Origin of the sequence: Piscibacillus salipiscarius, from assembly GCF_042685285.1 — a bacterium.
Lineage (GTDB): Bacteria > Bacillota > Bacilli > Bacillales > Alkalibacillaceae > Piscibacillus > Piscibacillus salipiscarius.
The window spans coordinates 1-57671 of the sequence record NZ_JBHUMZ010000007.1 but is presented as its reverse complement, the minus strand read 5'-3'; the positions used below and the strand labels follow the sequence as shown (position 1 = coordinate 57671).

Below are 57671 nucleotides of genomic sequence, written 5' to 3'. Positions count from 1 at the left end.
ACTCGGTTATACCAAGGTGTAAAGGATAAGGTATAACTTCAGCAGCTTTTTCATAAGCTTCAATGGCTAATTTAACATCGGATGCTTTTAATGAGACAACGATGTCATGAAAGTCAAGGTCTTCTAAAATTTTGATATGACCTAATGCACTTTCAACCATTGCATCAGCTGTAGGGTATCCATATTTTTCTATTAAATGACGTTCTAATGAACCAGCGTTAACACCGATTCTAATCGGAATTCCTCTTCCTTTAGCAGCTTTAACAACTTCTTCAACGCGTTCGCGTTTACCGATATTTCCTGGATTGATGCGGATTTTATCCGCACCACCTTCAATGGCTTTTAATGCATATCTATAGTTGAAGTGTATATCTACAACAAGCGGAATATTAATTCGCTTCTTAATTTCTGGAATAGCATCTGCAGCTCGATCATCCGGACAAGCAACACGAACGACCTGGCATCCAGCTTCTTCTAAGCGATGTATTTCATTTACTGTAGCTTTAACATCATGAGTTTTCGTTGTGGTCATTGATTGAATAACAACTTCGTCTTTTCCACCAATAATTAAATCCCCGACTTTTACGGGCCTTGTATCTTTGCGGTGAATAATCGTAGACATTGCTACAACTCCCCTTTTTGTCTTAAGAAAGTACTTAATATATTTCACTAACATTGATAATAACATAAAATTAATGGATTATGCTATTAGACCTAACTGTTATAATAATAAATATGTCATTAATTTTCCAAAAAGAAGCTCACAAAAATGTTATGGAGGGGGAAGTACGGTGTTAGAAAGCTATTTAGGGGTTTTAATTATAACATTTTTAGCCATGTTCTTTATGATAGGAGAACTATTGGTCAAGTTAAAAGGGCTTGGCATGGTTCTTGGGATCGGATTTATAACGTTTTATTTTTTAGGCCAATCACCAACCTACAACGTATGGATCATGGCGTTTGTCTTTGTAGTAGGTTTAACCTTAATTGTGTTTGATGGTAAATGGATTAATGATGGAACATTAGGAGTTATAGGCTTGGTACTTGTTTTACTATCGGTTGCCTTCGCCGCAACAAGTTTTACACATGCACTATATAGTGTAGCTGGTGTCTTATTAGGAAGCTTCTCGAGTTTATTTTTAATGAAAGCTTTACCAAGAAGAGATATGTGGTCAAAAGTCGCTTTGTTAGATCAATTAACAAGCGAGCAGGGTTATAATTCTTTGAATGAAAGCTATAAGGACTTGCTTCATAAAGAGGGAGTAGCAATTACCGTGTTAAGACCTTCTGGAACAATTAAAGTACATAACCAAGAGTATAGTGCTGTTACAAAATCAAAATGGGTTGAGAGAGGTAAGCGAGTTAAAATCACCTCAGTTGATGGTACTAAAATAGAAGTAGAAGAAGTAGAATAAAGCGTTTGTTATTTCTAATAATAAAGTCAGTGGGTTATTCTGATGAAAAACTTGTTGTCAAAATAATAGTATAACCAGTGATTAAAAATGAAATGTAAAGTTTATGTAAATTTTAGCTTAACTTTATTTACATTATCATTGGACGGGAATAGAATAGAACTCGGCTTACAAGTACTAGAACTAACGAGGTGACTTTATGAATGTACAAGAAATGATATTTTTATTTATCGGTGGATTAGGTATTTTCTTATTTGGTATTAAATATTTAGGCGAGGGTCTACAAAAATCAGCAGGCGATAAATTAAGAGACATTCTAGACAGGTTTACAACAAATCCGTTCATGGGTGTTCTAGCAGGTGCAGTCGTAACCGTATTAATTCAATCTAGTTCAAGTACCACTGTGTTGACGATTGGTTTAGTTAACGCAGGTTTTATGACATTCAGACAAGCTATTGGAGTCATCATGGGTGCTAATATCGGTACTACAGTAACTGCATTCATAATAGGGATCGATATAAAAGCTTATGCATTACCAATTTTAGCACTAGGTACATTACTTATTTTCTTCTTTAAGAACAAACGAATTAATTATTTAGGTCAAACCATTTTTGGACTTGGTGCTCTCTTCTATGGATTAGAATTGATGGGTGATGGGATGAAACCTCTAAGGTCTCTAGAGACTTTCCAGGAACTAACCATTAATATGAGTGAAATTCCATTATTAGGGGTCGCCGTAGGAACAATTTTCACAGTTATTGTTCAAAGCTCTTCAGCTACAATCGGTATTTTACAGCAATTACACGCTGAGGGAGCGATCGAATCACTAAATGCGGTTTTACCAGTATTATTTGGTGATAACATTGGTACAACAGTAACAGCTTTAATTGCTGCGATTGGAGCGAGTGTTGCAGCGAAACGTGCAGCAGCTGTTCACGTGTTATTCAACTTAATTGGAGCAACGATTTTCTTAATATTATTAACACCATTTACACATTTAGTAGAATGGTTCAGAGATATGTTAATGTTGGAACCTAAAATGACAATTGCTTTTGCTCATGGGATTTTCAACTTATCTAATGTTATTATACAGTTTCCATTTATAGCATTAATAGCGGTTCTAGTGACAAAAATCATTCCTGGTAAAGATACTGTAATTGATTATAAACCTAAACATTTGGACCCTATTTTTATTCAACAGTCTCCATCCGTAGCTGTTGCTCAAGCTAAAGAGGAAGCTATTCATATGGGGGAAATTGCTGTACATGGATTAAAAGAGACTCAGCAATTTTTAAATAATAATCAGAATAAGCACGCTGAGGTTGCTTACCAATTAGAAGATGCGATTAATAACCTAGATAAGAAAATTACAAATTATTTAGTACAAGCATCAAGTTCTATTTCAGAATCTGATTCGGCAGCACACTCATCAGTTGTCGATATTGTAAGAGACATTGAACGTATAGGGGACCACTTCGAAAATATTGTAGAGTTAATTGAGTACCGTATTACAAACAAAGTGAATATGACAGAGCAGGCATATGAAGATATGAATGAGATGTTTAATCTAACCATTGAAACAGTTTCACAAGCCATAGAAGCATTTAGTGAAATGGACGAAGAAAAAGCGATGTCTGTTATTAAGCAAGAAGACCAGATCGATTCAATGGAACGTAAATTCCGTAAAAAACACATTTTACGTCTAAATGAAGGATTATGTTCAGGTTCAGCAGGGATCGTATTTGTAGATATAATTAGTAACTTAGAACGTATAGGGGACCACGCTCTTAACATTGCACAAGAAGTGGTAGGGAAGAAAGAAGATTAATAATCAATCAACCCGCACCTAATTAAAGGTGCGGGTTAATAAACATTTTAGTTAAAACTTATGATAAATAATATTGACAACATAACATTTACATGATAAATTATATCTCGTCGTCATTATTTATCGATGTACAAACTTAATATTCCAGCGTAGCTCAGTGGTAGAGCAATCGGCTGTTAACCGATCGGTCGCAGGTTCGAATCCTGCCGCTGGAGCCATGGCGGTGTAGCTCAGCTGGCGAGAGCGTACGGTTCATACCCGTGAGGTCGGGGGTTCGATCCCCTCCGCCGCCACCAAATACATATTTGACCGGAGCAAGCTTGACCGTTTGTCAATTACATATTTATTTTACGATCATGGCGGTCGTGGCGAAGTGGTTAACGCACCGGATTGTGGCTCCGGCATTCGTGGGTTCGATTCCCACCGATCGCCCCATTTAAACTGAATATCTGGACCCTTAGCTCAGCTGGTTAGAGCTATCGGCTCATAACCGATCGGTCGCAGGTTCGAGTCCTGCAGGGTCCACCATTGATTCGGAGGAGTACCCAAGTCCGGCTGAAGGGAGCGGTCTTGAAAACCGCCAGGGGCTTCACGGCCCGCGGGGGTTCGAATCCCTCCTCCTCCGCCATCATTATCCAACAAGCTATAATGCTTGTTTTTTTAATGTTTAAAAACAAAAAATAAGGTAATTGAACAAATAGAAACAATAAATGCTAGAAATGATGCAAAAATCTTGCATGGAATGGCTAGCATTGGTAATCTTTAATTAGTGGGGTATTTCCCCATATAAAGTTAAAGGAGGAATCTCATTATGGCTAAATTTGAACTACCAGAATTACCATACGCTTATGATGCATTAGAACCACACATTGACAAGGAAACAATGAACATTCACCACACGAAACACCACAACACTTATGTGACAAAATTAAACGCAGCACTAGAAGGCCATGCAGATCTTCAAGATAAGTCTCTAGAAGAACTTTTAGGAAACTTAGATTCACTTCCAAGCGACATTCAAACAGCAGTTCGCAATAACGGTGGTGGCCACGCTAACCACAGCTTATTCTGGACTGTTTTATCACCTAATGGTGGAGGTTCACCAACTGGTGAATTAGCAGACAAAATCAACCAAGCTTTCGGAAGCTTTGATGAATTCAAAGAGAAATTTGGTGCAGCAGCAACTGGACGTTTCGGTTCAGGCTGGGCATGGTTAGTTGTTAAAAATGGTGAATTAGAAATCACATCTACTCCTAACCAAGACACACCTATTATGGAAGGTGTAACACCTATCTTAGGACTTGATGTTTGGGAGCACGCTTATTACCTTAAATATCAAAATAAGCGCCCAGATTATGTAGCGGCATTCTGGAATGTAGTAAACTGGGATGAAGTTGCTAAACGTTATGAAGAAGCAAAATAAATAATTATAATATGTAGAAGAAGCTAGTCTTGAGGGCTAGCTTCTTCTTTTTTGTGTTTATGTAAACGTATAGACTAACTGCTTTTGTTAAAAATATAGGTTAGGAAATGAGGGATATTATGTTTTCTAACCGTTTATCTGATGTTAGTGACAATGAGAAGAAAAATCTTCGATTGTTATTAATAATTGGTTTATTATATACACTTGGAATTTACTTATCTAATATATTTGTAAACATCTTTCTTTGGAAACAAACAGAAGACTTATTACTATTAGCACTGTACAACCTTTGTATTTATTTAGCTCAAACGCTAATATTTGTTTTAATTGGAAAGTGGGTAAAACGAATAGATCGTGTCATTATTTTGAGGGCTGGTATCTTTGTTATTTCAGTCTTTTTTATTTCTGTTTTATTATTAAGTACACAAGCTTCTGAATTATTTTATGTATTAGGAGTTCTTATTGGTACAGGATATGGGCTGTTTTGGTTAGCTTATAATATTTTAATTTTTGAAGTGACGGAGCCGTACACTAGGGATTTCTTTAATGGTATGTTCGGGGCTTTGCAATCTTTAAGTGGAATTGTGGGTCCAGTTTCTGCTGGTTGGATCATTACTTTTTTGACTGGTTATAAAGGATATCTAACCGTTTTCTTCATCTCATTTGTGTTATTTATATTAGCGATTATTTTTAGCATATTCCTGGAAAGAAGATCTGTTGAAGGAAAATATAATATTCGTTCGGTCATACGTGAAGGAAAGGAAAATAAACAATGGTTTTGGATGTTAACAGCACATTTATTTCAAGGAATGAGAGAAGGCGTATTTTTATTTCTGATCGGCTTGTGGGTTTATATGGGAACGCAAAGTGAAATGATTGTTGGAATCTATAATATGATTTATGCAATTGCTTCATTTGTGATGTACCAAGTTGTTGCAAAAATCGTCAAGCCAGACAATAGGAAAATCCTAATATTGATTGGGAGTATTTTTCTTTTCATTTCAGTGTTTTGGCTCCTTAAATCAGATGCTGCATTAGATTATTATATTTATGCAGGAATTTTAGGGGTATTTTTACCATTATTCTTCGCTCCGTATACGTCGGTTTCATATGATGTGATTGGACAAGCAAAAAATGCTGGGGAGTATAGAGTAGAATACATTATATTTAGGGATATCGTATTAAATAGCGGACGAACCTTTTCACTCATATTGTTCATTTTAGGATTATATACAATTTCTGAAAGCGATTGGATGAGATATTCTGTTATTCTTTTTGGAGTTGGGTATTTGATTTCTGGAATTATTGTTTTCAGAATTCATAACTTAAAGCATCACTCTTCATGAATATTTTTTGAAATGCCTTTAGCCATGTCAGGAAGGATGATATAATAATTAATAGAGATAAAATGGGGAGGAGAAGGCATTGGGAGAAAAGAAAAAGAGTAAATCACATTTACCTCTTCGTTTAAATGTGCTATTTTTCGTCATTTTTATTTTGTTTTCTGTACTAATTTTACAATTAGGGGTTGTGCAAATACTTCATGGAGAAGATGCACAAGCTGAAATAGATCGTACTGAAAATGTTACGTCTAAAACATCAGTACCAAGAGGAAAAATGTATGATCGTAACGGGGAAATTGTAGTAGATAATGAACTTAAATATGCCATTACTTACACTCCTCAGCGAAATGTTCAACCAGAAGACAATTTGAGAATTGCTGAAAAATTAATTAATTATATGTCAATGGACACAGATTCAGTAAGAGAACGAGACATGAAGGACTACTATATTCTGAAAAATAAAACTGAAGCTTATTCCAAATTATCTGATGAAGAAAAGGCACTCAGTGATAGTGAACAGTATCAATTGGTGTTAGACCGTATCACCAAGAAAGATTTAAATTCCATTAGCGATCAAGAGATGGAAGTCATCGCTATTAAGCGAGAGCTAGATCAGGCAACGCAACTTACGCCTCACGTCATAAAAAACGAAAATATCACTAAGAAAGAGTATGCTATTATTGCGGAGAACGCTCATAATATTCCAGGTATCAGTGTTTCTGTTGATTGGGAGCGGGTAAAAGTTCATCACCCCACACTTTCTAATATTATTGGTAATATTACAACTCGTGAGCAAGGATTACCACGTAGTGAAATAAATAAATATTTAGCTAACAATTATAAAATGAACGACCGTGTAGGTGAAAGTGGATTGGAGCAAGAGTACGAAGCCCATTTGCAAGGTCAGAAAGAGATTCGCAGACACGTGACGAATTCAAGCGGAGAAGTAATCAAAAGTGAGTTAGTACGTGAAGGCGCACGTGGTAAAGATTTAATGCTTTCTATAGATTTGGACCTACAGAAAAAATTGGATAAAATTGTCAAGGAAGAATTAAATTATGCCATAAAGAAATTTCCTTATGAGAATAGACACTTAAATACTGCTACAGCTGTTGCACTTGATCCTAATACTGGTGAGATTCTTGCAATTTCAGGTCAGTTCTATGATCGAGAAAAGAAGGAATTTAGTAATCAACCATACAGAGTACTGTATAATCAATATTTGCCTGGTTCAACTGTTAAAGGGGCTACGGTGCTTGCTGGTTTGGATGCAGGAGTAATCAAACCAGGAACCACCTTTACTGACCAACCATTAAGGTTTGTAGGTTCAGAAGATTTTGTATCATATAAAAGTTTAGGCAATGTAAATGACATTGAAGCATTGAAGCGTTCATCTAATATCTATATGTATAGAACAGCCATGAGGCTCGGAGGGCATTGGAATTACACCCCTAACCAAAAGCTTGATTATAACGGTAAAGGTTATCAACTACTTTCCAATTATATGAAACAATTTGGTTTAGGAGCTAAAACTGGAGTAGATTATCCTTATGAAGCCATAGGTGTACGAGGCAGTGATAGTTATGACTATGTTAGAGGGTCCCAAGTAATGCATATGGCTATTGGACAATTTGAAGCTTATACAACAATGCAGTTAGGGCAATATATATCAACTATCGCTAATGACGGCTACCGTATTACACCTAGATTGGTGAAGCAACTACACAATCCTTCCGATACTGAAGAACTTGGCAGTGTTTATGAGGTTAATAAGCCAGAAGTGTTAAACAGAATAGAAATGAAAGATCAATATTTAAATCGAGTTCAAGAAGGTTTCAGGCAAGCATTTCAAGAAGTAGGGGGTACAGCTTGGCGGTTGTTCAATGACGCTCCTTATAATCCTGCGGGGAAAACTGGTACTGCAGAGGCAGTTGCAGGTAAAGAAGTGACTTATAATTTATCATTAATTGGCTATGCACCTTATGATAACCCAGAAGTAGCCTTTGCCACAATCATTCCAGATGTTGGTCAAGATTATAGTGATCATGAAGGAAATATAAATCTTAAAATTGGAAGAAGACTTTTAGACGCTTACTTTGACTTAAAGGAAAAACGACAATCAGGTGACCAAGAAGCGGACGAAAATGAAAAAGTTGAAGAAGAATAAATGACATCACTAAAAAACGAGGCTTACTAAGTGAACAGTAAGCCTCGTTTTTTAATTTAATATATCTTTTTCTCAGTAATTACAGCGTCAACAGGTAAATCATATTCATCATGAGGGACGTGTTTAACAACTTGTTGTTCCATCGCGAGCGATATTTTGGATTGATGGTATTTGGATAAATACCGATCATAATAACCGCCACCATATCCAATACGATAGCCTTGATGATCAAAAAGTAAACCCGGCACAACCATTAAATCAATGTCAGAAGGTTTGACTAATTTATTGGGATCTTCTTTAGGCTCATATAGATCTAAATAAACATTTTCTAACTCATGTTGATTTGTAAAAATATAAAAATTCATTTCATGACTTTCTGGTTTGCACTTTGGCACAACTATTTGCTTACCTTGTTTCCATCCGTGTTCGATAATAGGGAGGGTGCTAAGTTCAATTTCTCTAGCAATCGTCATCGCTATTACCTCAGAATTCTTCCACCATTCTGACTCGTAAAGTTTGGTAGAGATTTGATCTAAGTAATGTTTTCGGTCTTCTTTTGAAATATGTTTTAATAAACGTTTACTAAGAACTCGAAATGTATCTTTATACATGTCATCCCTACTTTTTTAGTTAATGATATAAAAAAACAGCAGGAGAAGCTCCCTACTGTTTATTTCGTTTCACGGTGAAGCGTATGTTGTTTTTCTCTTGGGCAATACTTTTTCATTTCAATACGTTCAGTGTTCGTACGTTTATTTTTAGTAGTGTAATAATTACGATCACCACATTCAGTACATGCTAAAGTTACTTGTACACGCATGTAAATCCCTCCATTTCTGCAATAACAATCATTTTCGACTACATCATCATACCAAATTGCGACAGATTATTCAAGAATGAATTGTCGTTTAAGTCTAATCATGCTTGATTCTAATTTTTGTTAAGAAATGTTAAACTAGTTAATAGGAATAGAGTAGTATAATAGAGGTGAACAACAATGATTACAGTATTCATAACACTAATCATCATTAGTCTTGTATTATTTGGTTTATCCTTTTTCATGAATAATAGATTTGATGAATTAGATAAGCAAATCGAGGATCTTTCTATATCTTCCATGCAGGAAGGATACATATTAAAAAATAAAATTAAAGTTTTAGAGGAAGAGCTATTGATTGATCCGTATGCATCTTATCCCAACACAACTAATAAACAGATCAAGGGCGCTTCAAGTGTCCAAAAGGAACCAGCTGTTGTGTCTCAGGTTAGAAATTTAAGTGAACAAGGGTATTCTATAGAGAGTATAGTACAGAAAACAGGATTGCGAGAAGAAGATGTAAGAGTTATTGTTGAGCAAAATAAAAAGAATGAAGCATTTAAGTAAGGAGTCATAATCATGAAGCCACTAGTACAAGCATTTTCAATTGGCTTATTCACCGCAACAGTCATTATAGGTATTGTGTTTTTTCAAATTGAAGATTCAAGTGGTCAGACAACATCTGATCAAAATGAATTGACGGAAAACCAAGCCAGACAACATCTTGAAGAAAATGGTTACGCAGTTATAGAACAAAGTGAGTATGAGAAGTTAGTGCGCGAAAGGCAGCATTTAAAAACAAAAATTGAAAATCAAAGTGACCAGACTGAATCAGGTGATAATCAGTCTAATTCTGAAAGTGTTAAAATTTATCAATTTAAAGTAAATAGCGGCATGTCGTTAAGTGAATTAGCATCACAACTTGAAGAGTTGAATATAATTGATGATGCGGAGTCATTTAGTCAATTCATGGAAAACAACAATTATAGTCGAAATGTCCAATTAGGAGAATTTGAATTACATAACCGCTTAACATATGAACAAATTGCCAATATATTAACAAAAAATGATGATGAATAGACGTGCAGGTGAGGGTTTAGAGGGGTTGTTATTTTGTATGTAACTGAAAAATTCAAGTTAATGAAAATTTTAAGCCATCTGTTAGATGAAAACTATCGTCTCATTTACCAATCTAAAGATCGTGATGAATATATATTACAACGATATGATCGTAATCATAACCATATAGTAAGGTTACTTCATCGTACTTATGATTGGTCCAATCAATTAAAAAGAGACTTAGAACAGAGAATTTCCTCTATAATAAAGCAGAAAAGAATATTAAAAGGTAAGCATGTGCACCTTCACTTTATTTATATATCTGATTTAGTACCTGTTGACAATTGGGAAAGCATGAAAAGATCGATGCCAGTGCGTCACCATAAAGCGATGGATGTAACCGTCTATTATTTAGATGAACTCTCACGTGAAGAAGAGTGGTCAAGAATATCGGATCAGTTACCTGACGTTAATGACCAGTTAATGTTAAATATGCCCGATCTTGAGGAACAGGGACAGCAATCCATATATTTAGAGCAAAGCGTCCAAGCCAAACTTTTTAAAGAGAAAAAAGCGTTTGAAAAAGTTTTTTCTTATGGAAAGTCACGTTTAACGTTATTATTACTAGTAATAAATATAATCATTTTTATGTTTGTTGAGAATAGCGGTGGGAGCACTAATGTAGAAAACCTGGTTAAATGGGGGGCTAAATTTAATCCATTCATAGCTCAAGGAGAGTATTGGCGAATCATCACATCGATGTTTCTCCATATTGGTCTGATTCATTTATTAATGAATATGATTGCGCTATATTATTTAGGTGAGGTAACAGAGAAAATTTATGGCACAAAGCGTTTTCTTGTTATATATTTTATAGCAGGAATATTCGGAAGTATTGCAAGCTTTGCAACTAATGATTCAGTCTCTGCTGGAGCATCAGGTGCAATCTTCGGATTGTTTGGAGCGCTTTTATTTTTTGGGATGCATTATCGAGATATCTTTTTTAAGACAATGGGTGTTAACTTAATGGTTGTGATTGGCATTAACATCGTATTCGGTTTGTCCGTCCCTCAAATTGATAATGGGGCTCATATCGGTGGATTAGTTGGAGGCTTTATTGCATCGCAAATCGTTCATTTACCACAAAAGAAATCACCATTATTACAAGTCATTTCAGGTATTGCTGCTATTATCATAATTGGAATATTGTTTAATATGGGATTAGCAAGAGTAAAGTAGTCATAAAAGGAAGATTATTTATGAATAATATAATAGACGTAAGACATTTACTGAAACGCTTTGGGATTTTTGTTTATATTGGCGATCGTTTGGCAGATCTAAATTTAATGGAAGATGAAATAAAAGCTTTACATGATAGTCAATTGATTAACTCTAAAGAATACACTCAGGCATTACTCATTATTAAAAATGAGAAGAAAGAACTAGAATAATTTTTAAGAAATTGCGTTATAATACTTGAATTTAAGGGTATATGAGTTAATAATATATTTTGTGAAACTTTTCTTTCTCATAATCGTCTAATATAAAGGAAAAAGAAAACTTGGAGGTTCATCTTATGGAACGCATAAAAAGAATACCATTATTTATCATTGCAGCAGTCTTAGTAGGATTAAAAACATATCTTGTATATCGCTTTTATTTCAATTTATCCATCGAGTCTATTTTTCAAGAAATCATTTTGTTTATAAATGCGTTTGCTTTTAGCTTCTTTGTGTTTTCAATTGGGGTTTGGTTTAAAGAAAGAAGACAGAAGAAGTTTATATATATTACAACAATTGCTATGACATTTATTGTGATTGCAAACTTGATGTACTATCGCAACTTTACTGATTTCATAACCTTACCTACTTTAATGCAGGTCAATAACGCTGGTGACTTAGGCGGTAGTATGTTATCGCTAGTGCACATTGAAGACATCTTTTTAATTCTCGATGTTGCGTTAATTTTTTATTTCGCTAAAAAGGAAGCTTTTCCTATAGATGCATTTTCGACAATGTTTAAACGTCGAATCATTACTGTAGGCTTATCAGTTTTAGCTCTTAATTTAGTATTAGCTGAGATTGAACGCCCAATGCTATTTAAAAGAGGCTTTGACCGTGAATATTTGGTTAAGAATGTAGGGCTATTCACATTCCACGGTTATGACGCTGTCATTACAGCATCTATGCAATCAAAAAGACTTTTCGCAGATGGATCAGAGTTTAATGAAATTGAAGAATATGTTGATAATAAGGTAACAGATACTAAAAAGGCTGACCAAAAAGTAGACTTGAAAGGAATTGCAGAGGGTAAAAATATAGTATACATCGCTGTGGAATCCATGCAACAATTCGTCATTAACAGGGAAGTTAATGGAGAAGAGGTAACGCCTTTCTTAAATGATTTAATTCAAGATAGTTATTACTTTGATAATTACTATCATCAAACTGCATTAGGCAAAACATCTGACCATGAGTTCTTATTAGACAATAGTCTTTACCCATTACCTAATAGTGCAGCATTTTTTACTCATGCTCAGAATGAATATTACGCATTACCTGAAATTATTAATGAAGAAAAGAATTATCAATCATATGTCTTCCACGCTAATAATGCAAGTTTCTGGAACCGAAATGTGATGTATGAAACATTAGGTTATAATCAATTTTTCGATGTGGAAAGCTATGAGTTTACAAAAGAGGATAATATCGGCTGGGGCTTAAATGATAAAATGTTCTTTGAACAGTCTGTCGATATCTTAAAAGAACAACAAGATCCTTATTACGCTAAATTTATAACTTTAACAAACCATTTTCCGTTTGATATTCCTGAATCAGAGGCTTCGCTGCCACTTTATGAATCAGATTCTGTAACGCTAAACCAATACTTTCAAACGGTTCGTTATACTGATGAAGCAATTAAAGAATTTTTTGATAAAATGAAAGAAGAAGGAATGTACGAGGATACAATATTTATCCTTGGTGGAGACCACTACGGGGTTCCTTCTTATCATAATGAAGAACTAGGTGAGTATCTGGGTAAAGAGATCACTCCATATGAAGATGCTAAATTACAACGAGTACCTTTCATTATTCACATTCCTGGACATGATGGTGATCGTACGATTTCAACTCTAGTTGGGCAAATTGATTATAAACCGACTGTTCTAAATTTATTAGGAATTAATTTAAATGAAGACATTCGGTTTGGAAGTAATATGTTTAACGAGCCAAAAGATCGTAAAGACTTCATCGCATTTAGAGATGGCCGCGTAATTGGCACCGAGCATTCCTATGCCGGTGGTGTGTGTTATGATAACGAAACAGGGAAACAAGTTGAGGAAGTAAATTGTGAACCTCTTCGTGAAAAAGCATCGAAAGAATTGAATTACTCAGATGAGATTATATACGGTGACTTACTTCGTTTTTACGACTTTGAGACTGGTAAGGTTACTAAAACAGAAGAAGAGAAGTAAATAAGAATAAAAAAAGTAGGGCTGTAACTTGAGCAGTCCTGCTTTTTTTAGTATCTTAAAGTTACTGAATACATATTGGAGTGTGACGAATGAGCCAAGTCATTTATAAACTAGACAACATTTATAGACGCATCTTAACAAATATCAATATTGAAATTCATAAAGGGGACCGTGTAATGCTATTTGGTCCTTCAGGGTCAGGAAAATCAACGCTACTGCACCTATTTAATCGGCTAGACGATCCTGAACAAGGTTCGATTTTTTATAATGGTAAAAATATTAACGAACAAGATATAACGACTTTAAGAAAAAATGTGGGTTTAGTTTTACAACAACCTTATCTTTTTCCAGAAACGGTAAAAGATAACTTAATGTATGGTCCGAAATTATTTAATGATTGGAACCCTGATGAGGCGAGAACATTATTAGAATATGTCAATTTACCTGAGTCTTACTTGGATAAACCAGTAGATGAACTATCTGGAGGAGAGAAACAACGAGTCTCTTTAGCTAGGACCTTAGCTAATAAACCAGAGATTCTATTATTAGATGAACCAACAAGTGCATTAGATGACCAAAACATTGAACAAATTGAACAAGATTTAATTAATTTGATTCAACATAACGATTTGACAGTCATAATGGTTACACACAATCTCGAGCAGGCCAAACGTTTAGGAAATAGAGGAATTTATTTAGAAAATGGAAAGATTGTTGAAGAAGGATTGCTGCCAGATATGTTAGATCGACCTGAAACAGAGGCATTAAAGAATTTTACTACGAATCACTAGGAGGTACTTATGGAAAGAGATGTTTCAAATTTTTCATTACTTGTGCTAATTGTCTTTGTGATGATTCCCTTTACGATTTCTTACTTTTATCAGTTAGGTTTAAAAAAGGATATTCTTTGGTCATCAATTCGTGGCGCTATCCAGCTATTCTTAATAGGTTTAATTCTTACATATTTGTTTAATTTAAACCCTTTTATAGGTATTCCAATTATGCTTAGTGTGATGATTACTATTGCAACGTTTCATGCAAGAAAGAAAGGTAAAGAGCTTCCAAATGTATTTATAACAATTTTGGGTGGACTCATTGTCATTGAAGTATTTGTACTAGCCTTATGGTTGGGTTTTGACATGGTGTCATTTACACCTGAAGAAATCATTCCAATGAGTGGGATGGTGATTGGGAATAGCATGGTTGCAATGGGGCTATCTTTAGAGAGAATGAAATCTGAATTCAGTACGAATAGGGGGAAAATATTAGCAGCTTTGTCTTTAGGTGCAACCCCAAAACAAGCGTCACATCTATCTGTTAGGAGAACTTTAAATGCGGCATTAATACCAAATATTGATCAACTTAAAACAATCGGTTTAGTGCAATTACCGGGTATGATGACAGGCCTTATTTTAGGTGGGGTTGAACCCATAGTTGCGATCAAATATCAATTAGTCATTTCAATAAGTATTTTTTCATCTGTATCAGTTAGTGCGATTATTGTTTCATTAGTAATGTATCGCTTCTTCTATAATGAAAGGATGCAAATTGTGGATCTCGAAGAAGTGTAAAATAAAAACGGCTAACCGTTATTGTTAGCCGTACAGTTACTTTGTTAGATCATGTTCATGAATTCTGAATAAATGGTCATCACAGAGAACCAACCGAACACAGCTGCAGATGCACCTGCAAATAATAAAGCTAAAACATTACGGCGCTTTAGTTCTCTAAATACAGCAATAAAACTTAAGATCGCTACGAATAAGAAGATAATTCCTAATACCATTTGGTAGTTGCCTCCTTGGAAAACTTAGTTGTTCAATTAAACATATTCTTGATTTATAACGTATCATACTCTAGTATATTTTATACAAAAAAAATCTTACTGTCGAGTGAAAACCTAAAAATTGCTTTATAAAAAGGGGACATTTTTGTGAACATTAAACGTTTTGAATTAGGATTGTTAGGAACTAATTGTTATTTATTAGAAATGGGCCAAAAAATTCTCGTAGTTGACCCTGGCGGGGACGCAGACGTTCTAGTTCAGTACTTTAACGAACATAGATTAAGTCCAATAGCAATTTTACTAACTCATGCTCATTTTGATCATATTGGAGCTGTAGAAGATATTAGAACTAAATATGATATTCCTGTATACATGCACTCTAGTGAGAAGGATTGGCTTACAGATTCAAGTTTAAATGGATCTAAACTATTTGGAGTGGGGGAGATATTTAGTCATAAACCTGCTGAACACTTTTTAGATGAAGGTTCTATAACAATAGAGAGCTTCAATTTTAGTGTATTATACACCCCTGGACATTCACCAGGTAGCATATCGTTTTGGCTTGAAGGTGAAAAGGTATTAATCGCAGGTGACACTCTCTTTAAAGGAAGTATTGGTCGGACAGATTTACCTTTTGGCAATCATAATCAATTAATAAGTAACATTAAAGAGAAAATCTTAAGCTTACCCGATGATACACTTGTTTTTCCAGGTCATGGACCATCGACGACTGTAGGAGAAGAAAAAGAAGGCAATCCATTTTTAAACTAAAAAAGGATGGCATATTCGCCATCCTTTAATTAGTGCGCAAATCCAGGTTCTAGAAGGAATGTGACATAGTAAGTAAACCCTACCATGAAAACAGTTAAGTACGCGCCAAAGATATACATATAAAGACGTTCAGAAAGATTTAAGTATCCAATTCCTAAAAAGAAAACAGTTTGCGCTAAAAATAATAGTGATAACTGAATCATACCACCTGCGTAGAACATCGCTGTGAAAATACCTGTCCAAAACGCAATCACTCTAAACATTCGTGGCATCTCTTTTTCCTCCTTTGTGCAGGAATGTTGTCAAAAACATTATATATGAATCCAAAATAAATGTAAATGAACATTTTATGTACTTTAACAACTTTTACCTTTATCTTTGTGATAACTGGGCCACCAGGATTCGAACCTGGGAATCACGAGACCAAAACCCGTTGCCTTACCGCTTGGCTATGGCCCAATTCACAATTATTATTATATCATCATTATTAGAATTTATACATTCCAAACCGTCGTATGTTTGTAAGGTTCTTGATTTGTATCTTTTAAGAAAACTTCAAGTTCAATCCTTAAGGTATTGTTAGTTAATAAATAATACGATACGTTCACTTTTCCTGTATTATAATTAAAAATTAGTTCCTGTTCTTCTTTGTTAAGATCTAATGTGTCTAAAACTAGAGAAAATTCATGTAATGAGATTTGAATGAGATTTTGAGTGCTTTCCTGTTTGTTTATTAATTGAATATGTCTCAATCGTTCTTGTTCCTCTTGCCAAGTCATCAGTATATAAGATGAGGCGAACATCATTAAAGTGAGTACATAAGGTAATATTATCCCAGACTCATTATTAGCTGTATGGCGGATGTTCTTCAAAGTTTTGCATGAAGTAAATTCTTTCAAATGTATGTTGGTCTCCTTTCGAAATTACAATCTTATACGTTTGTTCGTTAAGTTTTGATACTTTAAATTCTTTCACATTTCTTAAAATAACTTCATGCCCCGTATTATTAACCCTTCTTCTGATTTGGTCCCCGTATAGTTCATATTTAATTGTTGTACCATCTTGATTAACCAGAGATATTGAATAATCATTGTAATGTTGTTTTATGGATCTATTCACTTCATTTTGTATGAAGAAGTGAACATGTCTAATTTCTAACTCAGATTGATCGTAAGAGGATTCAACAGACTGTATAAAAGATATAAAATGAACAATCATCGGGGTAAGTAAAAATAAAACAGAGATTGATATTAATAACGATAATAATGTAAAACCTTTATTATTGATTAGGGACATAACGGCACATACTTTCTTCAATGTTATTAAAATCGATCCAAGTGATGCAGTACTCTAAGACCCGTGTATTTATCTGATTAATGTTTATAGTAAATTCTTTATCTTTATATATGATGGTATTATGGACGCTAATTTCTTCATTGGTAATCTGTTTTTTTAGTATATCATTATATAAATCTTCAGCTGTTAAGTAATATTGTTGGCTATCCTGGAAATTAATTAAACTTAATGTTGAAGGCAAAATGAAAGATAAAAATATTAAAACTGCGCTAAGAGTTAAAAGTAAGTCTAACAAGATAAATCCATTACGATTCTTTAGTAACATAAAATCTTCCTTTACCAAACGGAAATGTAACGCGATAGATTGATTCTTGATAATATAGAAGTATTTCTCCAGGATTTAAGATGGTGCCATCAATATTGTATTGAATCGGCTTTTTTAAAGTGGATAAGTACACCCTTAAATCCGGGTGGTAAAATCGCTTAATCGTGGTAGGTTCGTGCGTTGGATCCTTAATAATGTAATGGTTCTCAGGTGTGTTAAAAGTTATTGAAATAGGTGTTTGATATGTGGTTGCTCTCTGCTGAAAATATAATACATCCTTGCTTAATTGTTCTAAAAATTCCTCAGGTGGTTTATTATAATCTTTATGGTGATAATTAGACATTGAAATGGCAATGAATACCATTAAAATAGTAAGGACTAAAAGGGTCTCAATTAATGTATAGCCTGCCCGGTTATTAGCGATTAAAGTTGACTTTTCCATCAACAATTTCAGCACTTTCTAAACAAGTATGGTTTGTAGAGTCAATTGAAGTAAGCTGGGTAAGGTCTGTAGGAAAGACTCCTTCGTTAATCTTATATAGCTGCACTTCACTTTGCACTAAATCTTCGTATGCATCACAGCCCTTATTTTCTACAGTATCATTGTAATCTTTAATATTAGGAATAGCTAAAATTAGTAGAAATGAAATAATCATGAGCACGATTAACATCTCAATAAGTGTAAACCCTTTTTCTGATTTGAACATGACCTTTTCTCTCCTTATATTTGTTGAATTAATTTATAAATGGGGAAGATGGTTAGCATATAAACAGTTACAACAAGCAAACCTACAATGGCATAAAGTACAGGCTGAATGAGCATAATAGTTTGTTTAATGCGTTCTTCAAGTGATTCAAGTAATAGAAGAGAGTATTGCTGCAGATCATAACTTAAAGTACCTTGCTCATCACTACGATTAATGACCCATTTCAAGTCTTCTTGAATAAACGGAAAATCTTTTATCGAATGGTAAAGCGAAGTTCCATTGGATAACTGTTTGAGTGTGATAGTAGCGAAATATTTTAGTGTGTCGTTTTCATTTTGAGTCTTTAATAGAATCAGTGAATCTTTTATATTTTTTCCGCTTTGTAGTAAAGCGTAAAGTTGGTAAGAAAATTGAATACTAATGTATGAACTATATATTGATCTGTATATTGGTATTTTTTCAATTATCATTAACCTTTTTTCTACTGGAGAATTTCTTATATACATCGCGCCTAATAAAGTGGCTAGGGCAACAATCACTAATAAAACTAATGTTATGTTAAAGATAAATACAATGGTGTTTATAACGATAACTGACTGCGTTTCACCAAAACTCTTAAACGTTTGGACCATTGATGGAAATAAGTAGAGGTTTAACCCGATAAACAACATGATGGTCATCAATATTAGAAATAGAGGATATCTAAGCGTTTTTTTTAGTTTGCTTTGTAAGTTATAACGTAGTTTCATTAAATGAGTACAATGAGATAAATGATCATGTAAATGACTCGATTCCTTAGAAAAGTTGATATAAGAGATAATTAAAGGATGAAAAGATAACATCTTAAAACAATAATCAATAGAGTGTCCAGAATGAAGTAAGAGAGAAAATTTATTGGCTATATGATCTAGTTGATGGTCGAAATGCATAAACTCTAAAGCTTGCTTAATGGTGTAATGCTTACCTAATAATTTCGATAAACGTTCAATAAACTGTATTTGCGTTTGCAAATTTAATGGCCTGTCACGATGATATTTTTGTAAATCCAAGTGCATAAGCTTTATTCCTTAATGATTGAAATGTTTGATAACCAGCAAGGTGGGAAGGCGGGGTTTCGTTTATCGTTTGTATTAGGTGATCACCTGTTAAAATTTCAGCAATTGCAGCTCGTCTTAAAGCAGGATTTGATAAGGGTTGCACAACGGGTAATAGCTGTTGAGAAGCCACTCCGATTATTGTTTCCTGTAAGTCAACTTGTGACAGCCCCATGGCTTTTAATCTAGAAATAGTACCGAAAGCATCTTTAGCATGAATGGTACTCATGACTAAATGTCCGGTAAGAGCTGCTTTAAAAGCGAATTTAGCAGTATGTTCATCACGGATTTCACCGATCATAATGATATCGGGGTCATGTCGTAATGCTGCTTTTAACCCAATATCATAACTGAAACCGGACTTTTCATTGACTTGTACTTGTAATAAGTTATCGACCTGTTGTTCAACGGGATCTTCTAAAGTAATAGCTTGATAACCATACAATTCAATTGATTTTCTAAGTAATGCATACATAGTTGTAGTTTTGCCAGATCCTGTTGGACCAGTAAATAACAACATTCCTGATTGTTTTTTGATCCAGCCCAAGAGTGCTTTGGCTTGAGTAGGGAATAAAAATAATCGTTCAACAGTGGGATAAATATCTTTAGGTATTAACCTAATTGCTAAGCTTTCAGTAACTTTAGTAGGTAGAGTGGATAATCGCAAATCATACGTGTGCCATTTATTTTGATGCATGATGGTGCCGTTTTGAGGTAGTCGCTTCTCCGCAATATCCATACCTGAATTGAATTTAAAATAGCCTAGTAAGGTATGATAAGATTTTAATGGAAGTGATTCAAAATACCACCGATAGCCATTTAAGCGAAAATAAATTTCGACCTCATTTTCTTTTGGGGTAAAATGAATATCAGATGCCGTTTTTTCAATTGCGCGATCTAACATAGTGTAGGCATATTTTTCGGGTAAAAACATTTTGTAATCCCCCTTATATAAAGTAGGTGTTTTAATTGAAGTCAATTGTTTTAATAGGATTTATGGGTGCAGGTAAGACAACTGTTGGCCAACAATTAGCAGCTCGTTTGAGAATTCCTTTAATAGATACAGATGAGTTGATTAAAAAAGAAACGAATCTTTCCATTCCTAAAATATTTGAATTATATGGCGAAAGTCATTTTAGGAAGTTAGAATCAGAGATGTTAAAAAGCGTTTTAAAGCAAAATCATGTGGTCAGTACCGGCGGGGGAATTGTGGAACTTAAGCAAAATCGAGATTTCTTAAAACAACATCCTTATACTTTCTTTTTAAAAACGCAATTAACAACTATTTTTAACAGACTTGATGGTGATCAAAATCGACCATTATGGAATCAACCATATATAAAACGGTTAGAGCTGTTTAACAAGAGACAGGTTTATTACGAAGAAGCATCAAATGTAACTATTGAAACGGACCAATTAACAGTTGAGGAAATTGTGCACAATATTCTTACTCACTTATGTTATAAATGAGTATAATTGTCGCGTCAAATCCCCCAAAATTCGATTTTTAACTAATTAAAAATTAAGTTATCTTCCCATTTTTTTGTTATGAAGGAACAATTTTAAGAAGAAAAATCAATTTATATATCTTTTAAATTTTTTTATTTTACTTTTATGTTAGAAATTGTAAATAGACAAAATAAGGCTTGTCGTGATTGAAAAATCGGCGACAAGCCTCGTGTTTATTATTAGGTTATATTCATCATGTTTTTTGAACGTGTTTCTGTTATATAAAATAAACCACAATTGACTAGTTTTAATTGTACTTTTGGATATAAGCGATCATAAATTTGTTTTTCAATGTTATCTTTTAATAATTCACCATCCTCTTGTGCCCTGTTTTCAAATAGTTGATTGGTCATTTCCATTTCCTTCTGATAAATCTCTTTCGATTGCTCAGCGAATGCTGAAGACTTTTGTTTAATTCTCTCATTAATTTCATGGTTAATCATCATAACGGCCCTCTTAGTAGATATAATAGGCGGAATTTTATAGCATAAATCTGGAATAATCTTTGAAAATGGTTCATCTAATAGTTCATCCATCATTTTAAACCTCATGGTTCCGTTGATGAGATAAACGCCTACACTCACCATTTCATCATGGGTATAAGCACCTTGATAACGAACCATTAAGTTGCAAACAAACCATGGATGAAGCGGCTGTCGGTCTTGGGATGGATTCTGTTCGTAGAGTTCTGTGTATTTACCTTCTTCAAAAATAACCTGAAATAACTGTTCCAGCCTAGGCGAACCGTAATGAATCCATTCACCTTTTTCAGCCTTTTTGTTTTCATCGGAAATAAAAGTAACCGACATTGGGTCACCCTTATAACCTAGTTTTTTGACATACTGCCAATAAAAGGGGCGGTTCATTAATCGTTGATCTAGCTCTTCAGTGAGTTTAACTTTTAATATGCCTTGTTCGTTATATTCAATTGTGGCATTGCGCTTATAGAAAAATTGAACTAAAAAATCATGTATTTCAGCTTGATTCATTAGCAATATCCCTTTCTACATGACTGTCACTAATGACAGAGAATAGGTGGTCAACTTTTATTGATGCTTCTTTTTCCGATTTTGAGTCTTTAACGATATCAACAATTTCATCTTCTAGGTTTGATATTCCTAGTTGACTTAGGATTTGATCAAGCTCTCCAATAACGTCTTTAAATAGATCTAATTTATTATAAAGTAAATTTAAAACACGTTCATCAATAGTATTATTTAACACCATATAATAAATATTGACGTCTTTTGTTTGACCAAAACGATGTATACGACCAATTCTTTGCTCCAATTTCATCGGATTCCACGGTAAATCGTAGTGAATCATATGGTTACAAAACTGTAAATTTAACCCTTCACCACCAGCATCTGTTGCGATTAATACTTGGGCTTTGTTTTTAAAAAGCTGTACCATCCAATCCTTTTTACTCTTTTTAAACTTGCCGTTAAATGTAACTGAAAATATCCCATTTTGATGTAATAACCACTGTAAATAAATCTGAGTAGATTTATATTCTGTGAAAATGATGCATTTATCGTTTATTGACTTCACAAATTCAACAGTCTTTAATGCTTTAGAATGATGGGGAAGTTGTTCAATTTGATCCATCAATTCTTTCTTAAAATCATGATTCCAATCTGAGTGTCTAATCGTTTCGTAGCACGCTTCACGACTTGAACAGATTTCACGTTGTAACGTAAGAGCTGTGAAGGAATGATTCACATTAAGTGATTCTAATGTATTATAAAAAGTCATCTCATCTTCAGTGAAATCTACTCGTATTGTATCGATTTCACGCTTTGTCCATTCGTTCGTCGTCTCTGATCTGCGATTTCGAATCATCGATTGTTTGACTAATGTTTGAATGGCATCGCTATCGTCTTTACGTTCTTTTCGAACGGTTTGTTTAAACGACTGCTTATCACCAAGTAAACCAGGCCGCACAATGGACATTAAATAATAAATCTCATCAATTTTATTTTGAATTGGTGTTGCCGTTAAAAGCAGGCAATAGGTTGATTGAATTTGTTTTACAAATTGGTAGTTGCGAGTCTTAGGATTTTTTAGTCTATGAGCTTCATCAATAATGAGCATGTCATACTCTTGCGAGAGAATCTCACTAGCATGAGGCTCTTTTTTTGCAAGGTCTATAGACGAAACAACGATATCATAAGCTTGCCAAGGGTAAGAACGGTGTTTAGCTTTAGCAGGTATGTAAAACCGTTGTTGAAGTTCAATTTCCCATTGTCTAATCAAGGATGAAGGAACTAAGATTAATACTTTTTTAACTAGATTTTTAACCATTAGTTCTTTTAAAATAACCCCGGCTTCAATGGTTTTGCCCAAACCAACTTCGTCTGCAAGAATCGCACGCCCATGCATTTGGTGTAGAACTTTATTAACGGCTTCTAGTTGGTGGGGCATCAAATCCAAATCCGTTAAATACTGCATACAAGTTAAACGGTCTTTCAAGGTCATTTTCATTTGACTAATTGTGTACGCTTGTTTGAATGTATTCCAATCACTAATGGAGTATTGATTTAAATTTTCTTCAAGAGACTGTAATTCATCATCATGAATAACAATGTTCATTAATTATACTCCTCTCATTACGTAGTTTTATATTTTTAAAATTTAAAAACATCTTATCTAAATTTGTTGTAGTCGCTTACACAACTAGGAGACATATGCTATAATGTGACACAAGTATATTAATATTATGTACAAAAAATAGAATACTATTAGGCGAATGAAGACAAGGGGAGAGACCATTTTTGTGGCGCCGACGGAGCAAGTACGATTGTTTCGTATGAATCTCTCAGGCAAAAAGACTCTTGTCAGACGCTACTCTGGAGAGTGCTTCATTAGAAGCCACCAAAGATGCAAGTAATGCTTATGTATTACGAAACTTTCAGGTGACAGGACAGAGAGAATTCCGAATCCTTAATTTGGTATTCTCTTTTTTAATGCTTAAAAATGGAGGGATGAATAATGGGAGAATTAAAACGTACACCTATTTTTCCAGCTTACAACACGAAAACAGTAGATTTTGGCGGCTGGGAAATGCCAGTACAGTTTATCGGTATTAAAGATGAGCACCACGCAACTCGTGAGAAAGCAGGTCTATTTGACGTATCTCACATGGGGGAAATTTTAGTTGAGGGTTCTGATAGTGAAACGTTTTTACAAAAACTACTAACCAATGATGTATCTAAAGTTTCCGTCAACCAAGCACAATATACCATTATGTGTTATGAAGATGGTGGAACTGTTGATGATCTAATTGTTTATAAATTAGACGACAATAAATATCTATTGGTTGTGAATGCTGCTAACACTAAGAAGGATTTTGAATGGATCGAAAAACATGTTGAAGGTTCAGTAGAAGTCAGTAATGTTTCGGATCAATTCGTGCAGTTAGCCCTTCAAGGACCGAAAGCTGAACCCATATTACAAGCACTAACTGATGATGACTTAAGTGAAATTAAATTCTTCCGCTTTAAGCAAGATGTAGCATTCAAAGGAGTTAATCATACAGCTATTGTATCTCGTACAGGATATACTGGTGAAGATGGTTTTGAGATCTACATAGATCAAGCAAGCGGTTTAGAGCTTTGGAATGCTATTTTAGAAGCTGGCAAGGATGATGGAGTGACACCAGTAGGATTAGGAGCTAGGGATACACTTCGTTTTGAAGCCAATCTTGCACTTTATGGTCAGGAGCTTTCGAAAGATATAACACCAATTGAAGCAGGGTTAGGTTTTGCTGTTAAGGTGAAGAAGGATTCTGACTTTAATGGTAAAGTAGTTTTAAAAGACCAAAAGGAAAATGGACCAAAACGAAAATTGGTTGGAATAGAAATGCTTGACAAAGGCATCCCTCGTCATGGTTATGAGGTATTTAAAGAAGGTGAACCTGTAGGATTTGTCACATCAGGAACACAATCTCCGACTTTAGGAAAAAATGTCGGCTTAGCGTTAGTTAAGACTGAACTGGCAAATGAAGGTGAATTGTTAGATATTCAAGTAAGAAAACGTACCCTTCAAGCAAAAGTCGTTCCTACACCATTTTATAAAAGAAAATAAGAGAGGTGAATGATTGTGCAACATCGTTATATACCTATGACAGAAGAAGATAAACAAGCGATGCTTAAGAGGATTGGAGTAGAATCTACAGAAGAATTATTCGCTGATATTCCTGAAGAAGTACGCTTTAATGGTGACTTAAATATTAAACCAGCTAAAAATGAACATGAATTGAAGAAAGAGTTAATGCAATTAGCTGATCAAAATGTTAATTTACAGAGCCATACATCCTTTTTAGGAGCTGGTGTGTATCAACACTACATACCTTCAATTGTTGATCATGTCATATCTAGATCGGAATTTTATACGGCATATACACCATACCAACCAGAAATTTCGCAAGGTGAACTTCAGGCAATCTTTGAATTTCAGACAATGATCAGTGAACTGACTGGCATGGAAGTTTCAAACTCTTCCATGTATGACGGTGGAACGGCATTAGCTGAAGCGGTCAATCTATCTGCCGGTCAAACTAGAAAGAAAAAAGTATTAGTTTCAAAAGCAATTCATCCTGAGTCCTTAGAAGTCATTCATTCTTATGCAAAAGGACCTAACCTTGAAATTGTGGAAATCGATGTAAAAGATGGTCTCACAGATTTAGAGCAACTTGAGAATGAATTAGATGAAGACACAGCAAGTGTTGTCGTTCAGTATCCTAACTTCTTAGGACAGGTGGAACCCCTGCAGAAAGTGAATGAAATAATTTCTAAGCAGAAAAAAACCATGATGTTAGTTTCTAGTAACCCGCTTGCTTTAGGTTATTTAACACCACCTGGTGAATTCGGGGCTGATATTGTCGTTGGAGATGCGCAGGTTTTCGGTATTCCAGCGCAGTATGGTGGACCTCACTGTGGATATTTCGCGACCACTAAAAAATTAATGAGAAAAGTGCCTGGACGTTTGGTTGGTCAAACGGTAGATGAAGAAGGACAACGCGGGTTTGTCTTAACTCTACAAGCTAGGGAGCAGCATATCCGTAGGGATAAAGCAACTTCAAACATTTGTTCAAACCAAGCATTAAATGCCCTTGCATCTTCAGTAGCTATGTCAGCTCTTGGCAAGCAAGGTGTTAAGGAAATGGCCGTCTTGAACATGAAAAAAGCTCGATATGCTAAAAAGAAATTTGAAGAAGCAGGTTTCGATATTGTCTATAGTGGATCATTCTTCAATGAATTTGTTGTGAAAGTGAACCATAATATTAAGCAGCTAAATCAGAAGTTAGTTGATAAAGGATATATCGGCGGCTTTGATTTAGGAAGGGTTAATAGTGAGTGGGAACAACAGCTGTTAGTTGCTGTAACTGAAATACGCACGAAAGAAGAGATCGAACAATTTGTAACAGAATTGGGTGATATGAATGGCTAATCAAAAAGATTTTCCTGTTATTTTTGAATTAAGCAAAGAAGGAAGAATAGGTTATAGCTTACCAGAACAAGACGTACCAGATGTAGATCTCGATCAAGAATTTAGTTCTGAATATATTCGAAAAGAAGAACCAGATTTACCTGAGGTGAGTGAACTTCAAATTATGCGTCACTATACAGCATTATCGAAACGTAATCACGGGGTAGATTCAGGTTTTTATCCATTAGGTTCTTGTACGATGAAATACAATCCTAAAATCAATGAAGATGTTGCTCGTATTCCAGGGCTCAGTCAAATTCACCCTTATCAAGATGAAGATACAGTACAAGGTGCATTAGCTTTAATGTATGATTTACAAACGACTCTAGCTGAAATTACAGGTATGCATGAAGTTACGTTACAACCTGCAGCAGGTGCACATGGTGAATGGACAGGACTTATGATGATCCGAGCATTCCATGAAGCAAATGGTGACTATAATCGTACTAAAGTTATAGTTCCAGACTCAGCGCATGGAACAAATCCAGCATCAGCAACTGTAGCAGGTTTTGATGCAGTAACTGTTAAGTCAAATGAACGTGGTTTAGTTGATCTTGAGGATTTAAAACGTGTAGTAGGTGATGATACAGCAGCATTGATGTTGACAAACCCTAACACACTTGGTTTATTTGAAGAAGAAATTTTAGAAATGGCTAAAATTGTGCACGATGCTGGTGGGCGTCTTTACTATGATGGTGCAAACTTAAATGCCATTATGGGATATACAAGACCTGGAGATATGGGCTTTGATGTGGTGCATTTAAACCTTCATAAAACATTCACAGGTCCTCATGGTGGAGGTGGCCCAGGTTCAGGTCCAGTTGGTGTTTCAAAAGAGCTTGCTAAATATTTACCAAAGCCAGTTTTAACAACTAATGGTGAAAAGTATTATTTCAATCATGACCGACCTGATTCCATTGGACGAGTGAAGCCATATTACGGGAACTTTGGCATCAACGTTAGAGCTTATACGTATATTCGTTCTATGGGACCTGATGGATTGAAACAAGTAAGTGAGAATGCTGTCCTTAACGCGAATTACATGATGCGCCGCCTGCAAGATGAATATGAATTACCATTTAAACAACATTGTAAACACGAATTTGTATTGTCGGGTAAACATCAAAAGAAATTAGGTGTACGGACCCTAGATATCGCTAAAAGGTTATTAGATTTTGGCTATCACCCACCAACAATTTACTTCCCATTAAATGTGGAAGAAGCATTAATGGTAGAGCCAACAGAAACAGAGTCCAAAGAAACATTGGATGAGTTCATTGATGCTATGATCCAAATTTCTAATGAGGCAAAAGATGACCCAGAAGTTGTTCAAGAAGCTCCACATACAACTGTTATTAGCCGGTTAGATGAAACACAAGCAGCTAGAAAACCAGTGCTAAGATATTATAGAGATGAAGCATAAAATCTCTATATAATAAAAAAGATTCCAGCCTAAGCTGGAATCTTTTTTAATATCCTTTCTTCTTAACCTTTACTTTACCTGACCATTTACGAAAACCACCTTTTAGATGGTTGAGATCTTGATATCCCTTTTTCTTCAATACAGTTGCTGCACGTAGAGAACGTTGCCCACTTTGGCAGTATAGATAAACAGGTTTATCTGGGCGAATTTCTTGAAGGCGTTGTTTTAGCTGAGACATTGGGATGTTTCTAGCTCCTAAAATATGTCCTCTCTCAAACTCATTAGGTTCTCTTACATCAATTAATTGTGCTTTACGATAACCTTCTTTGAACTGAGATTCAGTTAATGTGTTTAAAAATTTATTAGTTCTAATATAACGTATAACACCAATTAAAATAAACGCTGCTATTACGAGCAATATAGATAAGATAATCTCCATGTCGATTCCCTCTCTTTTTTCTCTTTCTCTATTATATTATATAGGGCATAACTAGAATATTCAAAGGTAAAAAATCAAAAGTATTTAATTAATCTTTTCTTTTATTTATAAATTCGACAATTTTTTTAGTTGACTTTATAAATTATTTGTGCATCAAATACCATATATAGTGTTAAAATAAAAAACTTAATACAATATATTGATTTGTTTTTGTTGTTCTGTTATGTTTAATTCAACAAATCTAATTAAACATTAGAATTTTGTCGAAGAGGAGGAAGATTCATGCAAGGTGTAAAAAGCAGGGGCTACCAAATTGATGTGGAGCGTTTAAATGAAGACATTAAACAATTTCCACAAGTTCACCCCATTACTTCCGAGATGAACACAACGCATAAAGGCGTATCACGATTAGTGATGCTGGACCGATATGCTTTTAAAGACACAGAAAAGAAAACATTAAAAGACGGGGATTTTGTTGTCCTAACTGTTAAAGATGACCCTAAATTTCCAGCTAGAGGTACAGGATTTATTGTATCAATTAATGATGAAACTAAAAAGGCAAAAATTAAAGTTGAAGAAGATTTTATTCATGTACTGGATAAAGTAGAAGAACAACAAACAGGAATTGTTGAGCGACCAATAAGTGCCATTGATAAACCTTTAGAAGTTTATTATGAACAAATCGCAAGACGTAATGCGACAGGACTTGCTGAGGTGGAACGCTCACCTGAAAAAAGACAAGAATGGTATGAGAAATTTAACGAAGAATTATCCAATTTAAACTTCATCCCAGCAGGACGAGTTCTTTATGGCGCAGGGTCAAACACAGACGTTACTTATTTTAACTGTTATGTAATGCCTTTCGTGAAAGACTCTAGAGAAGGAATTAGTGATCACCGAAAACAAGTTATGGAAATTATGTCGCGTGGTGGCGGTGTAGGAACGAACGGCTCTACATTAAGACCTAGAAATGCCTTAGCTAGAGGCGTAAATGGTAAATCATCTGGTTCGGTATCTTGGTTAGATGATATAGCGAAGCTAACACATTTAGTTGAGCAGGGCGGTTCAAGACGCGGAGCCCAAATGATTATGCTTAATGACTGGCATCCAGATATCATTGAATTTATTATTTCTAAGATGCAAAATCCTAGAATTTTAAGATACTTAATAGAAAATATAGAAGATGAAACGATTCAGCAATTAGCTAAAGACAAGCTGAAATTTACGCCGTTAACAACAAATGAAGAGCATATGTACCAGGGAATCGTTAACTACAAACATATTCCAGGACAAGGTGGTTTCTCAGATGAAAATATTAGAGAAGCAGAAGCCAAGTTAAGAGACGGCGGAACATACAGTGTTCATAACTCTGAATTTTTAACAGGTGCCAATATTTCTGTTTGTATCACGGATGAATTTATGGAAGCCGTAGAAAATGATGGTGAGTATGAACTTCGTTTTCCTGACGTAGAAAATTATTCAGATGAAGAAATGCACTATTACAATGAGCATTGGCATGAATATGGTGATGTAAGAGAGTGGGAAAACTTAGGTTACGGAATTAGAGTTTATAAACGCATTAAAGCAAAAGAGCTTTGGGATCTAATTAACATTTGTGCTACGTACTCTGCTGAACCTGGTATTTTCTTTATTGATAATGCGAATAAAGAAACAAACGCTAAAGCTTATGGCCAGAAAGTAGTGGCAACAAATCCTTGTGGTGAGCAACCCCTCGCACCATTTTCTGTCTGCAATTTAGCAGCGGTGAACTTGGCGAATATAGCTGATAAACAATTAAAACAACCTGATTTCAACAAACTGAAGAAGACAGTTGAAGTTGGAGTTAGAATGCAAGATAACGTCATTGATGCAACACCTTATTTCTTAGATGAAAATCGCAAGCAAGCATTAGGTGAGCGCCGTGTCGGCTTAGGTGTTATGGGACTTCATGATTTATTGATCTATTGCGAGACTGAATATGGATCTGAAGAAGGAAATCAAATGGTCGATCAAATCTTTGAAACCATTGCAACAACGGCTTACCGTACATCGATCGAGCTCGCTAAAGAAAAAGGAAGTTTCCCTTTCTTAATTGGAGAAACAGAACAAGAAACACAAATGCTACGTGAAAGATTCATTAGTACAGGTTATATGGATAAAATGCCTGAAGATGTAAAAGAAGGTATTCTAAAATACGGCATAAGAAATTCACATTTACTAACGGTTGCGCCAACTGGTTCGACAGGAACTATGGTAGGTGTATCTACTGGTCTTGAACCATACTTCTCTTTTACTTATTACCGTAGCGGACGGTTAGGTAAATTTATTGAAGTAAAAGCGGACATAGCTGAAGAGTATTATAAAGAGCATCCTGAAGCATCTAAAGACGAGCTTCCTAAATGGTTTGTTACAGCAATGGAATTATCACCTGAAGCACATGCTGACACACAGTGTGTCATTCAGCGCTGGGTCGATAGTTCAATTTCAAAAACGGTTAATGCTCCAAAAGGTTACCGCGTTGATCAAGTTGAGAAAGTGTATCGTCGCCTGTATAAAGGTGGAGCCAAAGGTGGTACAGTCTATGTAGATGGCAGTCGTGATACACAAGTCTTAACGCTAAAAGCTGAGGAAAATGATTTCTCTGAGCAACAAGAATTATTCGAAGAAGAAGAGAAGAAAGTCGTTTTAATGGAGACAGTACAAGAGTTAGATAAAACGAATGTTAACATAGGTTCTGAAATTGGTGATACTTGCCCTGTGTGTCGTAAGGGTAGTGTAGAAGATGTTGGTGGTTGTAACACTTGTACTAATTGCGGCGCACAGTTGAAATGTGGGTTATAAGCTTAAAGTGTCTGGTTATACCAGGCACTTTTTTTGGCTAGAATTGTATAAAATTTTAAACTTTTTAGGCTCTACAATATTTGTTGGGGTTTAGCATTATCTAGTTATAAATAATACAATCCACTCATATAATGATATGTGCATGAATGGGTGGAGGGATCGCAATGGAAGTGGATGGCGTTTTTTCCGGTGGCGGTATCAAAGCATTCGCATTTTTGGGGGCTTTAGATGAGTGTGAACGACAAGACATCCGTTTCAAACGGATTGTGGGTGCTTCCTCAGGTGCATTAATTGCTGCACTTATTACTGCTGGGTATAAACCTGGTGAATTAAAAACAATTATTGATCAAATTGATACTGAGAAGTTTTTAGATCCTCATCCAATTGCAAAACATATCCCACTCGTGAAATGGCTATGGTTATATTTTAGATTAGGGTTATATCAAGGGGATTATATAGAAAATTGGATTGAAGACTTATTAAAAGCTAAAGGGGTCCATACTTTCGCAGATCTTAATGATAACTTATACATAGTCGGAGCGGATATCACAAATGGAAGAATTGCTATATTTCCAGATGATTTGGAAAACATATATGGGATTGACTCTAGTATGTTTTCAGTTGCTAAAGCTGTTAGAATTAGTATAAGCATTCCATATTTCTTTCAGCCCATAAATTTGAAGACGAATCACGTTAATAAGTGCGTCTTTGTAGACGGTGGGACATTGAGTAATTTTCCATATTGGGTATTTAAGCAAGAAAAGTTAAAGAACAATCGGCCGTCATTGGGAATTAAACTAAGCTCAAATGATCCGGTAGTACCGGGCCAAAAAATTAAAACAGCATTTGATATGTTACCCGCAATTGTTTCAACTATGATTCATGCACATGATACTAAATACATATCTAATAAAGAAGCGGAAAATATTATGTTTATCCCTATTAATGATGAAGTTAATGCAACTGATTTTGATTTAAGCCAAGAGAAGAAAGATTACCTTTACAATATCGGTAAGGAGAGCGCCAAGAAGCATTTCAGTTCATGGGATGTCATAAAAAATAGCTGAACCTTAATAGGCTCAGCTATTTTTTATTCCCTTTAATAACAGTTAGATGAGAAGCTTTTTTATTTGTCCGTTGAATTTTGCTTGGTCCGTTACGTTTTGTAAAAGGTACCGTATTTTGAGAATATTTCTTTTTGGATTGTTTGACTGCCTTACGATAATTACGATCTTGGCCACCTTTATGTCTACCGATTAAAAAGTAATAAATGATGAAGCCAAATAGAACAGCAAAACCTAGCATCATTAGTATACTTTTAAAAAAACTTACGGGATTAACTATTAAATTATAAATGAGTCCAAAAATGGCTAAACCAATTATACTATAAACGATGTATTTTGCACTTTGCCCCATGATAGACTCCTTTCGCATAACTGTTCTATTATTAATTATCTTACCAATTTATTCAAGTAATATACGGCATTATAATAATATTTTACTAAAATTTTCGTCAAACGTACATAGCAATGTCATGTGGTATGATTCGGCCTTAAACGTGCACACTATTTGACATGGAGGGATGAATATGTCGAATCAACAAGATGAAAGCAAACGTTCTGTATTCTTAAAAAGTCTATTTTGCGGAGTGGTGGGGGCTTTTATATGGGGAATAGTCGGAACTATATCATATTTTTTCGCTTTTTCTGAGGTTTCTCATGCTTCATTTATTTTAAGGTCCTTTTTCGCGGGGAGTTGGACTGAAGGAATCACAGGTGAATTAATTAGCCTTGGCATTTTAACCTTATTAGGTGCTGTGCCAGCGTTAGTTTACTATTTATTTATGAAAAAACTTCATGGGATGATGCCTGGTATTATGTTCGGGATTGGATTGTGGGTACTTGTATTCATCATTATGAACCCTCTATTTTATTTTGTTCCTACATTTTATGAGTTATCTAGTGATACAATTGTGACGACAATCTGTTTATTTATATTATACGGTGTCTTTGTGGGTTATACGATTTCTTATGAATATCATGATCGTCGAATTGAAACGAATGATGTCCAAAAAGAAGCATAATTATGATAAACTAATAAATAGACAGAATATTGAGGGGAATGGCTATGAAACCAGTATTATTACTGAATGGACCAAACTTGAACCTTTTAGGTCAACGAGACCCATTTTATTATGGTGATCATTCACTAGATGATATTGTATTGAACGTAAGAGAGTTTTTTGAGTCACACTCAATTGAACTGGAATCGTATCAATCTAATCATGAAGGAGACTTAATTGATCAATTGCATAGGGCGCATGAAAGTTATTCAGGAGTCTTGTTTAACCCCGGAGCTTATACTCATACGAGTGTAGCACTTCGAGATGCAGTAGAAGCAATTGCTCCTCCTGTTATTGAAGTGCATATCTCTAATGTACATAACCGAGAGAAGTTCCGAGAGAAATCATTCATTGCACCTGTATCTGCTGGCCAAATTGTAGGGTTTGGAGTGGAAAGTTATTTGGTTGCAGCTTTTGCTATGACAAAAATATTAAAAAAAGAGAGGGAGAGTATTAATGACAGCTAAATTAAAACAATTAAGAGGGAAATTGAAGGAAAATAATCTGGATGGTTTATTAGTTACAAACGGGAAGAACAGACGTTACTTAACAGGCTTTACGGGAACAGCTGGAGTAGTAATTGTGACAGCGGATCAGGCATTATTCATTACAGATTTCCGTTATACTGTTCAAGCTAATGAAGAAGTTAAGGGCTTTGAAGTTATTGAACACAAAGGACCAATTCATGAGGAAGTAGCGAGACAAGTTGAAGATTTAAACATTAAACGCTTAGGTTTTGAAAAAGAAACTATGACTTATTCTACATATGAAACTTATCGCGATCACTTGAAGGCAGAATTTGAACCTGTATCAGGTCTTATTGAAGATTTAAGATTGATAAAGTCCAAAGATGAACTGCAAGTTCTTAAGGAAGCTGCTAAAATAGCGGATGACGCATTTGAACATATTTTGTCTTACATAAAACCAGGTGTTAAAGAAATCGATGTTTCAAATGAATTAGAGTTCTTTATGCGCCGCCAAGGAGCAACGTCGTCTTCATTCGATATTATTGTAGCATCTGGTTATCGTTCTGCTCTTCCGCACGGTGTTGCTTCTGAAAAAGAAATTCAATCAGGAGAGTTAGTTACCTTAGATTTCGGAGCCTTATACAAGGGTTATTGTTCTGACATTACAAGAACAGTTGCGGTTGGAGAAATTGACGACAAGCTAAAAGAAATATATGATGTAGTATTGGAAGCACAAAAACGTGGCATGAAGCATACGAAGGCTGGAATGACAGGAATTGAAGCTGATGCGTTAACACGTGATTATATTAAAGAAAAAGGTTATGGTGACTATTTTGGACACTCAACGGGTCATGGGCTAGGTATGGATGTACATGAAGGTCCGGGATTATCTTATCGCTCAAATACAGTCCTCAAACCAGGGATGGTTGTTACAGTTGAACCTGGTATTTACGTGCCAGATGTAGGTGGATGTCGTATTGAAGATGATACGGTTATTACTGAGGATGGAAATGAAACCTTAACATTTTCTAAGAAGGAACTTATAATCTTATAATAATTGAGGAGGCAAACTAATGATTTCTGTAAATGACTTTAAAACTGGACTAACGATTGAACTCGATAACTCAATTTGGCAAGTAATCGAATTCCAACATGTAAAACCAGGTAAGGGAGCGGCATTTGTTCGTTCTAAACTTAGAAATTTAGAAAATGGTAGCATACAGGAAAAAACATTTAGAGCTGGTGAAAAAGTTAACAAAGCTCACTTAGAACGTCGTAAAATGCAGTATTTATATGCAGATGGTAATAATCACGCGTTTATGGATACTGAAACATTCGAACAAATTGAAATCCCTACTAAAACAATTGAATCTGAACTTAACTTTATGAAAGAAAATATGGAAGTGACCGTTTTAATGTATGATGGTGACACCTTAGGAATTGAATTGCCTAATAATGTGGAACTAGAAGTAGTTGATACTGAACCAGGCGTAAAAGGTGATACTGCAAGCGGCGGTACAAAACCTGCAACTTTAGAAACTGGTTACACGGTTCAAGTTCCATTCTTTGTTAATAAAGGAGATATGTTAGTGGTTAGCACCACTGACGGAAAATACGTGTCACGCGCAAACTAAATAACTAACATTAATGCACTCTGAAGGTTAGATTTATTTCTAACTTTCAGGGTGTTTTTTATTTTATTTGCAAAAAAATGATTAAGTAAACATATGACCAAAAAATGTTTTATATATAACTTTTAATAGATTAACTATACTATTTTTTCATATTCAAGAGATAGCATTCATAGAATAGTGATATCAAATAGGAGGACAGGCAATGAATGAAATTTTAAATATGTTACCCGTTGAGCTTAAACAAATCATCACTCAGTATGATGATTTTAAATTGAAGAAATTGGAAGAAATCAGGCTAAGAATTAATAAACCGATTGAGTTTGTCTTTCATAATCACACAGATTTCAATAAACAATTTATTTTCACTGAAAATGAAGCCAAGGAATTTTTGGGCAAAATTAGCCAACATTCGGTCTATCGCATGGAAGAAGAATTAAGAAATGGCTATATTACAATTCGCGGGGGACATCGTATTGGTATTGCCGGTAAGGTTTCTTTATCAAATGGAAAAGTTCAGGCTATTACGCACATCTCATCCTTTAATATAAGGGTTGCTAAAGAGCATAAAGGATCCGGAAAATCAATCATATCTGCTATCTATAATCAAAGTTCGAGAAAAATATTTAACACCATGTTAATTGGTGCACCCAAAACAGGTAAAACGACACTATTACGTGATGTAGTTAGGTTAATAAGTGATGGGACTAAGAACCAAAAAGGATTGAGAGTCTCGTTAATTGACGAGCGTTCAGAAATTGCTGCACCTTACGAAGGAGTTCCTCAACATGATGTTGGTATTCGAACGGACGTGATGGCAGACTGTCCTAAAGCAGAAGGGATGATGATGATGATCCGCTCAATGTCACCAGAAGTTTTGGCAGTTGATGAAATAGGAGATGAACTGGATGTTAAAAGTATTCAGGAAGCTGTCTTCGCAGGAGTACAGGTAATTTGTAGTATTCATGGATATACATTAGATGATATAAGAAGGCGCCCTTCTTTAAATCCGTTATTTCAAGAGCAAGTCTTTGATCGATATATTTTATTAGATTACGAGAATGAACCTGGACAAGTAAAGCATATCTATAATAATGATTTCAATATCATTAATTTTGACATAAGGGGAAATCGCAATGAAATGGATTGGAGCCATCTTGATACTGTTCACGTGCACGTGGGTCGGAATCGATATCGCTAGAAATTATTCTAAACGCCCTAAACAAATTCGCGAACTGTTACATGCTCTACAAATCATGGAAGCTGAGATGGTTTACGGACAAGAACCCATTCACCAAGTTTTATATAAAATTTCAAAGCAATTGACGCCTCCGCTAGGCTATATTTTTTATGATATATCTGAAATTGTCGTTAATAGCCATGAGTCATTACACACCATTTGGGAGCAAACATTGAATAAAAAATGGCACCATACTGCCATGAAAGAACGAGAAAAAGAAATTATTATTCAGTTTGGTCAAACACTAGGTATTCACAATTTGGAACAACAACAAAAACAGATTCAACTGGCTAAAGCCCATCTTCAAAGAGAGTTAGGTGATGCATCAGAAGAGGAGAAGCGATTTTCTAATATGTTTCGCGCACTAGGAGTATTGTTCGGATTATTACTAACCTTGATCTTTATATAACAAATGGGAGGTTAAGATAGATGACCGATGTATATTTATTATTTCAAGTAGCTGGAATTGGAATTGTCGTTGCTATGATTCACACAATCTTAAAACAAATGGGTAAAGAAGATATTGCACATTGGGCAACTTTAATTGGATTTGTCATCGTACTCGTCATTGTTGTCGATCATCTATCGAGATTATTCCAACAGATTAAATCCGTATTTCTATTACAGATTATTAGAGGTTTATTTATGTAATGCAAATACTTCAGTTGTTATCCGTTGTGATAGTAGCAGCGATGTTAATTATTCTAGTGCGTGAGAAACATGAGACGATTGGATTTTTATTAATTGTAATTACTGGTGTAATTGTATTCATTTTTATATTGGACAAGGTATCTCAGTTGTTTGATGTCATACAGCAAATTGTTTCTCGGTTCAATGTATCCTTACTTCATCTAGACACCATTTTTAAAGTAATTGGGATTGCATATATAACAGAATTCACAGCTCAGTTATTAAAAGATGCAGATTTAGAAGCTATTGCCATTAAGGTTGAACTTGTTGGAAAAATATTCATATTATTGTTTGCACTTCCAATATTCATCGCAGTTCTCGAGACGTTAATGAATTTTATACCTGGTTAGAAGGGATCGTCTTATGAAGAAAATATCGTTCACCGTCATTTGCGCTGTATTCATCGTTATGATTTTTGCATCAAACGCTTCAGCAACTGAACAACAAGAGCAACTTTTTAAAGTGCCTGAAGAGTGGGCAGAAAGTGAAGAAATGCAAGCTCAATGGCAGCAAATACTTGCTAACTACAGAGAATATCTACCTTTTTCAGACCAAGATCATTGGCTTGACTCGGTTCAAGATGGATCTGTCTTTTCAATTAAGTACTGGTTCTCGGGAATTATTAAATTCTTCGTTGATGAGTGGATTGTTAACGGAAAATTATTAGGGATGTTGATTTTTTTAACGTTATTAAGTGTCTTTTTAAAGTTATTAATCGGCTCTTTTGAAAATAAAACGGTATCAAAAGTTAGTTATCTAGTTATTTTTGGTGTTTTATTAACGATTGCAGTTACTAGCTTTTATAATGCCGTTCAATATACAACTGGTGCTATCGACGGAATGGGTAATTTCATGCTAGCTCTGTTGCCTTTAATGTTAAGTCTTATGGCAGCGTTCGGTAATGTGGCCTCAGTGGCATTTTTTTCTCCAGTTATTCTAACTTTTGTGCAGGTTAGTGGAATTTTAATTGGCAAAGTTGTTTTACCTTTATTTTTCCTATCAGCTATTTTAAACATTGCTAGCACAATCAACAACGAATATAACGTGACAAAATTAGCAGACCTTATTAAACAGGTTGCATTCATTATATTAGGTGTGTTCTTGACCCTGTTTATCTCAATTATGTCTCTTCAAGGGGTTAATGCAGCAGTAGCAGACGGGGTTGCAATTAGGGCTGCAAAATTTGTAACGAGCAACTTTATTCCAGTCATTGGGAGAATGTTCACGGATGCAACAGACACAGTTTTATCAGCATCCGTTCTATTAAAAAACTCTATCGGAATAGCTGGGGTTGTTTTGATATTAATTATTACGCTATTTCCGGTATTAAAAGTTTTTGTTCTAGGATTAATTTTTAGATTATCAGCAGCTTTATTACAACCAGTTGCAGATGGACCAATTACAGATGCAATCGAAACGATGGGAAAACATATTTTTTATATATTGGCAGCTTTGTTAGCAGTATCAATCATGTTCTTTTTTGCACTAGTCATGCTCATAATAGTCGGTAATTTAACTTTGATGGTTCGATAAGAGGTGATCATTTGTCGTTTATATCAAATTGGGTTTCGCAAATTGTATTTTTTATTTTTCTAGCAACTATTATTTCTCTTCTCATACCATCAACTAAACATGACCAAGCTATCAGACTAGTTTTTGGATTAGTTATATTCTTGTTATTCCTACATCCATTAACACAATTGTTTAATATAAACCCTAACCAATACGTAGATTCTTGGGAGTCGAAGGTAAGTGAAATGATGGATGAGGATTTAGAAAATGAAATAAATTCTAAAAAAAGTGAAATACAAGCATCACAACATGCATATATATTAGAACAGTTACAACTGGAAATAAGAGAGTTGGTTGAGAAAGACTTACAAGAGCAATTCAACCTTGACTTACAAACAGTTGAGATTAGTTTGGATGATTCAAATAAACTTGAAGATGTTAACGTCGATCAGATCAAAACTATCAAATTTTATGTCACAAAAAAGATGGACAACCAGATTCAAGATATAGAGATTGTCCGGATTCCAACTAAAGAAGAACAACAACAGGACGGAGCGTTAGAACAAAAAGTGAAAAAGATGGTGGCATCAAAGTTAAATCTTTCAATTAGCCAAATTCAACTTATTTGGGAAGGGGAGTAAGTATGTTCCAAACTCTAAAAAGGTTTCTAAAAATGAAAGACGAAAGTAACCGACCCACCAAAAGATCATACATTATTCTTATTGGTCTGTTGGGTTTACTATTTCTAATTGTTTCAAGTGTTTTCTCGAATAATTCTGATCAGCAAGAACCAGCTCCCATCACAAATGAGGAGGAGGTCTTTCTTGATAAAAATGAGGAAAGTCAAACGAGTTCAGGTGATGATGTTGCAAGTGAATTAAGGAATCAGATGCAAGGTGAGTTAGCAACAGCTTTAGAAGCTTTACAAGGCGTTTCAAATGTACAAGTTATGCTCCAATTAGAAGCTTCATCACTCAAAGTTTATGAAAAAAACACTATAAAAGGTAGCCAGCGGACGAGTGAGACAGATCAAAATGGTGGTACAAGAGAAGTTGAAGATGAAACAGTAGAAAATCAAACTGTCATTCTTAGAAAAAATAATTCTGAAGAACCACTACTAATTCAACAGAAATATCCGTCCGTTAGAGGTGTCCTAATTATTGCGGAGGGGGTTGATAATCCACAGAAGAAACAAGTGGTTGTTGAAGCAGTATCAAGATTATTAGATGTTTCAACGCACCGAATTTCAGTTTTGCCAAAAGATAAGGAGGAATAATTTATGGTATTGAAAAAACAAACTGTATGGTTAATTACAATGTTGAGTCTATTAATTGTATTAAGTGTCTTTTATATGACGTCACCTAATGATGTTGAAGTGGTTGGTACGGATGATGATGAACAAACGGAAGAAAATCAAAATGGAGAAGACAACAATAAAGAAGAAGGCAATGAAAATGAAGGCAATGAAAATGAAGGCAATGAAAATGAAGGTAATAAAGAAGAAGGTAATGGTGAAGGCGAAGGTGAAAATGGAGATAGCAACCTTGATGTATCAGGTATGAGTGTAGATGATCTATTTGCTACAACACGCTTAGAAAAACAAGATACTAGAGAACAATTAATTGAACAGTGGGAATCAGTTTTAGCATCATCTAATTCATCACCAGAAGAAGTTAATGAGGCGATGGAAGAGATTCAAGATATTCGTACTGTTGCTCAGAAAGAGACAATTTTGGAAAATACGATTCGTTATGAAAAAGACTACCGAGATGTATTAGTACAAAAAGAAGAAGACTCAGTTAAAATTACAGTTATTTCAGAGGAATTATCTAAGACAGATGCGAATCAATTAATGCAAATGGCTAGAGATGAATTTGGAGTTATGAACGTTATAGTGAGCTTACAAGAAGATGATGTATAAAATATAATGATATTTTAGAAGTCCCATATCGAAACGGTATGGGATTTATTGTTTATAATAGATTAATCGATTAATGAATTTAAAAATTCAAAAGATAAGTTGAAGTTTTTAAGCAATTTATCGTACAATAATTAGTAGGAATTATTAGTACCTGTTAATAAAAGTAAAAGGAGTGCCAATATTATGCTAAAAGTACAAGAAGTTCGAGAATTAATCAAATTGATCGATGAATCTTCTATTTCAGATTTTACTTATGAATCAAATGGTACCACGATTACATTAAAAAAGAGCAATGGTGAAGTTGTAACTGTTAATCAACCACATACTGAACAAAAAGTAGTAGAACAGCCAAAAGCAGTTAGTGCTGAACCAAAGGCTGAAGTTACAGAAGAGCCTAAAGAAGAAGTTAAATCAGAGAAAACTGAAGAAAAACCAGCTTCTCAAACGGATTTTGACCATGAAATTGTATCACCAATGGTCGGTACATTTTATGAATCACCGTCTCCTGATGATGACCCATATGTGAAAGAAGGAGACATAGTGGAGTCAAATTCTGTTGTCTGTATTGTTGAAGCAATGAAATTATTTAACGAGATTGAAGCGGAAGTCAAAGGTGAAATCGTTGAAAGACTAGTAGATAACGGAGAACTAGTTGAATACGGACAACCACTATTTAGAGTGAAGAAAAAATAAGGGAGGGATTGTCCGTGATTCAAAAAGTATTAGTTGCAAACAGAGGAGAAATAGCAGTTCGCGTTATTCGTGCTTGTAAAGAGTTAGGAATCGAGACTGTCGCAATTTATTCAGAGGCAGACCAAGATGCACTTCATGTGCAATTAGCGGATGAAGCTTATTGTGTAGGTCCTACGCTAAGTAAAGACAGCTATCTTAATAAAACGAATATCATGAGTTTGGCAAAACTGACCAATTCAGATGCCATTCACCCTGGTTATGGGTTTTTATCTGAAAACGCTGATTTTGCTGAGATGTGTGAAGAGTGTAATGTTACCTTTATTGGTCCAAGTGCTGATGCCATCTCGAGAATGGGGACAAAAGACGTTGCCCGTGAGACTATGCGTAACGCAAATGTACCAATAGTCCCTGGTTCAGAGGGAATCATTCAGAATGCCGAAGAGGGCAAGAAAATTGCTGAGGAAATTGGTTATCCTGTGATTATAAAAGCAACTGCTGGCGGTGGTGGTAAAGGTATTCGCGTCGCTAGAGATGAAGAAGAGCTAGTTAAAGGGATTCGTTTAACACAAAACGAAGCAGAAACAGCTTTTGGTAATCCTGGCGTATATCTTGAGAAATTTATTGAAGATTTTCGCCACGTTGAAATTCAAGTGCTGGCTGACAAACACGGAAACACAGTACATTTAGGTGAACGTGATTGTACAATTCAGCGTCGTTTACAAAAATTAATCGAAGAGACACCTTCTCCGGCCATTGATGAAAAGACACGTCAAGAAATGGGAAATGCTGCTGTTAAAGCAGCAGAAGCAGTTAATTATGTAGGTGCTGGTACGATTGAGTTTATCTATGATCGTAAACGAGGTACTTTTTATTTCATGGAAATGAACACTAGAATTCAAGTGGAACACCCTGTTACTGAAATGGTCACAGGCAAAGACTTGATTAAAGAGCAAATTAAAGTTGCCAATGGAGAAAAACTTTCCTTCAAGCAAGAAGATATTAAGTTTGAGGGCTGGGCAATAGAATGCCGTATTAATGCGGAAGACCCTTTCCGTAATTTTATGCCTTCAGCAGGAAAAGTTGAAATGTATCTTTCACCAGGCGGCTTAGGCGTTCGAGTAGATTCTGCTGCTTATTCTGGGTGGAATATTCCGCCTTTCTACGATTCGATGATTGCAAAATTAATCACTTATGGTAATACTAGAGAAGAAGCAGTAAAAAGAATGAATCGTGCTCTTGATGAATTTATCATTGAAGGAATTCATTCCACCATTCCATTCCACAAACGTATGATGAATCACCCTGTATTTGTTGGTGGGGAATTTAACACTAAATTCCTAGAAGAGTATGATGTATTATCTGAAGAATCGTCTGAAGAGGTGAACTAAATGGAAGATAAGCAACTACTTAACGTAAGTGACGATCAGCTAGGAAAAGTTGAAATTGCACCTGAAGTTATTGAAGTGATAGCTGGTATTGCTGCTAATGAAGTGTCTGGCGTTGCAAATATGCGTGGCAATTTAGCATCCAACGTAACTGAACGCTTCGGTAAGAAAAAGCACGGTAAAGGTGTAAGAGTGGATTTATCTGAACAAGGTATTGTCATTGATGTTTTTACTGTATTGGATTATGGCATCTCAATACCAACTGTAGCACAAAAGATTCAGGACAGTATTCGTTCAACATTAAAAAATATGACAGCACTAGAAATTCTGGAAATAAACGTTCATGTTGTTGGTGTTCAAATTGAGGATAAACAAGATGAATTAAATCAAGAAACAAAGTCATAATGTATGATCATCTAACTTGCTGGGGAATCCCTAGCAAGTTTTTTCAATTATTGAGATGTTTATAGGCGTATAATCGCTACTTCGTTCATTTTCCTTAGTACCTAATAACTTTTATGTAAACTAAGTTCTTTAACGTCTTTTGGAATTGTTACTAACACATAAAAATCATGGTAAACTAATATTGAACGTGGTAGGATATAAAAGGATATTTGACACCTAAAGGAGAAGTAATTATGAAAGAAAGAACTTTTGCTCGAGAAAAAGCTATTCAAGCATTATACCAAATAGATATCAATAAAGATGTTTCAATAGATCATATTAGTGAAACATTAGAAGATTTAAATGATTACAGTAAAAAACTGATAACAGGCGTGTTAGAACACTTAAGTGAAATAGATCAAGCTATTTCGGATAAACTCGAAAAATGGTCGTTTAATCGTATTGCAACGGTTGAAAAGACGGTACTTAGAATCGCTGTTTATGAAATGCTTTATGTTGACGATGTACCTAGAGAAGTTACAATCAACGAAGCTGTGGAGTTAGCGAAACGATTTAATGAAGATCAGTCAGGTAAGTTTATAAACGGCGTTCTGTCTAAATTTATGTAAGAGAGAGTAGGTGAAAAAGATGCCTGCAACAATTATGTACGGAAATGTCCTCGCAAATGAAATGCGAGAAAATATAAAAGAGGATGTTAATGTATTAATAGATAGCGACATTCACCCTAAATTAACTGTGTTAATTATCGGTGAAAACCCCGCATCAAAAACATACGTTAGAATGAAGCAAAAAGCGTGTCATAAGGTAGGAATAGCATCACAAGTCATCGAATTGAATGAAAATATTTCTGAAGATGAACTACTTGAACAGATCAATAAATTGAATGAAGACAATACAGTACATGGTATTTTAGTTCAACTACCTCTTCCTAATCATATTAATGAAAAACGAGTGCTTGAATATATTGACCCTGTTAAAGATGTAGATGGATTTCACCCAATTAATATTGGAAGAATGCAAATTGGTCATGATTCATTAGTACCCTGTACACCACTAGGGATTATGAAACTGTTAGAATACTATCAAGTTGATTTATCAGGGAAACATGCAGTTGTTGTAGGAAGAAGTAACATTGTCGGAAAACCAGTAGGGCAGTTACTCTTAAATCAAGATGCAACGGTAACGTACTGTCATTCTAAGACTGAACAATTATCTAAAATTACAAGGCAAGCTGACCTTCTAATAGTTGCAACAGGTAAAGCAGCTACCATTAAGGCACAAGACGTTAAAGAAGGAGCAGTCGTCATTGATGTTGGAAATACATTTTTAGATGATGGTAGGGTAGTTGGTGATGTTGATTTTGAAGCGGTTAAAGATAAAGTACAGAAAATTACCCCCGTTCCAAAAGGTGTCGGCCCAATGACAATTACAATGCTTTTACATAATACTGTTAAAGTTGCAAAAAGCTTCATATAAAAGGGAGTTTTACGAGTGGAGAAACAATATTTGACTGTTACAGCTTTGACCAAATATATTAAACGTAAATTTGATACGGATTCACATCTGAAAAATGTTTGGCTTCAAGCGGAGATCTCAAACTTTAACCATCACTCAAGAGGACATATGTATTTTACACTAAAAGATCAAAATGCAAGAATCTCAGCAGTGATGTTTGCCTCACAAAACCGTTATTTAAAATTTAAACCTGAAAATGGAATGAAAGTGTTAGTCAGAGGCGATTTATCTGTTTATGAACCTCAAGGGCAGTATCAAATATATGTTCAGAGTATGCAGCCAGATGGAATTGGCGCATTATTTTTAGCTTACGAAGAATTGAAAAAGAAATTGGAATTCGAAGGACTATTCAATCAAGAACGAAAGAGACCAATACCTAAATTCCCAAATCGGATAGCAATCATCACATCTCCTACAGGGGCTGCCGTTCGTGATATTATAACCACTTTAAAAAGGCGATATCCAAATGCTAGACGGACCATTTTCCCTGTATCTGTTCAAGGTGAACAAGCTGCACCTTCCATTGTTCGTGCGATTCAGTTTGCTAATAAAATAAATCAATTTGATACGATTATTGTCGGTCGAGGTGGAGGCTCAATTGAGGAGTTATGGGCATTTAACGAAGAGGTTGTAGCAAGAGCAATTGCTTCATCTAAAATTCCAGTTATTTCAGCCGTGGGACACGAAACAGACTTCACAGTTAGTGACTTTGTTGCAGATTTAAGAGCGCCAACTCCAACTGCAGCTGCTGAATTAGCTGTACCTTCAATTTTAGATCTTAAAAAGCAGTTGTTAACAGACACTAACAGGCTGCAACAAACCTTACAGTATCGTTTAAATTCATATAAAGACAGGTTAAGGTCCCTAAATCAGGCATATGCATTTAAATATCCAATTCATTTAACAAGGCAAAAGGAACAGGATTTAGATCGGCATGTACAAAGACTTAATCGAACAATCAAAACTTATTTTAGACAAAAACAAACAGAACTAAATCAGTCACAAAAGCGGCTTTTTACGTTTAAACCAATGTCAATGGTACTTCAGCAGAGCCAAGAATTATCCTATAAGAAAAATCGTTTAAATCAAGCAATAAAAAAAGAAATAACCAATCAAAACAGTCAATTCCAAAATCAATTAAACAAATTATCCATATTAAATCCATTAGAAACGATGAAGAGGGGATATTCCATCACGTTTAAAGGCGATGAGATTATTAAGTCAACAAGGCAGGTAGCCGAAGGTGACGCGTTAAAAATCTCAATAAAGGATGGATTGATTGACTGTCAAGTTTCTGGAATTGAAACAAAGGAGGAGAATAGCTATGACTGATGATAACCAAAAACAAGAATTGACGTTTGAGCAAGCGATGCAAAAGCTTGAAGGTATTGTTGAGAAGTTAGAAGAAGGTGATGTTCCGCTTGAACAAGCTATAGAATACTATAAAGAAGGTATGAAGTTGTCGAATTATTGTAATCAAAAATTACAATCAGTTGAAGAAGAAATCACTGAAGTTATGAAAGAGTCAGGTGAAGCTGTACCATATCAAATGGAGGAAGAATCTAATCGTGATTGAACAATATATTAAAGACCAGCAACTTAATCTTAATTCCATACTAATCGATAGGTTAAATCAATTAAACATCCCAGATGATTTCAAACAGGCTGTGTTTTATTCCATTGAAGCGGGGGGGAAAAGGCTAAGACCAATCTTAATGATGGTGACTTATGAAGCTTTCAAAAATAATACAGATAAGATTGTTGATCCTGCAATAGCGTTAGAAATGATTCATACATATTCATTAATCCATGATGATTTGCCAGCTATGGATGATGATGATTTTCGCAGAGGGCAAGCAACCTTACACCGCAGATTTGATGAAGCAACTGCTATATTAGTTGGTGATGGACTTTTAACTTACGCATTTAATGTCGTTTCCACGTCCTCGCAATTGGAAGCAGAAGAAAAAATTTATACGATCCAACAGTTAAGTCAATCTGCTGGTTATGAAGGAATGATTGCTGGCCAACATTTAGATTTAAAAGCAGAAGACAGGCAATTAGAAGAAACTGAGTTAAATGACATACATCAGCTCAAAACAGGGGCCATTATTAGAGCAGCAATTAAAATTGGAGCATATTTAGGCGGGGCAACACCTCCCCAAATAGAAGCTTTAGATGAATTTGGTAAATATTTAGGGTTAGTTTTTCAAATACAAGATGATATTTTAGATGTTGAGGGTGATATAGCTGTTATTGGTAAACCTGTTGGCAGCGATGAAGAACGTAATAAAAGCACATATCCTCAAATTTTAGGTTTAGATGAAGCAATGAAAATAAAAGAGAAATATATGGGATTAGCTAAGGAGAAGTATGGTGAGTCAGGTATTGATCAGCCTTTATTGTTAGAACTATTAGATGTCTTTGGTAATCGTCATTCTTAACCCCAAATAATTGTTACAATCGCCCGAATATGGTAAAATAGTCATTGCAATAGGGGTGGTGCAGTATTCTAGTCGGTCCTCCACTTCTGAAGGCGGGCCTAAAAATCCGCCAAAGGGCACATCGATGAAGTTCCTGGTGTTGGCTTGAGGCGCCCAGCCTTGGGTCAATGCTGGGAGTTAAGGTTGTAGGGCGATCCACAAAGGCATGTGGGCGTTGACCCTACTTCCGCGGAGGCCCATTATTGTGCCCCATTAATCGCGCTTAATGGGGTACGAAATGGGGTATGAACCTGCACTATAAGGTTAGGATCCTTATTTGCAGCGTAGCCTGCCTTGAGTGGTGTTTAGGGGATTACAATTAAAAGCATTGAATCGGATGGCCACCGAGGACGTGCTGTTGACATTGTATGAAATAAACACTGCAAAAGAGGCTAGGAAGTGGTTAAAGACTGTCGAGGAAAACTCCTAGACTGTTCTCGGGACACTTAAAAGGGATTGTAGTGTGGACTAAGTGGTAGTCCAGTCTAGCTGTGGTGACGCAGTTAAGTTCGGTTTAAAGGGGAACCACCGATGTGGCAACACACGGCACCGGATTGGGAAAACCTACTGGACCTAAGCCGCAATATTTACCTTTTAAGTGACCATCCCTATCTACATATAAAGTGTTTGTTTTTAATTTGTACAACTACGAGGTATTTATGAATAGAAAAACTTTAAAAAGATCACTAAATTTTAGTATAAGTATCGCCGTTATCACTTTCGTGTTAGCGGCCATTTTTTCAATTGTATCTAATGTCGCTTTAGACGGGACAATATGGACAATTGGATTAATTATTGTATTTATTATTGTTTTTATAGGCGTTGTGTTTGATATGATGGGAATAGCAGCAGCTGCTGCGACTGAACAACCTTTTCATGCCATGGCAGCCGAAAAAGTGACAGGTGCAAAAGAATCAATTGTTATTGTCAGAAATGCTGACCGTTTTGCATCGTTTTGTAACGATGTAATTGGTGATATTGCTGGTATTGTTAGTGGTACAGCTGCGGCATTAGTGGTAACACAATTAGTTGATGTATTTAATACAGGGAGACCAACCCTTTCAATTGTGTTAACTAGCATTGTAGCAGCACTTACTGTTGGTGGTAAGGCTTTTGGAAAAACATTAGCAATGACGAAATCCACACAAATTATATTGTTTGCAGGTAAATTAGCATTTTTTGTAGAAAATAAACTGAATATACGAATTTTACCTTCATTAAAAAAGAAAAATAATAAGCAAGAAATATAGTATAAAGGTGAGTGGTCCACTTGGATCTTAAAGAAATTAAACATCCTTCAGATATTAAAGCATTATCAATTGAAGAACTTAAAGGTTTAAGTGAAAAAATTAGACAGTTCCTAATACAAGAACTGTCTGTTACTGGAGGACATTTAGGACCTAATTTAGGTGTAGTAGAATTAACATTAGCGTTGCATCATGCCTTTGATAGCCCTAAAGATAAATTTATTTGGGATGTAGGACATCAATCTTATGTTCATAAAATGTTAACAGGTAGAACTGATCAATTTTCAACATTAAGACAATACAAAGGTCTATGTGGTTTCCCGAAAATGAATGAGAGCGAACATGATATTTGGGAAACAGGGCATAGTTCAACTTCTTTATCTGCTGCAATGGGTATGGCAATTGCTAGGGATATTAAAGGAGAGGACCATTCTGTTGTGCCAGTTATAGGTGATGGTGCCTTAACTGGTGGCATGGCTTTAGAAGCTTTAAACCATATTGGAAGTGAAAAGAAGAATATAATTGTAATTTTAAATGATAATGAAATGTCGATTGCTCCAAACGTTGGTGCGCTCCACAATATACTAGGTAGATTAAGAAGCGGGCAAAAATACAATTGGGTTAAAGATGAGCTTGAATGGCTTATGAAAAAAGTACCGGCTGTTGGCGGTCGTTTAGCCACTGCTGCTGAACGTGTTAAAGACAGTATGAAGTATTTAGTTGTGCCAGGCATGTTTTTTGAAGAAATGGGATTCACTTATTATGGACCTGTTGATGGGCATGATTTTGATGATTTATTTAATTCCATTCAATATGCTAAAAAGACAGAAGGACCAATACTCGTTCATGTCATAACCAAAAAAGGTAAGGGATACCAACCAGCTGAATCCGATAAAATTGGAACATGGCATGGCGTTGGCCCTTATAAAATTGAATCAGGAGAAAGTATGAAAAAAGCGTCTAATGGTCCTGGTTGGAGTAAAATTGTAAGCGATACACTTATGAAAGTTGCCGACAAAGACCGAGATGTAGTGGCTATAACTCCTGCGATGACAGTTGGTTCAAAACTTGAAGATTTTAAAAAGAAATTTCCGGACAGGCTTTTTGATGTAGGAATTGCTGAACAGCATGCAACGACATTAGCTGGTGGTGTAGCAACTCAAGGGCTAAAACCATTCTTGTCGATTTATTCCACATTCTTGCAAAGAGGTTTTGACCAAGTTGTGCATGATATTTGCCGTCAAAACTTAAATGTAGCATTTGGAATTGATCGTGCAGGATTAGTCGGTGCAGATGGTGAGACACACCAAGGCGTATTTGATATATCCTTCCTTAGAGATTTACCAAATATATCGATTATGATGCCTAAAGATGCAGATGAATGCCAGGATATGGTTTACACAGCATTAGAGCATCAAAGTGGACCAATAGCCGTTAGATATCCACGAGGTAACGCCAAATCGGCACCTGAGGAGAGACCACTTCAAAAACTACCAATTGGAAAGTGGGAAGTTCTCAAAGAAGGTGAGGATGCGGTTATTTTAACCTTTGGCACGATGATTGATTTAGCGTTAGATGCTGCTAATGAACTTGAAAAAGAAGATTATTCCATTAAAGTAGTCAATGCAAGGTTTATTAAACCACTCGATTCCAAACTGCTTAAAGAGTTATATAAGAGTCAAATCCCAATGTTGACCTTAGAGGAACATGCTCTTAAAGGTGGGTTTGGTAGTGCAGTGCTTGAATTTTTTGAACAAGAAAATAAACCAATGCCTTATGTAAAAAGAATGGGTATTCCTGACCGCTTTATTGAGCACGGTAGCGTAAATGAATTGCTTGAAGAAGTTGGTCTTACAAAGAGCGGAGTAATGGATCAGTTAAAAGAGATGGTCCCAACAAAAGAGAAAAGAGCTTAGAGTATGAGTAAGAAAGTTCGTTTAGATACATTTTTAGTTGAAAAAGGTTTTTTTGATTCAAGAGAAAAAGCAAAGCGTTCAATTATGGCTGGTTTGGTATTTCATCATACAGAACGTTTAGATAAACCAGGATTGAAAATAGATCCTGCTATAGACGTAACGGTAAAAGGTAAAGCTATTCCATATGTTAGCAGAGGTGGTCTTAAACTTGAGAAAGCGTTAAAGGTTTTTAAGATCTCATTAAATGACCGTCTAGTCATGGATATCGGCTCATCAACTGGTGGATTTACGGATTGTTCTTTGCAAAATGGCGCGAAAGAGGTATATGCCATAGATGTTGGTTATAATCAATTAGATTGGAAATTAAGAAATGACCCTAGAGTACATGTTATGGAAAGAACAAACTTTCGTTATGTTACACTAGATGATTTAAATCATGGCCTTCCAAATATGGCTGTGACAGATGTTTCGTTCATATCATTAAAATTAATTTTTCCTGTATTAAAGCATTTATTATTAGACCAATCTGATATTGTCGCTCTAATAAAACCCCAATTTGAAGCTGGACGAGAACAAGTTGGTAAAAAAGGTATCATTAGAGATCCAAAAATTCATGAAGAAGTTATTCGAACCATTACGAATTTTGTTTATGATGAAGGTTTTGATTTACTTGGATTAGATTACTCACCAATTACAGGTGGAGATGGAAATATTGAGTTTTTACTGCATGCAAGATGGACGGGTGACGTACCACAAACAGATATAAACTCATCTCGCATTAGTGAAGTGGTTCAATTAGCACACCAAGACTTTAGCCAAAAGAAAAAATCGAATAATTAAGTTGGTGGTATTTAAGTGAAAAAAGCACAGCGATTGATGAAAATTCGTGAATTAATATCTAAAGAGACGATTGAAACTCAAGATGAAATGGTAAAGCGGTTCCATGAATTAGGTTATCCTGTTACACAAGCAACGATCTCAAGGGATATTAAAGAACTGCAATTAGTAAAAGTACCTAATCATGATGGGACTTATAAATATAGTTTGCCTCAGGATCAACGTTATGATCCTGTTCAAAAATTAAGAAGAATGTTAACAGATAGTTTTGTATCAATAGATCGAGCAGATCATTTTATTGTGTTAAAAACAATTCCTGGGAATGCTCAAGCAGTCGGAGCGCTTTTAGACCAATTAGATTGGAATGGAATAATGGGTACACTATGTGGTGATGATACATGTATGATCATCTGCCGTTCTCCAGAACAATGCGTTGAAGTATATGACAGTTTTAATGATATGTTGAATTAAATTGAGGTGGCTAACGTGTTAGCAGAAATTAATATTAAAAACTTTGCTATAATTGATGAAATTTCTTTAAGTTTTAAAGACGGTTTAACCGTTTTAACAGGTGAAACAGGAGCTGGTAAATCCATTATTATTGATGCTATTCAGTTGTTAGCTGGAGCAAGAGCTTCTGTTGAATTTGTTAGACATGAAGCTGATCGTGCAAACTTAGAAGGAATTTTCTTTATCGAAGATGATCAACATCAGGTATATAACGTTATAAGGCAGTTTGATATTCCTTTAGATGATGAAGGAAGTATAATTTTGCAGAGGCAAATTACATCTAAAGGTAAGAGCATTTGCAAGGTTAATGGCAAGCTAATTACGTTAGGGATACTTAAAGAAGTTGGCCAAGCACTTATAGACATACATAGTCAGCATGAAACTCAATCACTAATGCAACCTGAGCAACATATTAAGTTGTTAGATGAATATCAACATGAGAAGTTAACGCAAGTGAAGGAATCTTATTTAATCTTGTTTAACGATTATGAACGGTTATTAAGGCGATACAAAGATTTATCCGAAAATGAACAAGAAATTGCACAAAGAATTGATTTAATTAAATTTCAGTATAATGAATTAACTGAAGCAGAACTAGAAATTGATGAAGACTCACAACTTGAAGATGAACGTCAGCAGTTAGCCAATTTTGAACGGGTTTTTGAAAATTTGCAAACAACGTATTATGCCTTATATGGTGAGAATAAGGGTTTAGATTTTCTTAGTCATGCGATGACCTCACTTGAGCAACTAGAGGATGTTAGCGAATCATTTAAAAACCTTTCAGAACATCTAAAAAATCATTATTATGCTATTGAAGAATTGTCATTTGACCTCAGAAATCAGCTAGATCAACTGGAATTTCAACCTGAGCGATTAAATGAAATTGAAAAAAGATTGCATGAAATTAATCGTTTGAAGAGAAAATATGGTAAAGACGTTAATGAATTATTGGAATTAATGGCTAAAATGGAAGAAGAATTAGAACAACTAGAGAATAAAGATACTCATCTACATTCGCTAGAACAACAAATAAATGAGGTTGAAAAAGACACACTTATAGAAGCAGAACAGTTACATGAAGTTCGAAAGCAAATAAGTGAAAATCTTAAACAAGCAATTCATGCTGAATTAAAGGATTTATATTTAGATAAAGCTCAATTTGATGTTCAATTCAATACGATTGAAGGGCATATAAATTGGAGAGGTCAAACAATAAAGTTATCTAAAAATGGTTTAGACCAAATCCAGTTTATGATAAGTACAAATCCAGGTGAACCGCTTAAACCAATGCAAAAAGTAGCATCTGGTGGTGAAATATCGAGGATTATGTTAGCACTTAAAAGTATTTTTGCAGAACATCAAAACATGACAAGTGTTATTTTTGATGAAGTTGATACAGGTGTTAGTGGGCGAGTGGCACAATCCATTGCAGAAAAAATTCATCAAATATCAAATGACTCTCAAGTGTTATGTATTACCCATTTACCACAAGTTGCAGCCATGGCAGATCAACATTTACTTATTGAAAAGGATCAAAATGACCATCGTACAACGACAGCAGTCAAAGAGTTAGACCGTAAAGAAGCTGTTCTTGAAATAAGCCGCATGATGTCAGGTGCTGAAATTACAGATACAACGTTACAACATGCTGAAGAATTAATTAAGCAGGCAAGAAATAGCGTTAAAGCATAGGATGCGCCTTAAAGTGTAAACTCTAAGGCGCTTTTTCTTATTAAAATCCACCTATACTTTTATTCACATCAATAATACACAAAGTAGGAAATCTTAAACTGTTTTACATGTGTTTTAATCGTTTAAAAAGCATGCGAAATGCTCAAATTAAGCATACAGCTTAATCAAGAAATGAGGAGTGTCAACATGAAAAAGTCTCGCCAAATCATACAATTAATTCTCCTTGTTTCGTTTTTAATTCCATTCTCGCATGTTTCCGCTGAAACTGTTAGTGAAGTCATTCCTGGCGGTCAATCCGTCGGTGTTAAATTACACACAACTGGTGTGATTGTTGTAGGTTTTAGTCCTGTTCAAACTGATGATGGTAAAGTCTCAACAGCTGAACAAGCTGGTGTTAAAACTGGTGATATTATTCTTCAATTAAACGGTGAAAAAATTGAAAACATGAATGCGTTTATCCAAGAGATGAAGAAACTTGAAGAGAGTAAGAAGCCAGTAGAACTACTCTTAAAACGAAAAGAGCACATCTTTCCTTTGTCCATTAATCCAATATATGATGTAAAAGATGAGGCTTATCGTTTAGGCTTATTTATCAGAGATGCAACTGCAGGTATTGGGACACTTACTTTTTATCATCCAGATACTAAGAAGTATGGTGCATTAGGTCACATTATCATGGATCATCAAACGAAAAAACCAATTGACATATATAATGGTAAAATTGTAACTTCTGACATTACGTCAATTAATAAAGGTAAAAATGGTACCCCCGGTGAAAAGAAAGCACGCTTTTCTATGGATGACGATAGTTTAGGTACCATTTCAATCAATAGTGATTACGGTATTTTTGGTAAATTAAATAATGAGTCAATTTTAAAAAACCATAATGATCCAATTCCTGTTGCAAAATCTAATGAAGTTAAGGAAGGTAAAGCTAAAATTTTAACCGTTGTTGAAGATGATGAGGTTAAATCATTTGATATTGAAATAATTAGCAGTGTACCAAGTAAGAATCCTGAGACTAAAGGGATGGTTATTAAGATAACTGACCCTGAATTGCTAAAGAAAACAGGTGGCATCGTACAAGGTATGAGTGGAAGCCCAATTATTCAAGATGGAAAATTAGTTGGGGCAGTAACACATGTTTTCTTAAATGATCCGACAAGCGGCTATGGTGTACATGTAGAATGGATGTTAAATGAAGCAGGGTTACAAATAGAGTCAGATGAAGAATTAAATAAAGCCAGCTAAAACGTTTAAAGCATCAATCGATATGATTGGTGCTTTATTTTTTGTATATTTAATATAATCGACAAAGAATTTTAAAAAAGCTCAAAAATTGTCGTAAAAAGAAGAAATTATTAGAATTTAAATAAAAATATAAATAATTTAAATTTTTTTCGGATAAAAGAAGGATTTTTCAGGATTACATGGAATAAAGTTAAGTGAAGACAGAAGAAAAATCTGGGAGGTTTACATTAATGGAAAAAGTACGTTTAGGGATTGCAGATGACAACAGGGACTTAGTCACCATGTTAGAGAATTATTTTGGTGAGGAGGAATTGGTCGAAGTAGTGGGAACAGCGTATAATGGTAGAGAATGCTTAACATTAATTGAAGACACCAATCCAGACGTACTCATCTTAGACATTATTATGCCACATCTTGACGGTTTAGCTGTTCTAGAAAAAATGCGTGAATTAGAAGTCGATGAACTTCCTAATGTAATTATGTTAACTGCGTTTGGCCATGAATCTGTTACTAAGAAAGCTGTTGAGTTAGGTGCTACATACTATATGTTGAAACCGTTTGATTTGGACTTGCTCAAAGAGCAGGTTTTACAAGCTGCAGGTGCCATTCAACAAAAACCAATGTCCACTCAGCCAGGCCAGTCAGCAGTTAAACCCGCAAAGAAAATTGACTTAGACGCTAATATTACTTCCATCATCCATGAAGTAGGAGTTCCCGCTCATATTAAAGGTTACATGTATTTACGAGAAGCCATTTCAATGGTTTATCATGATATCGAGCTTTTAGGTTCAATCACAAAAGTTTTATATCCAGATATTGCGAAAAAATATAATACAACGGCATCACGTGTAGAAAGAGCGATTCGTCACGCAATAGAAGTTGCCTGGAATCGAGGTAATATTGATTCGTTATCATCTATATTTGGTTATACTGTAAGCGTTTCTAAAGCAAAACCAACTAATTCTGAATTCATTGCTATGATTGCCGATAAATTACGATTAGAACATAAAGTTAGCTAAAGAATCCTAACCTCCTCTTTTAACTTTGTTAAAAGAGGAGGTTAATTAATGAAAATGAGATTTATGTTAACAAATGGTTGGTACTTCTCTTCAGAAATTAAACATAAATAACAGTAAAATCTTGATTAAAAGGCACCTCATTTAATGAGGTGTTATTTTTATTCTTAAAAGTTTGTGTAAACTTATTATGCTTTAAAATATTGCGTGATTCTTCAGAGTTCTCTACAATTTCAAGTTTCATTAATGACATACATAATGATAAAATGTAAAAATGTATTACATATTCGGAAGGGGATCATACATGAAAGTTGCTAAATTTGGTGGCAGTTCAGTTGCGAGCGCTAAGATGTTACAAAAAGTTGCTAATATTATTAAAGAAGACGAAAAGCGTAAATTTATCGTCGTTTCTGCACCAGGGAAACGATATGATGAAGATATAAAAGTAACTGATTTATTTATTAAGCTTGGAGAACAGCACATCAGTGGACAAGATACGAGCCAAACATTAAATCAAATTGTGGACCGTTTTTTATCTATTACTCAAGAATTGGGCTTGTCTGATGACGTTGTAGGTCGCGTTAAAAAAGAAACAACCTATGTTATAAATGAAACAAATAATACTGCGCATCTAAAAGACGCACTTAAAGCGATGGGTGAAGATTCATTAGCAAGAGTGTTGAGTGCTTATTTAAACAAAATTGGTTTAAACGCTACTTATGTCAATCCAAAAGATGCAGGAATTATTGTGAGTGATCAGCCAGGGGATGCGCAAGTACTGGATTCCAGTTATGAAAAAATTAATCAACTTAGGGACAAAGATGGAATAATTGTTATTCCAGGATTTTTTGGCTACACAGAAAAAGGAGTTTTAACCACATTCCCAAGAGGCGGTTCGGACATTACTGGCTCGATTGTAGCTGCAGGTGTTGAGGCTGAGCTATATGAGAATTTTACAGATGTAAGTTCTGTATATTGTGTTAATCCAAATATTGTTGAACGTCCAAAAGAAATCAAAGCTTTAACTTATAAAGAAATGCGTGAGTTGTCATATTCTGGTTTCTCTGTATTTCATGATGAAGCATTAATCCCGGCATTTAATAAGAACATTCCTGTTTGCATTAAAAACACTAACGAGCCAGCTGCTCCAGGTACAATGATTGTAGCTGAAAAAGAGGAACATAATGGACCAGTGGTAGGTATTGCAAGTGATAAAGGCTTCTCAAGCATATATGTTGGTAAATACTTAATGAACAGGGAACTAGGGTTTGGTCGAAACCTTTTAAATATTTTAGTTGAAGAAGGTGTTTCATTCGAGCATGCACCTTCAGGGATAGACAGTATGTCTGTTATTGTCCGATCAGATCAATTAACAGAAAAGAAAGAAGAACGCTTACTTAGACGAATTAAACAAGAACTAAATGTAGATAACATTGATATTAATCACAATTTAGGAATGGTTGTGATCGTCGGTGAAGGAATGAGTCGGAGAGTAAATGTTGCTGCTATTGCTACGACTGCAATTGCTAAAGCAGGTGTCAATATTCAAATGATTAACCAAGGTTCATCAGATGTATCGATGATGTTTGGAATTCGTGAGGAAGATATTGATCAGACGGTTCATTCACTATACCAGGACTTTTTTGAGTCGTCTATGCCAGTTAGATAAAAACAAAAAAAGCGGTTGGGACAAAATATGTATTAATCTAGAAGAAGACGAATATTAGAGGAGAGATCAATCCCTAATATTCGTCTTCATTTTTTAGCTGCGTCAAAATGCTTCGCTTTCCGTAGGCACGGCGCGGGCTTCCCCAAACTCACTACTGTTCGTTTGGCGTGATTTTCAGCTCGTGCTGTTCCTGCAGGAGCATTCCTATCGAATCAGGTTTTCACCTCTTGAATTAAAAAGGGCCCTCCGTTATGATGCTGT

At 35.1% G+C, this 57671-nt stretch carries 62 protein-coding genes, 6 tRNA genes and 1 riboswitch (1 of these 69 running past the window's edge); of the genes, 52 read left to right on the top strand and 16 right to left on the bottom strand.

The window, feature by feature from the left end:
* A protein-coding gene (gene ispG / locus ACFSW4_RS01025) for a flavodoxin-dependent (E)-4-hydroxy-3-methylbut-2-enyl-diphosphate synthase (RefSeq protein WP_054752981.1) crosses the window boundary here: on the bottom strand, nucleotides 1-622 show its 5' portion. It extends 485 nt beyond the left edge of the window; 622 of the gene's 1107 nt are visible here — the first part of the coding sequence; the start codon lies at nucleotides 620-622; its stop codon lies beyond the left edge, outside the window.
* Between the two features lie 169 nt (nucleotides 623-791).
* Here ispG and ACFSW4_RS01020 point away from each other — a divergent pair, with 169 nt between their 5' ends.
* The 10 genes from ACFSW4_RS01020 to ACFSW4_RS00975 all read left to right on the top strand — a co-directional run bounded on the left by ACFSW4_RS01020 (nucleotide 792) and on the right by ACFSW4_RS00975 (nucleotide 8173).
* A complete protein-coding gene (locus ACFSW4_RS01020) occupies nucleotides 792-1415 on the top strand; it encodes an NfeD family protein (protein WP_377326883.1) in 624 nt (207 codons plus the stop codon).
* Between the two features lie 196 nt (nucleotides 1416-1611).
* Nucleotides 1612-3240, top strand: coding sequence for a Na/Pi cotransporter family protein (locus ACFSW4_RS01015; protein WP_377326881.1), 1629 nt, complete (start codon nucleotides 1612-1614; stop codon nucleotides 3238-3240).
* A 143-nt stretch (nucleotides 3241-3383) separates the two neighbouring features.
* A tRNA-Asn gene (locus ACFSW4_RS01010) sits at nucleotides 3384-3458 on the top strand.
* A 1-nt stretch (nucleotide 3459) separates the two neighbouring features.
* Nucleotides 3460-3536 (top strand) — tRNA-Met (locus ACFSW4_RS01005).
* A gap of 63 nt (nucleotides 3537-3599) precedes the next feature.
* Nucleotides 3600-3675 (top strand) — tRNA-His (locus ACFSW4_RS01000).
* A gap of 16 nt (nucleotides 3676-3691) precedes the next feature.
* Nucleotides 3692-3768 (top strand) — tRNA-Ile (locus tag ACFSW4_RS00995).
* Nucleotides 3769-3775: 7 nt separating this feature from the next.
* Nucleotides 3776-3868, top strand: a tRNA-Ser gene (locus ACFSW4_RS00990).
* A 183-nt stretch (nucleotides 3869-4051) separates the two neighbouring features.
* The gene (locus ACFSW4_RS00985; protein WP_054752980.1) at nucleotides 4052-4663 is read left to right on the top strand and encodes a superoxide dismutase; all 612 of its coding nucleotides are present in this window, start codon (nucleotides 4052-4054) and stop codon (nucleotides 4661-4663) included.
* A gap of 119 nt (nucleotides 4664-4782) precedes the next feature.
* Nucleotides 4783-6009: an MFS transporter gene (locus ACFSW4_RS00980; RefSeq protein ID WP_377326879.1), complete on the top strand. Its 1227-nt coding sequence runs from the start codon at nucleotides 4783-4785 to the stop codon at nucleotides 6007-6009.
* Nucleotides 6010-6088: 79 nt separating this feature from the next.
* Nucleotides 6089-8173, top strand: a complete 2085-nt coding sequence (locus ACFSW4_RS00975; RefSeq protein ID WP_377326877.1) for a peptidoglycan D,D-transpeptidase FtsI family protein — start codon at nucleotides 6089-6091, stop codon at nucleotides 8171-8173.
* A gap of 56 nt (nucleotides 8174-8229) precedes the next feature.
* On the opposite strand, the gene ACFSW4_RS00970 is transcribed toward ACFSW4_RS00975, so the two are convergent.
* Together ACFSW4_RS00970 and rpmG are read right to left on the bottom strand one after the other, a co-directional pair.
* On the bottom strand, nucleotides 8230-8784 hold the full coding sequence (locus ACFSW4_RS00970; protein ID WP_377326875.1) for a 5-formyltetrahydrofolate cyclo-ligase: 555 nt from the start codon (nucleotides 8782-8784) through the stop codon (nucleotides 8230-8232).
* A 59-nt stretch (nucleotides 8785-8843) separates the two neighbouring features.
* A complete protein-coding gene (gene rpmG / locus ACFSW4_RS00965) occupies nucleotides 8844-8993 on the bottom strand; it encodes a 50S ribosomal protein L33 (protein WP_054752974.1) in 150 nt (49 codons plus the stop codon).
* A 177-nt stretch (nucleotides 8994-9170) separates the two neighbouring features.
* Here rpmG and ACFSW4_RS00960 point away from each other — a divergent pair, with 177 nt between their 5' ends.
* The 7 genes from ACFSW4_RS00960 (at nucleotide 9171) to ACFSW4_RS00930 (ending at nucleotide 15095) form a co-directional block, all read left to right on the top strand.
* Entirely contained in the window at nucleotides 9171-9557 is a 387-nt protein-coding gene (locus ACFSW4_RS00960; RefSeq protein WP_377326873.1) for a hypothetical protein, read from the top strand.
* A gap of 12 nt (nucleotides 9558-9569) precedes the next feature.
* The gene (locus tag ACFSW4_RS00955; protein WP_377326871.1) at nucleotides 9570-10070 is read left to right on the top strand and encodes a hypothetical protein; all 501 of its coding nucleotides are present in this window, start codon (nucleotides 9570-9572) and stop codon (nucleotides 10068-10070) included.
* A gap of 33 nt (nucleotides 10071-10103) precedes the next feature.
* Nucleotides 10104-11288: a rhomboid family intramembrane serine protease gene (locus ACFSW4_RS00950; RefSeq protein WP_377326869.1), complete on the top strand. Its 1185-nt coding sequence runs from the start codon at nucleotides 10104-10106 to the stop codon at nucleotides 11286-11288.
* A gap of 20 nt (nucleotides 11289-11308) precedes the next feature.
* Entirely contained in the window at nucleotides 11309-11500 is a 192-nt protein-coding gene (locus ACFSW4_RS00945; RefSeq protein WP_377326868.1) for a YqgQ family protein, read from the top strand.
* Between the two features lie 125 nt (nucleotides 11501-11625).
* Entirely contained in the window at nucleotides 11626-13524 is a 1899-nt protein-coding gene (locus ACFSW4_RS00940; protein WP_377326867.1) for an LTA synthase family protein, read from the top strand.
* An 89-nt stretch (nucleotides 13525-13613) separates the two neighbouring features.
* Nucleotides 13614-14315, top strand: coding sequence for an ABC transporter ATP-binding protein (locus ACFSW4_RS00935; RefSeq protein WP_054752966.1), 702 nt, complete (start codon nucleotides 13614-13616; stop codon nucleotides 14313-14315).
* Between the two features lie 9 nt (nucleotides 14316-14324).
* A complete protein-coding gene (locus tag ACFSW4_RS00930) occupies nucleotides 14325-15095 on the top strand; it encodes an ABC transporter permease (protein WP_054752964.1) in 771 nt (256 codons plus the stop codon).
* A 44-nt stretch (nucleotides 15096-15139) separates the two neighbouring features.
* Here ACFSW4_RS00930 and ACFSW4_RS00925 read toward each other — a convergent pair whose 3' ends face one another.
* Nucleotides 15140-15310, bottom strand: a complete 171-nt coding sequence (locus tag ACFSW4_RS00925) for a DUF2759 domain-containing protein (protein ID WP_279401498.1) — start codon at nucleotides 15308-15310, stop codon at nucleotides 15140-15142.
* A gap of 147 nt (nucleotides 15311-15457) precedes the next feature.
* Between ACFSW4_RS00925 and ACFSW4_RS00920 the strand changes: the two genes are divergently transcribed.
* Complete coding sequence (locus ACFSW4_RS00920) at nucleotides 15458-16081, top strand: MBL fold metallo-hydrolase (RefSeq protein WP_377326864.1); 624 nt, start codon at nucleotides 15458-15460, stop codon at nucleotides 16079-16081.
* Nucleotides 16082-16110: 29 nt separating this feature from the next.
* Here the strand turns inward: ACFSW4_RS00920 and ACFSW4_RS00915 are convergent, their stop codons facing one another.
* The 8 genes from ACFSW4_RS00915 to comGA all read right to left on the bottom strand — a co-directional run bounded on the left by ACFSW4_RS00915 (nucleotide 16111) and on the right by comGA (nucleotide 20437).
* Nucleotides 16111-16353, bottom strand: coding sequence for a DUF2626 domain-containing protein (locus ACFSW4_RS00915; protein WP_054752962.1), 243 nt, complete (start codon nucleotides 16351-16353; stop codon nucleotides 16111-16113).
* A 115-nt stretch (nucleotides 16354-16468) separates the two neighbouring features.
* Nucleotides 16469-16540 (bottom strand) — tRNA-Gln (locus tag ACFSW4_RS00910).
* A gap of 35 nt (nucleotides 16541-16575) precedes the next feature.
* The gene (locus tag ACFSW4_RS00905) at nucleotides 16576-16833 is read right to left on the bottom strand and encodes a hypothetical protein (protein ID WP_054752960.1); all 258 of its coding nucleotides are present in this window, start codon (nucleotides 16831-16833) and stop codon (nucleotides 16576-16578) included.
* A gap of 94 nt (nucleotides 16834-16927) precedes the next feature.
* Complete coding sequence (locus tag ACFSW4_RS00900; protein WP_054752958.1) at nucleotides 16928-17377, bottom strand: competence type IV pilus minor pilin ComGF; 450 nt, start codon at nucleotides 17375-17377, stop codon at nucleotides 16928-16930.
* 305 nt (nucleotides 17378-17682) lie between these two features.
* Nucleotides 17683-18144, bottom strand: a complete 462-nt coding sequence (gene comGD, locus ACFSW4_RS00895) for a competence type IV pilus minor pilin ComGD (RefSeq protein ID WP_054752954.1) — start codon at nucleotides 18142-18144, stop codon at nucleotides 17683-17685.
* A complete protein-coding gene (gene comGC / locus ACFSW4_RS00890; protein ID WP_054752952.1) occupies nucleotides 18119-18409 on the bottom strand; it encodes a competence type IV pilus major pilin ComGC in 291 nt (96 codons plus the stop codon). Before comGC ends, comGD begins: the two co-directional genes overlap by 26 nt.
* 14 nt (nucleotides 18410-18423) lie before the next feature.
* The gene (locus tag ACFSW4_RS00885; protein WP_377326861.1) at nucleotides 18424-19464 is read right to left on the bottom strand and encodes a type II secretion system F family protein; all 1041 of its coding nucleotides are present in this window, start codon (nucleotides 19462-19464) and stop codon (nucleotides 18424-18426) included.
* Nucleotides 19433-20437: a competence type IV pilus ATPase ComGA gene (gene comGA / locus ACFSW4_RS00880; RefSeq protein WP_377326859.1), complete on the bottom strand. Its 1005-nt coding sequence runs from the start codon at nucleotides 20435-20437 to the stop codon at nucleotides 19433-19435. Before comGA ends, ACFSW4_RS00885 begins: the two co-directional genes overlap by 32 nt.
* 35 nt (nucleotides 20438-20472) lie before the next feature.
* Here comGA and ACFSW4_RS00875 point away from each other — a divergent pair, with 35 nt between their 5' ends.
* On the top strand, nucleotides 20473-20973 hold the full coding sequence (locus ACFSW4_RS00875) for a shikimate kinase (RefSeq protein ID WP_054752944.1): 501 nt from the start codon (nucleotides 20473-20475) through the stop codon (nucleotides 20971-20973).
* Nucleotides 20974-21191: 218 nt separating this feature from the next.
* Here the strand turns inward: ACFSW4_RS00875 and ACFSW4_RS00870 are convergent, their stop codons facing one another.
* Nucleotides 21192-22001, bottom strand: a complete 810-nt coding sequence (locus ACFSW4_RS00870; RefSeq protein WP_377326857.1) for a YqhG family protein — start codon at nucleotides 21999-22001, stop codon at nucleotides 21192-21194.
* Nucleotides 21988-23604 (bottom strand): DEAD/DEAH box helicase, encoded by a 1617-nt coding sequence (locus ACFSW4_RS00865; protein ID WP_377326855.1) that lies wholly within the window; start codon nucleotides 23602-23604, stop codon nucleotides 21988-21990. Before ACFSW4_RS00865 ends, ACFSW4_RS00870 begins: the two co-directional genes overlap by 14 nt.
* Before the next feature lie 157 nt (nucleotides 23605-23761).
* Nucleotides 23762-23856, top strand: a riboswitch (glycine riboswitch).
* A 147-nt stretch (nucleotides 23857-24003) separates the two neighbouring features.
* On the opposite strand from ACFSW4_RS00865, the gene gcvT reads away from it, so the two are divergent.
* From gcvT to gcvPB, 3 genes are read left to right on the top strand one after another with little or no spacing between them, the layout of a single operon-like run.
* On the top strand, nucleotides 24004-25098 hold the full coding sequence (gcvT, locus tag ACFSW4_RS00860) for a glycine cleavage system aminomethyltransferase GcvT (protein WP_377326853.1): 1095 nt from the start codon (nucleotides 24004-24006) through the stop codon (nucleotides 25096-25098).
* A gap of 15 nt (nucleotides 25099-25113) precedes the next feature.
* Nucleotides 25114-26463 carry an aminomethyl-transferring glycine dehydrogenase subunit GcvPA gene (gene gcvPA, locus ACFSW4_RS00855; RefSeq protein WP_377326851.1) on the top strand — a complete coding sequence of 450 codons (1350 nt, stop codon included), beginning with the start codon at nucleotides 25114-25116 and terminating at the stop codon, nucleotides 26461-26463.
* Nucleotides 26456-27925, top strand: coding sequence for an aminomethyl-transferring glycine dehydrogenase subunit GcvPB (gene gcvPB, locus ACFSW4_RS00850; protein ID WP_054752937.1), 1470 nt, complete (start codon nucleotides 26456-26458; stop codon nucleotides 27923-27925). Before gcvPA ends, gcvPB begins: the two co-directional genes overlap by 8 nt.
* A gap of 46 nt (nucleotides 27926-27971) precedes the next feature.
* On the opposite strand, the gene ACFSW4_RS00845 is transcribed toward gcvPB, so the two are convergent.
* Entirely contained in the window at nucleotides 27972-28364 is a 393-nt protein-coding gene (locus ACFSW4_RS00845) for a rhodanese-like domain-containing protein (protein ID WP_054752936.1), read from the bottom strand.
* Between the two features lie 282 nt (nucleotides 28365-28646).
* Between ACFSW4_RS00845 and ACFSW4_RS00840 the strand changes: the two genes are divergently transcribed.
* On the top strand, nucleotides 28647-31205 hold the full coding sequence (locus tag ACFSW4_RS00840) for a vitamin B12-dependent ribonucleotide reductase (protein ID WP_377326848.1): 2559 nt from the start codon (nucleotides 28647-28649) through the stop codon (nucleotides 31203-31205).
* A gap of 164 nt (nucleotides 31206-31369) precedes the next feature.
* Nucleotides 31370-32272: a patatin-like phospholipase family protein gene (locus tag ACFSW4_RS00835; RefSeq protein WP_054752934.1), complete on the top strand. Its 903-nt coding sequence runs from the start codon at nucleotides 31370-31372 to the stop codon at nucleotides 32270-32272.
* 16 nt (nucleotides 32273-32288) lie between these two features.
* Here the strand turns inward: ACFSW4_RS00835 and ACFSW4_RS00830 are convergent, their stop codons facing one another.
* Nucleotides 32289-32621 (bottom strand): SA1362 family protein, encoded by a 333-nt coding sequence (locus ACFSW4_RS00830; RefSeq protein WP_377326846.1) that lies wholly within the window; start codon nucleotides 32619-32621, stop codon nucleotides 32289-32291.
* A gap of 172 nt (nucleotides 32622-32793) precedes the next feature.
* Here ACFSW4_RS00830 and ACFSW4_RS00825 point away from each other — a divergent pair, with 172 nt between their 5' ends.
* The 28 genes from ACFSW4_RS00825 (at nucleotide 32794) to ACFSW4_RS00690 (ending at nucleotide 57410) form a co-directional block, all read left to right on the top strand.
* Nucleotides 32794-33288 carry a YqhR family membrane protein gene (locus tag ACFSW4_RS00825; protein ID WP_377326844.1) on the top strand — a complete coding sequence of 165 codons (495 nt, stop codon included), beginning with the start codon at nucleotides 32794-32796 and terminating at the stop codon, nucleotides 33286-33288.
* A 44-nt stretch (nucleotides 33289-33332) separates the two neighbouring features.
* Entirely contained in the window at nucleotides 33333-33794 is a 462-nt protein-coding gene (gene aroQ, locus ACFSW4_RS00820; RefSeq protein ID WP_054752928.1) for a type II 3-dehydroquinate dehydratase, read from the top strand.
* Nucleotides 33784-34848, top strand: coding sequence for a M24 family metallopeptidase (locus tag ACFSW4_RS00815; RefSeq protein WP_054752926.1), 1065 nt, complete (start codon nucleotides 33784-33786; stop codon nucleotides 34846-34848). The genes aroQ and ACFSW4_RS00815 overlap by 11 nt, the downstream gene beginning before the upstream one ends.
* Before the next feature lie 19 nt (nucleotides 34849-34867).
* Nucleotides 34868-35428, top strand: a complete 561-nt coding sequence (efp, locus tag ACFSW4_RS00810; protein WP_054752925.1) for an elongation factor P — start codon at nucleotides 34868-34870, stop codon at nucleotides 35426-35428.
* A 202-nt stretch (nucleotides 35429-35630) separates the two neighbouring features.
* Complete coding sequence (gene spoIIIAA, locus ACFSW4_RS00805; protein WP_377326841.1) at nucleotides 35631-36626, top strand: stage III sporulation protein AA; 996 nt, start codon at nucleotides 35631-35633, stop codon at nucleotides 36624-36626.
* On the top strand, nucleotides 36562-37074 hold the full coding sequence (gene spoIIIAB / locus ACFSW4_RS00800) for a stage III sporulation protein SpoIIIAB (protein WP_377326839.1): 513 nt from the start codon (nucleotides 36562-36564) through the stop codon (nucleotides 37072-37074). Before spoIIIAA ends, spoIIIAB begins: the two co-directional genes overlap by 65 nt.
* A 20-nt stretch (nucleotides 37075-37094) precedes the next feature.
* A complete protein-coding gene (gene spoIIIAC, locus ACFSW4_RS00795) occupies nucleotides 37095-37316 on the top strand; it encodes a stage III sporulation protein AC (RefSeq protein ID WP_054752917.1) in 222 nt (73 codons plus the stop codon).
* The gene (gene spoIIIAD / locus ACFSW4_RS00790; RefSeq protein WP_377326836.1) at nucleotides 37316-37705 is read left to right on the top strand and encodes a stage III sporulation protein AD; all 390 of its coding nucleotides are present in this window, start codon (nucleotides 37316-37318) and stop codon (nucleotides 37703-37705) included. Before spoIIIAC ends, spoIIIAD begins: the two co-directional genes overlap by 1 nt.
* Before the next feature lie 13 nt (nucleotides 37706-37718).
* Entirely contained in the window at nucleotides 37719-38888 is a 1170-nt protein-coding gene (gene spoIIIAE / locus ACFSW4_RS00785; protein ID WP_377326834.1) for a stage III sporulation protein AE, read from the top strand.
* 11 nt (nucleotides 38889-38899) lie between these two features.
* Entirely contained in the window at nucleotides 38900-39508 is a 609-nt protein-coding gene (spoIIIAF, locus tag ACFSW4_RS00780; RefSeq protein ID WP_377326832.1) for a stage III sporulation protein AF, read from the top strand.
* Nucleotides 39509-39510: 2 nt separating this feature from the next.
* On the top strand, nucleotides 39511-40143 hold the full coding sequence (gene spoIIIAG, locus ACFSW4_RS00775) for a stage III sporulation protein AG (protein WP_377326830.1): 633 nt from the start codon (nucleotides 39511-39513) through the stop codon (nucleotides 40141-40143).
* 3 nt (nucleotides 40144-40146) lie between these two features.
* Nucleotides 40147-40788, top strand: a complete 642-nt coding sequence (locus ACFSW4_RS00770) for a SpoIIIAH-like family protein (protein ID WP_054752904.1) — start codon at nucleotides 40147-40149, stop codon at nucleotides 40786-40788.
* A gap of 183 nt (nucleotides 40789-40971) precedes the next feature.
* Entirely contained in the window at nucleotides 40972-41481 is a 510-nt protein-coding gene (gene accB / locus ACFSW4_RS00765) for an acetyl-CoA carboxylase biotin carboxyl carrier protein (RefSeq protein WP_377326828.1), read from the top strand.
* Between the two features lie 14 nt (nucleotides 41482-41495).
* The gene (accC, locus tag ACFSW4_RS00760) at nucleotides 41496-42869 is read left to right on the top strand and encodes an acetyl-CoA carboxylase biotin carboxylase subunit (RefSeq protein ID WP_377326826.1); all 1374 of its coding nucleotides are present in this window, start codon (nucleotides 41496-41498) and stop codon (nucleotides 42867-42869) included.
* The gene (locus ACFSW4_RS00755; protein WP_054752902.1) at nucleotides 42870-43271 is read left to right on the top strand and encodes an Asp23/Gls24 family envelope stress response protein; all 402 of its coding nucleotides are present in this window, start codon (nucleotides 42870-42872) and stop codon (nucleotides 43269-43271) included.
* 233 nt (nucleotides 43272-43504) lie between these two features.
* Nucleotides 43505-43879, top strand: a complete 375-nt coding sequence (gene nusB / locus ACFSW4_RS00750) for a transcription antitermination factor NusB (RefSeq protein WP_377326824.1) — start codon at nucleotides 43505-43507, stop codon at nucleotides 43877-43879.
* Nucleotides 43880-43898: 19 nt separating this feature from the next.
* Nucleotides 43899-44747, top strand: a complete 849-nt coding sequence (locus ACFSW4_RS00745) for a bifunctional 5,10-methylenetetrahydrofolate dehydrogenase/5,10-methenyltetrahydrofolate cyclohydrolase (protein WP_054752897.1) — start codon at nucleotides 43899-43901, stop codon at nucleotides 44745-44747.
* 15 nt (nucleotides 44748-44762) lie between these two features.
* The gene (xseA, locus tag ACFSW4_RS00740; RefSeq protein ID WP_377326822.1) at nucleotides 44763-46118 is read left to right on the top strand and encodes an exodeoxyribonuclease VII large subunit; all 1356 of its coding nucleotides are present in this window, start codon (nucleotides 44763-44765) and stop codon (nucleotides 46116-46118) included.
* A complete protein-coding gene (xseB, locus tag ACFSW4_RS00735) occupies nucleotides 46111-46362 on the top strand; it encodes an exodeoxyribonuclease VII small subunit (RefSeq protein WP_054752895.1) in 252 nt (83 codons plus the stop codon). Before xseA ends, xseB begins: the two co-directional genes overlap by 8 nt.
* Entirely contained in the window at nucleotides 46355-47230 is an 876-nt protein-coding gene (locus ACFSW4_RS00730; RefSeq protein WP_377326820.1) for a polyprenyl synthetase family protein, read from the top strand. Before xseB ends, ACFSW4_RS00730 begins: the two co-directional genes overlap by 8 nt.
* Nucleotides 47231-47928: 698 nt before the next feature.
* Nucleotides 47929-48519, top strand: coding sequence for a hypothetical protein (locus tag ACFSW4_RS00725; protein ID WP_377326818.1), 591 nt, complete (start codon nucleotides 47929-47931; stop codon nucleotides 48517-48519).
* Between the two features lie 20 nt (nucleotides 48520-48539).
* Nucleotides 48540-50432, top strand: a complete 1893-nt coding sequence (gene dxs, locus ACFSW4_RS00720; protein WP_377326816.1) for a 1-deoxy-D-xylulose-5-phosphate synthase — start codon at nucleotides 48540-48542, stop codon at nucleotides 50430-50432.
* A gap of 3 nt (nucleotides 50433-50435) precedes the next feature.
* Nucleotides 50436-51272, top strand: a complete 837-nt coding sequence (locus ACFSW4_RS00715) for a TlyA family RNA methyltransferase (RefSeq protein WP_377326814.1) — start codon at nucleotides 50436-50438, stop codon at nucleotides 51270-51272.
* A 15-nt stretch (nucleotides 51273-51287) separates the two neighbouring features.
* Complete coding sequence (gene ahrC / locus ACFSW4_RS00710) at nucleotides 51288-51740, top strand: transcriptional regulator AhrC/ArgR (protein WP_054752893.1); 453 nt, start codon at nucleotides 51288-51290, stop codon at nucleotides 51738-51740.
* Between the two features lie 15 nt (nucleotides 51741-51755).
* The gene (gene recN, locus ACFSW4_RS00705; RefSeq protein ID WP_377326812.1) at nucleotides 51756-53474 is read left to right on the top strand and encodes a DNA repair protein RecN; all 1719 of its coding nucleotides are present in this window, start codon (nucleotides 51756-51758) and stop codon (nucleotides 53472-53474) included.
* A gap of 138 nt (nucleotides 53475-53612) precedes the next feature.
* Nucleotides 53613-54725 carry a SpoIVB peptidase gene (gene spoIVB, locus ACFSW4_RS00700; protein ID WP_377326810.1) on the top strand — a complete coding sequence of 371 codons (1113 nt, stop codon included), beginning with the start codon at nucleotides 53613-53615 and terminating at the stop codon, nucleotides 54723-54725.
* Between the two features lie 230 nt (nucleotides 54726-54955).
* On the top strand, nucleotides 54956-55744 hold the full coding sequence (spo0A, locus tag ACFSW4_RS00695) for a sporulation transcription factor Spo0A (protein ID WP_377326808.1): 789 nt from the start codon (nucleotides 54956-54958) through the stop codon (nucleotides 55742-55744).
* A 301-nt stretch (nucleotides 55745-56045) separates the two neighbouring features.
* Entirely contained in the window at nucleotides 56046-57410 is a 1365-nt protein-coding gene (locus ACFSW4_RS00690; RefSeq protein ID WP_377326806.1) for an aspartate kinase, read from the top strand.
* Nucleotides 57411-57671: the final 261 nt, after the last annotated feature.

What these genes read in the sequence shown, in the direction of transcription:
- ACFSW4_RS01015 (WP_377326881.1), top strand. Translation starts at nt 1,612, where the DNA reads ATGAATGTACAAGAAATGATATTTTTATTTATCGGTGGATTAGGTATT.
- ACFSW4_RS00985 (WP_054752980.1), top strand. Translation starts at nt 4,052, where the DNA reads ATGGCTAAATTTGAACTACCAGAATTACCATACGCTTATGATGCATTA.
- ACFSW4_RS00980 (WP_377326879.1), top strand. Translation starts at nt 4,783, where the DNA reads ATGTTTTCTAACCGTTTATCTGATGTTAGTGACAATGAGAAGAAAAAT.
- ACFSW4_RS00970 (WP_377326875.1), bottom strand. Translation starts at nt 8,784, where the DNA reads ATGTATAAAGATACATTTCGAGTTCTTAGTAAACGTTTATTAAAACAT.
- rpmG (WP_054752974.1), bottom strand. Translation starts at nt 8,993, where the DNA reads ATGCGTGTACAAGTAACTTTAGCATGTACTGAATGTGGTGATCGTAAT.
- ACFSW4_RS00960 (WP_377326873.1), top strand. Translation starts at nt 9,171, where the DNA reads ATGATTACAGTATTCATAACACTAATCATCATTAGTCTTGTATTATTT.
- ACFSW4_RS00955 (WP_377326871.1), top strand. Translation starts at nt 9,570, where the DNA reads ATGAAGCCACTAGTACAAGCATTTTCAATTGGCTTATTCACCGCAACA.
- ACFSW4_RS00945 (WP_377326868.1), top strand. Translation starts at nt 11,309, where the DNA reads ATGAATAATATAATAGACGTAAGACATTTACTGAAACGCTTTGGGATT.
- ACFSW4_RS00940 (WP_377326867.1), top strand. Translation starts at nt 11,626, where the DNA reads ATGGAACGCATAAAAAGAATACCATTATTTATCATTGCAGCAGTCTTA.
- ACFSW4_RS00935 (WP_054752966.1), top strand. Translation starts at nt 13,614, where the DNA reads ATGAGCCAAGTCATTTATAAACTAGACAACATTTATAGACGCATCTTA.
- ACFSW4_RS00930 (WP_054752964.1), top strand. Translation starts at nt 14,325, where the DNA reads ATGGAAAGAGATGTTTCAAATTTTTCATTACTTGTGCTAATTGTCTTT.
- ACFSW4_RS00925 (WP_279401498.1), bottom strand. Translation starts at nt 15,310, where the DNA reads ATGGTATTAGGAATTATCTTCTTATTCGTAGCGATCTTAAGTTTTATT.
- ACFSW4_RS00915 (WP_054752962.1), bottom strand. Translation starts at nt 16,353, where the DNA reads ATGCCACGAATGTTTAGAGTGATTGCGTTTTGGACAGGTATTTTCACA.
- ACFSW4_RS00900 (WP_054752958.1), bottom strand. Translation starts at nt 17,377, where the DNA reads ATGTCCCTAATCAATAATAAAGGTTTTACATTATTATCGTTATTAATA.
- comGD (WP_054752954.1), bottom strand. Translation starts at nt 18,144, where the DNA reads ATGGAAAAGTCAACTTTAATCGCTAATAACCGGGCAGGCTATACATTA.
- comGC (WP_054752952.1), bottom strand. Translation starts at nt 18,409, where the DNA reads ATGTTCAAATCAGAAAAAGGGTTTACACTTATTGAGATGTTAATCGTG.
- ACFSW4_RS00885 (WP_377326861.1), bottom strand. Translation starts at nt 19,464, where the DNA reads ATGCACTTGGATTTACAAAAATATCATCGTGACAGGCCATTAAATTTG.
- comGA (WP_377326859.1), bottom strand. Translation starts at nt 20,437, where the DNA reads ATGTTTTTACCCGAAAAATATGCCTACACTATGTTAGATCGCGCAATT.
- ACFSW4_RS00870 (WP_377326857.1), bottom strand. Translation starts at nt 22,001, where the DNA reads ATGAATCAAGCTGAAATACATGATTTTTTAGTTCAATTTTTCTATAAG.
- ACFSW4_RS00865 (WP_377326855.1), bottom strand. Translation starts at nt 23,604, where the DNA reads ATGAACATTGTTATTCATGATGATGAATTACAGTCTCTTGAAGAAAAT.
- gcvT (WP_377326853.1), top strand. Translation starts at nt 24,004, where the DNA reads ATGGGAGAATTAAAACGTACACCTATTTTTCCAGCTTACAACACGAAA.
- gcvPB (WP_054752937.1), top strand. Translation starts at nt 26,456, where the DNA reads ATGGCTAATCAAAAAGATTTTCCTGTTATTTTTGAATTAAGCAAAGAA.
- ACFSW4_RS00845 (WP_054752936.1), bottom strand. Translation starts at nt 28,364, where the DNA reads ATGGAGATTATCTTATCTATATTGCTCGTAATAGCAGCGTTTATTTTA.
- ACFSW4_RS00840 (WP_377326848.1), top strand. Translation starts at nt 28,647, where the DNA reads ATGCAAGGTGTAAAAAGCAGGGGCTACCAAATTGATGTGGAGCGTTTA.
- ACFSW4_RS00835 (WP_054752934.1), top strand. Translation starts at nt 31,370, where the DNA reads ATGGAAGTGGATGGCGTTTTTTCCGGTGGCGGTATCAAAGCATTCGCA.
- ACFSW4_RS00830 (WP_377326846.1), bottom strand. Translation starts at nt 32,621, where the DNA reads ATGGGGCAAAGTGCAAAATACATCGTTTATAGTATAATTGGTTTAGCC.
- ACFSW4_RS00825 (WP_377326844.1), top strand. Translation starts at nt 32,794, where the DNA reads ATGTCGAATCAACAAGATGAAAGCAAACGTTCTGTATTCTTAAAAAGT.
- aroQ (WP_054752928.1), top strand. Translation starts at nt 33,333, where the DNA reads ATGAAACCAGTATTATTACTGAATGGACCAAACTTGAACCTTTTAGGT.
- ACFSW4_RS00815 (WP_054752926.1), top strand. Translation starts at nt 33,784, where the DNA reads ATGACAGCTAAATTAAAACAATTAAGAGGGAAATTGAAGGAAAATAAT.
- efp (WP_054752925.1), top strand. Translation starts at nt 34,868, where the DNA reads ATGATTTCTGTAAATGACTTTAAAACTGGACTAACGATTGAACTCGAT.
- spoIIIAA (WP_377326841.1), top strand. Translation starts at nt 35,631, where the DNA reads ATGAATGAAATTTTAAATATGTTACCCGTTGAGCTTAAACAAATCATC.
- spoIIIAB (WP_377326839.1), top strand. Translation starts at nt 36,562, where the DNA reads ATGAAATGGATTGGAGCCATCTTGATACTGTTCACGTGCACGTGGGTC.
- spoIIIAC (WP_054752917.1), top strand. Translation starts at nt 37,095, where the DNA reads ATGACCGATGTATATTTATTATTTCAAGTAGCTGGAATTGGAATTGTC.
- spoIIIAD (WP_377326836.1), top strand. Translation starts at nt 37,316, where the DNA reads ATGCAAATACTTCAGTTGTTATCCGTTGTGATAGTAGCAGCGATGTTA.
- spoIIIAE (WP_377326834.1), top strand. Translation starts at nt 37,719, where the DNA reads ATGAAGAAAATATCGTTCACCGTCATTTGCGCTGTATTCATCGTTATG.
- spoIIIAG (WP_377326830.1), top strand. Translation starts at nt 39,511, where the DNA reads ATGTTCCAAACTCTAAAAAGGTTTCTAAAAATGAAAGACGAAAGTAAC.
- ACFSW4_RS00770 (WP_054752904.1), top strand. Translation starts at nt 40,147, where the DNA reads ATGGTATTGAAAAAACAAACTGTATGGTTAATTACAATGTTGAGTCTA.
- accB (WP_377326828.1), top strand. Translation starts at nt 40,972, where the DNA reads ATGCTAAAAGTACAAGAAGTTCGAGAATTAATCAAATTGATCGATGAA.
- ACFSW4_RS00755 (WP_054752902.1), top strand. Translation starts at nt 42,870, where the DNA reads ATGGAAGATAAGCAACTACTTAACGTAAGTGACGATCAGCTAGGAAAA.
- nusB (WP_377326824.1), top strand. Translation starts at nt 43,505, where the DNA reads ATGAAAGAAAGAACTTTTGCTCGAGAAAAAGCTATTCAAGCATTATAC.
- ACFSW4_RS00745 (WP_054752897.1), top strand. Translation starts at nt 43,899, where the DNA reads ATGCCTGCAACAATTATGTACGGAAATGTCCTCGCAAATGAAATGCGA.
- xseB (WP_054752895.1), top strand. Translation starts at nt 46,111, where the DNA reads ATGACTGATGATAACCAAAAACAAGAATTGACGTTTGAGCAAGCGATG.
- ACFSW4_RS00725 (WP_377326818.1), top strand. Translation starts at nt 47,929, where the DNA reads ATGAATAGAAAAACTTTAAAAAGATCACTAAATTTTAGTATAAGTATC.
- ACFSW4_RS00715 (WP_377326814.1), top strand. Translation starts at nt 50,436, where the DNA reads ATGAGTAAGAAAGTTCGTTTAGATACATTTTTAGTTGAAAAAGGTTTT.
- spoIVB (WP_377326810.1), top strand. Translation starts at nt 53,613, where the DNA reads ATGCTCAAATTAAGCATACAGCTTAATCAAGAAATGAGGAGTGTCAAC.
- spo0A (WP_377326808.1), top strand. Translation starts at nt 54,956, where the DNA reads ATGGAAAAAGTACGTTTAGGGATTGCAGATGACAACAGGGACTTAGTC.
- ACFSW4_RS00690 (WP_377326806.1), top strand. Translation starts at nt 56,046, where the DNA reads ATGAAAGTTGCTAAATTTGGTGGCAGTTCAGTTGCGAGCGCTAAGATG.